Origin of the sequence: Pseudomonas alcaligenes (genome assembly GCF_014490745.1) — a bacterium.
Taxonomy (GTDB): Bacteria; Pseudomonadota; Gammaproteobacteria; order Pseudomonadales; family Pseudomonadaceae; genus Aquipseudomonas; species Aquipseudomonas alcaligenes_C.
Genome location: NZ_LZEU01000001.1, coordinates 564,905 through 621,526 on the forward strand (window position 1 = coordinate 564,905; position 56,622 = coordinate 621,526).

At 67.5% G+C, this 56,622-nt stretch carries 47 protein-coding genes (2 of these 47 only partly in view); 30 read left to right on the forward strand and 17 right to left on the reverse strand.

All coding sequences use genetic code 11. The features are described 5' to 3' along the window. On the reverse strand, positions 1 to 523 hold the 5' end (the start) of the coding sequence (gene aceF, locus A9179_RS02545; RefSeq protein WP_187804296.1) for a dihydrolipoyllysine-residue acetyltransferase. Its footprint begins 1,133 nt before the window's first position; 523 of the gene's 1,656 nt are visible here — the first part of the coding sequence; the start codon lies at positions 521 to 523; its stop codon lies off the left edge, out of view. Positions 524 to 534: 11 nt separating this feature from the next. Next, complete coding sequence (gene aceE, locus A9179_RS02550) at positions 535 to 3,180, reverse strand: pyruvate dehydrogenase (acetyl-transferring), homodimeric type (protein WP_187804297.1); 2,646 nt, start codon at positions 3,178 to 3,180, stop codon at positions 535 to 537. Between the two features lie 242 nt (positions 3,181 to 3,422). Here aceE and glnE point away from each other — a divergent pair, with 242 nt between their 5' ends. From glnE to A9179_RS02620, 14 genes are all read left to right on the forward strand, one after another. Then, on the forward strand, positions 3,423 to 6,329 hold the full coding sequence (glnE, locus tag A9179_RS02555; protein WP_187804298.1) for a bifunctional [glutamate--ammonia ligase]-adenylyl-L-tyrosine phosphorylase/[glutamate--ammonia-ligase] adenylyltransferase: 2,907 nt from the start codon (positions 3,423 to 3,425) through the stop codon (positions 6,327 to 6,329). A gap of 63 nt (positions 6,330 to 6,392) precedes the next feature. Continuing rightward, positions 6,393 to 7,316 (forward strand): branched-chain amino acid transaminase, encoded by a 924-nt coding sequence (locus A9179_RS02560; RefSeq protein WP_187808477.1) that lies wholly within the window; start codon positions 6,393 to 6,395, stop codon positions 7,314 to 7,316. A gap of 58 nt (positions 7,317 to 7,374) precedes the next feature. Next, the gene (waaF, locus tag A9179_RS02565; protein WP_187804299.1) at positions 7,375 to 8,409 is read left to right on the forward strand and encodes a lipopolysaccharide heptosyltransferase II; all 1,035 of its coding nucleotides are present in this window, start codon (positions 7,375 to 7,377) and stop codon (positions 8,407 to 8,409) included. Then, positions 8,409 to 9,413 carry a lipopolysaccharide heptosyltransferase I gene (gene waaC, locus A9179_RS02570; protein WP_187804300.1) on the forward strand — a complete coding sequence of 335 codons (1,005 nt, stop codon included), beginning with the start codon at positions 8,409 to 8,411 and terminating at the stop codon, positions 9,411 to 9,413. Before waaF ends, waaC begins: the two co-directional genes overlap by 1 nt. Then, positions 9,413 to 10,534: a glycosyltransferase family 4 protein gene (locus A9179_RS02575; protein ID WP_187804301.1), complete on the forward strand. Its 1,122-nt coding sequence runs from the start codon at positions 9,413 to 9,415 to the stop codon at positions 10,532 to 10,534. The genes waaC and A9179_RS02575 overlap by 1 nt, the downstream gene beginning before the upstream one ends. Next, positions 10,531 to 11,337, forward strand: coding sequence for a lipopolysaccharide core heptose(I) kinase RfaP (rfaP, locus tag A9179_RS02580; protein WP_187804302.1), 807 nt, complete (start codon positions 10,531 to 10,533; stop codon positions 11,335 to 11,337). The genes A9179_RS02575 and rfaP overlap by 4 nt, the downstream gene beginning before the upstream one ends. Further along, complete coding sequence (locus A9179_RS02585; protein WP_187804303.1) at positions 11,337 to 12,071, forward strand: lipopolysaccharide kinase InaA family protein; 735 nt, start codon at positions 11,337 to 11,339, stop codon at positions 12,069 to 12,071. Before rfaP ends, A9179_RS02585 begins: the two co-directional genes overlap by 1 nt. Further along, positions 12,068 to 12,814, forward strand: coding sequence for a lipopolysaccharide kinase InaA family protein (locus A9179_RS02590; RefSeq protein ID WP_187804304.1), 747 nt, complete (start codon positions 12,068 to 12,070; stop codon positions 12,812 to 12,814). Before A9179_RS02585 ends, A9179_RS02590 begins: the two co-directional genes overlap by 4 nt. Further along, on the forward strand, positions 12,811 to 14,271 hold the full coding sequence (locus A9179_RS02595; protein ID WP_187804305.1) for a lipopolysaccharide kinase InaA family protein: 1,461 nt from the start codon (positions 12,811 to 12,813) through the stop codon (positions 14,269 to 14,271). The genes A9179_RS02590 and A9179_RS02595 overlap by 4 nt, the downstream gene beginning before the upstream one ends. Before the next feature lie 17 nt (positions 14,272 to 14,288). Beyond that, positions 14,289 to 16,043 (forward strand): carbamoyltransferase family protein, encoded by a 1,755-nt coding sequence (locus A9179_RS02600; protein WP_187804306.1) that lies wholly within the window; start codon positions 14,289 to 14,291, stop codon positions 16,041 to 16,043. Further along, positions 16,030 to 17,160, forward strand: a complete 1,131-nt coding sequence (locus tag A9179_RS02605; protein WP_187804307.1) for a glycosyltransferase — start codon at positions 16,030 to 16,032, stop codon at positions 17,158 to 17,160. Before A9179_RS02600 ends, A9179_RS02605 begins: the two co-directional genes overlap by 14 nt. A gap of 8 nt (positions 17,161 to 17,168) precedes the next feature. Continuing rightward, positions 17,169 to 18,434 (forward strand): capsule biosynthesis protein, encoded by a 1,266-nt coding sequence (locus A9179_RS02610; RefSeq protein WP_187804308.1) that lies wholly within the window; start codon positions 17,169 to 17,171, stop codon positions 18,432 to 18,434. 60 nt (positions 18,435 to 18,494) lie between these two features. Next, positions 18,495 to 19,610 (forward strand): capsular polysaccharide export protein, LipB/KpsS family, encoded by a 1,116-nt coding sequence (locus tag A9179_RS02615; RefSeq protein WP_262410511.1) that lies wholly within the window; start codon positions 18,495 to 18,497, stop codon positions 19,608 to 19,610. 4 nt (positions 19,611 to 19,614) lie between these two features. Beyond that, on the forward strand, positions 19,615 to 20,778 hold the full coding sequence (locus A9179_RS02620; protein WP_187804309.1) for an O-antigen ligase family protein: 1,164 nt from the start codon (positions 19,615 to 19,617) through the stop codon (positions 20,776 to 20,778). A 4-nt stretch (positions 20,779 to 20,782) separates the two neighbouring features. Here the strand turns inward: A9179_RS02620 and A9179_RS02625 are convergent, their stop codons facing one another. Beyond that, on the reverse strand, positions 20,783 to 21,349 hold the full coding sequence (locus A9179_RS02625) for a lipopolysaccharide kinase InaA family protein (RefSeq protein ID WP_316851811.1): 567 nt from the start codon (positions 21,347 to 21,349) through the stop codon (positions 20,783 to 20,785). A gap of 71 nt (positions 21,350 to 21,420) precedes the next feature. On the opposite strand from A9179_RS02625, the gene msbA reads away from it, so the two are divergent. From msbA to hldE, 4 genes are all read left to right on the forward strand, one after another. Then, a complete protein-coding gene (gene msbA / locus A9179_RS02630) occupies positions 21,421 to 23,247 on the forward strand; it encodes a lipid A export permease/ATP-binding protein MsbA (protein WP_187804311.1) in 1,827 nt (608 codons plus the stop codon). Next, a complete protein-coding gene (locus A9179_RS02635) occupies positions 23,247 to 24,143 on the forward strand; it encodes a GNAT family N-acetyltransferase (RefSeq protein ID WP_187804312.1) in 897 nt (298 codons plus the stop codon). Before msbA ends, A9179_RS02635 begins: the two co-directional genes overlap by 1 nt. Positions 24,144 to 24,147: 4 nt before the next feature. Then, positions 24,148 to 25,548 (forward strand): PIG-L deacetylase family protein, encoded by a 1,401-nt coding sequence (locus A9179_RS02640; protein ID WP_187804313.1) that lies wholly within the window; start codon positions 24,148 to 24,150, stop codon positions 25,546 to 25,548. Positions 25,549 to 25,766: 218 nt separating this feature from the next. Further along, a complete protein-coding gene (gene hldE, locus A9179_RS02645) occupies positions 25,767 to 27,188 on the forward strand; it encodes a bifunctional D-glycero-beta-D-manno-heptose-7-phosphate kinase/D-glycero-beta-D-manno-heptose 1-phosphate adenylyltransferase HldE (protein ID WP_187804314.1) in 1,422 nt (473 codons plus the stop codon). Between the two features lie 38 nt (positions 27,189 to 27,226). Here hldE and A9179_RS02650 read toward each other — a convergent pair whose 3' ends face one another. The 4 genes from A9179_RS02650 to A9179_RS02665 form a co-directional block, all read right to left on the reverse strand. Beyond that, positions 27,227 to 28,126 (reverse strand): metal ABC transporter ATPase, encoded by a 900-nt coding sequence (locus tag A9179_RS02650; RefSeq protein ID WP_187804315.1) that lies wholly within the window; start codon positions 28,124 to 28,126, stop codon positions 27,227 to 27,229. Positions 28,127 to 28,171: 45 nt separating this feature from the next. Beyond that, positions 28,172 to 28,990: an aldo/keto reductase gene (locus tag A9179_RS02655; protein ID WP_187804316.1), complete on the reverse strand. Its 819-nt coding sequence runs from the start codon at positions 28,988 to 28,990 to the stop codon at positions 28,172 to 28,174. After that, positions 28,987 to 30,162 carry an NAD(P)/FAD-dependent oxidoreductase gene (locus tag A9179_RS02660; RefSeq protein WP_187804317.1) on the reverse strand — a complete coding sequence of 392 codons (1,176 nt, stop codon included), beginning with the start codon at positions 30,160 to 30,162 and terminating at the stop codon, positions 28,987 to 28,989. The genes A9179_RS02655 and A9179_RS02660 overlap by 4 nt, the downstream gene beginning before the upstream one ends. Positions 30,163 to 30,225: 63 nt before the next feature. Next, on the reverse strand, positions 30,226 to 30,558 hold the full coding sequence (locus tag A9179_RS02665; protein ID WP_187804318.1) for a DMT family transporter: 333 nt from the start codon (positions 30,556 to 30,558) through the stop codon (positions 30,226 to 30,228). 85 nt (positions 30,559 to 30,643) lie between these two features. On the opposite strand from A9179_RS02665, the gene A9179_RS02670 reads away from it, so the two are divergent. Further along, on the forward strand, positions 30,644 to 31,528 hold the full coding sequence (locus A9179_RS02670) for a LysR family transcriptional regulator (protein ID WP_187804319.1): 885 nt from the start codon (positions 30,644 to 30,646) through the stop codon (positions 31,526 to 31,528). 33 nt (positions 31,529 to 31,561) lie between these two features. Further along, positions 31,562 to 32,836: a lipid IV(A) 3-deoxy-D-manno-octulosonic acid transferase gene (gene waaA / locus A9179_RS02675; RefSeq protein ID WP_187804320.1), complete on the forward strand. Its 1,275-nt coding sequence runs from the start codon at positions 31,562 to 31,564 to the stop codon at positions 32,834 to 32,836. Here the strand turns inward: waaA and A9179_RS02680 are convergent. Both A9179_RS02680 and A9179_RS02685 read right to left on the reverse strand, forming a co-directional pair. Continuing rightward, positions 32,798 to 33,349, reverse strand: coding sequence for a metal-dependent hydrolase (locus A9179_RS02680; protein WP_187804321.1), 552 nt, complete (start codon positions 33,347 to 33,349; stop codon positions 32,798 to 32,800). The genes waaA and A9179_RS02680 overlap by 39 nt on opposite strands. Beyond that, positions 33,346 to 34,893, reverse strand: coding sequence for a histidine kinase (locus tag A9179_RS02685; RefSeq protein ID WP_187804322.1), 1,548 nt, complete (start codon positions 34,891 to 34,893; stop codon positions 33,346 to 33,348). Before A9179_RS02685 ends, A9179_RS02680 begins: the two co-directional genes overlap by 4 nt. Positions 34,894 to 35,121: 228 nt before the next feature. Here A9179_RS02685 and serB point away from each other — a divergent pair, with 228 nt between their 5' ends. After that, complete coding sequence (serB, locus tag A9179_RS02690; RefSeq protein ID WP_223123160.1) at positions 35,122 to 36,336, forward strand: phosphoserine phosphatase SerB; 1,215 nt, start codon at positions 35,122 to 35,124, stop codon at positions 36,334 to 36,336. Between the two features lie 55 nt (positions 36,337 to 36,391). On the opposite strand, the gene A9179_RS02695 is transcribed toward serB, so the two are convergent. From A9179_RS02695 to A9179_RS02720, 6 genes are all read right to left on the reverse strand, one after another. After that, positions 36,392 to 38,461 carry an EAL domain-containing response regulator gene (locus tag A9179_RS02695; protein WP_187804324.1) on the reverse strand — a complete coding sequence of 690 codons (2,070 nt, stop codon included), beginning with the start codon at positions 38,459 to 38,461 and terminating at the stop codon, positions 36,392 to 36,394. A 69-nt stretch (positions 38,462 to 38,530) separates the two neighbouring features. Beyond that, complete coding sequence (locus A9179_RS02700) at positions 38,531 to 40,342, reverse strand: molecular chaperone (protein WP_187804325.1); 1,812 nt, start codon at positions 40,340 to 40,342, stop codon at positions 38,531 to 38,533. A gap of 156 nt (positions 40,343 to 40,498) precedes the next feature. Further along, positions 40,499 to 41,467 carry an HPP family protein gene (locus A9179_RS02705; protein WP_187804326.1) on the reverse strand — a complete coding sequence of 323 codons (969 nt, stop codon included), beginning with the start codon at positions 41,465 to 41,467 and terminating at the stop codon, positions 40,499 to 40,501. After that, on the reverse strand, positions 41,467 to 42,327 hold the full coding sequence (asd, locus tag A9179_RS02710; protein ID WP_187804327.1) for an archaetidylserine decarboxylase: 861 nt from the start codon (positions 42,325 to 42,327) through the stop codon (positions 41,467 to 41,469). Before asd ends, A9179_RS02705 begins: the two co-directional genes overlap by 1 nt. 19 nt (positions 42,328 to 42,346) lie before the next feature. Continuing rightward, complete coding sequence (locus tag A9179_RS02715) at positions 42,347 to 43,162, reverse strand: rhodanese-like domain-containing protein (protein WP_187804328.1); 816 nt, start codon at positions 43,160 to 43,162, stop codon at positions 42,347 to 42,349. Positions 43,163 to 43,250: 88 nt separating this feature from the next. Next, entirely contained in the window at positions 43,251 to 44,780 is a 1,530-nt protein-coding gene (locus A9179_RS02720) for an HDOD domain-containing protein (protein ID WP_187804329.1), read from the reverse strand. A gap of 119 nt (positions 44,781 to 44,899) precedes the next feature. Between A9179_RS02720 and motA the strand changes: the two genes are divergently transcribed. Together motA and motB are read left to right on the forward strand one after the other, a co-directional pair. After that, positions 44,900 to 45,751, forward strand: coding sequence for a flagellar motor stator protein MotA (gene motA / locus A9179_RS02725; protein ID WP_187804330.1), 852 nt, complete (start codon positions 44,900 to 44,902; stop codon positions 45,749 to 45,751). Between the two features lie 5 nt (positions 45,752 to 45,756). After that, positions 45,757 to 46,797 (forward strand): flagellar motor protein MotB, encoded by a 1,041-nt coding sequence (gene motB, locus A9179_RS02730; protein ID WP_187804331.1) that lies wholly within the window; start codon positions 45,757 to 45,759, stop codon positions 46,795 to 46,797. A 137-nt stretch (positions 46,798 to 46,934) separates the two neighbouring features. On the opposite strand, the gene rsgA is transcribed toward motB, so the two are convergent. Further along, positions 46,935 to 47,966: a small ribosomal subunit biogenesis GTPase RsgA gene (gene rsgA / locus A9179_RS02735; RefSeq protein WP_187804332.1), complete on the reverse strand. Its 1,032-nt coding sequence runs from the start codon at positions 47,964 to 47,966 to the stop codon at positions 46,935 to 46,937. Positions 47,967 to 48,070: 104 nt separating this feature from the next. Between rsgA and A9179_RS02740 the strand changes: the two genes are divergently transcribed. Together A9179_RS02740 and orn are read left to right on the forward strand one after the other, a co-directional pair. After that, a complete protein-coding gene (locus tag A9179_RS02740) occupies positions 48,071 to 48,841 on the forward strand; it encodes a class I SAM-dependent methyltransferase (protein ID WP_187804333.1) in 771 nt (256 codons plus the stop codon). A gap of 36 nt (positions 48,842 to 48,877) precedes the next feature. After that, the gene (gene orn, locus A9179_RS02745) at positions 48,878 to 49,423 is read left to right on the forward strand and encodes an oligoribonuclease (protein ID WP_187804334.1); all 546 of its coding nucleotides are present in this window, start codon (positions 48,878 to 48,880) and stop codon (positions 49,421 to 49,423) included. Positions 49,424 to 49,579: 156 nt separating this feature from the next. Here orn and queG read toward each other — a convergent pair whose 3' ends face one another. Continuing rightward, entirely contained in the window at positions 49,580 to 50,653 is a 1,074-nt protein-coding gene (gene queG, locus A9179_RS02750; protein ID WP_187804335.1) for a tRNA epoxyqueuosine(34) reductase QueG, read from the reverse strand. A gap of 63 nt (positions 50,654 to 50,716) precedes the next feature. Here queG and A9179_RS02755 point away from each other — a divergent pair, with 63 nt between their 5' ends. The 5 genes from A9179_RS02755 to miaA form a co-directional block, all read left to right on the forward strand. After that, complete coding sequence (locus A9179_RS02755) at positions 50,717 to 52,216, forward strand: NAD(P)H-hydrate dehydratase (RefSeq protein ID WP_187804336.1); 1,500 nt, start codon at positions 50,717 to 50,719, stop codon at positions 52,214 to 52,216. Continuing rightward, positions 52,204 to 52,683 (forward strand): tRNA (adenosine(37)-N6)-threonylcarbamoyltransferase complex ATPase subunit type 1 TsaE, encoded by a 480-nt coding sequence (tsaE, locus tag A9179_RS02760; protein WP_187804337.1) that lies wholly within the window; start codon positions 52,204 to 52,206, stop codon positions 52,681 to 52,683. The genes A9179_RS02755 and tsaE overlap by 13 nt, the downstream gene beginning before the upstream one ends. 135 nt (positions 52,684 to 52,818) lie before the next feature. Then, positions 52,819 to 54,294, forward strand: a complete 1,476-nt coding sequence (locus tag A9179_RS02765) for an N-acetylmuramoyl-L-alanine amidase (protein ID WP_187804338.1) — start codon at positions 52,819 to 52,821, stop codon at positions 54,292 to 54,294. Next, positions 54,291 to 56,168: a DNA mismatch repair endonuclease MutL gene (gene mutL / locus A9179_RS02770; RefSeq protein WP_187804339.1), complete on the forward strand. Its 1,878-nt coding sequence runs from the start codon at positions 54,291 to 54,293 to the stop codon at positions 56,166 to 56,168. The genes A9179_RS02765 and mutL overlap by 4 nt, the downstream gene beginning before the upstream one ends. A 33-nt stretch (positions 56,169 to 56,201) precedes the next feature. Next, a protein-coding gene (gene miaA, locus A9179_RS02775) for a tRNA (adenosine(37)-N6)-dimethylallyltransferase MiaA (RefSeq protein WP_187804340.1) crosses the window boundary here: on the forward strand, positions 56,202 to 56,622 show its 5' portion. 548 nt of this gene lie beyond the right edge of the window; the window shows 421 of its 969 coding nt (coding positions 1–421); the start codon lies at positions 56,202 to 56,204; its stop codon lies beyond the right edge, outside the window.

Here is a 56,622-nt window from a genome sequence, read left to right on the forward strand (position 1 = left end):
GCTTGACCAGCACTTCCTCCACCACGCCGGCAGCCGGCGAGGGGATTTCCATGCTGGCCTTGTCCGACTCCAGGGTGATCAGCGACTGATCGGCGGAGATCGAGTCACCGGCCTTGACCAGTACTTCGATGACCTTGACCTTGCTGCTGGTGCCGATGTCCGGCACGTGCACGTCCTGCACGCTGGCGGCGGCCGGAGCCGCTGCGGGAGCGGCAGCAGGTGCGGGGGCCGGCTCGGCAGCTTTCGGTGTTTCCACCGCTGCTGCGGCAGCCGGTGCCGGGGCGGCGGCGCCCTCGACCTCCAGCTCCAGCAGCTCGTCGCCGGTCTTCAGGGTGTCGCCCAGCTTGACCTTCAGGCTCTTGATCACCCCGGCCTTGGGCGCGGGGATTTCCATGCTGGCCTTGTCCGACTCCAGGGTCAGCAGGCTCTGCTCGGCTTCGATGCGATCGCCGACCTTGACCAGCAGCTCGATCACTTCACCTTCGCCGCTGCCGATGTCGGGCACGCGAATCAATTCACTCATCGCTCAGCTCCTCAGCAATCCAGCGGGTTGGCTTTGTCGGGGTTGAGCCCGAATTTGACGATGGCCTCGGCCACCACCTTGGCGTCGATCTCGCCGCGCTCGGCCAGGGCTTCCAGGGCGGTCAGCGCCACCCAGTAGCGATCCACCTCGAAGAAGTGGCGCAGTTTCTGCCGCGAGTCGCTGCGGCCGAAGCCGTCGGTGCCCAGCACCTTGTATTCCTTGCTCGGTACCCACTGGCGGATCTGCTCGGCGTACAGCTTCATGTAGTCGGTGCTGGCGATTACCGGGCCCTTGCGCCCGGACAGGCACTGCTCGACGTAGCTCTGCTGCGGCTTCTGCCCCGGATGCAGGCGGTTGCGGCGTTCCACGGCCAGGCCGTCGCGGCGCAGCTCGTTGAAGCTCGGCACGCTCCACACATCGGCGCCGATGTTGAACTCGTCGCGCAGGATCTTCGCCGCCTCGCGCACTTCGCGCAGGATGGTGCCCGAACCGAGCAGCTGCACGTGATGGGCGGCTTCCTTCTTGTCTTCCTCGAGCAGGTACATGCCCTTGATGATGCCTTCCTCGACCCCGGCCGGCATGGCGGGCTGGGCGTAGGCTTCGTTCATCACGGTGATGTAGTAGAAGACGTCCTGCTGCTGCTCGGTCATCTTGTGGATGCCGTCGCGGATGATCACCGCCAGCTCGTAGGCGTAGGTCGGGTCGAAGGTGCGGCAGTTGGGAATGGTCGCGGCGAGGATGTGGCTGTGGCCGTCCTCATGCTGCAGGCCTTCGCCGTTCAGTGTGGTGCGCCCGGCGGTGCCGCCGATCAGGAAGCCGCGGGCACGGCTGTCGCCGGCGGCCCAGGCCAGGTCGCCGATGCGCTGGAAGCCGAACATCGAATAGAAGATGTAGAACGGCAGCATCGGCTGGTTGTGCGTGGAGTACGAGGTGCCGGCGGCGATCCAGCTGGACATGGCGCCGGCCTCGTTGATGCCTTCCTCGAGGATCTGGCCCTTCTTGTCCTCGCGGTAGAACATCACCTGATCCTTGTCGACCGGCTCGTACAGCTGGCCGACCGAGGAGTAGATGCCGAGCTGGCGGAACATGCCTTCCATACCGAAGGTGCGCGCCTCGTCCGGCACGATGGGCACGATGCGCTGGCCCAGCTCCTTGTCCTTGACCAGCTGCGAGAGGATGCGCACGAAGGCCATGGTGGTGGAGATGTCGCGGTCACCGGTGCCGTCGAGGATGGCCTTGAGGGTTTCCAGCGGCGGGGTGGGGATGCTGAAGCTCTGCGCGCGGCGCTGCGGCACGAAGCCGCCGAGCTTGTCGCGGCGTTCCTGCAGGTAGCGCGCTTCGGCGCTGCCCGGCTCGGGTTTGACGAAGGGCAGGTTCTCCAGCTCGTCGTCCTTGACCGGGATGTCGAAGCGGTCGCGGAATTTCTTCAGGCTGTCGACATCGACCTTCTTGGTGTTGTGCGCGGTGTTCTTCGCTTCGCCCGCGCCGGTACCGTAGCCCTTGATGGTCTTGGCCAGCACCACGGTCGGCTGGCCCTGGTGGTTGACCGCCTGGTGGTAGGCTGCATACATCTTGTAGGGGTCGTGGCCGCCGCGGTTGAGGTTCCAGATTTCCTGGTCGGACAGATCCTTGACCATCTCCTTCAGCTCGGGGCTGTTGAAGAAGTGCTCGCGGACGAACGCGCCGTCCTTGGCCTTGTAGTTCTGGTAGTCGCCGTCGATCACCTCGTCCATGCGCCGTTGCAGGATGCCGTCGACGTCCTTGGCCAGCAGCGGATCCCAGAAGCGGCCCCAGACCACCTTGTTGACGTTCCACTCGGCGCCGCGGAACACGCCTTCGAGTTCCTGGATGATCTTGCCGTTGCCGCGCACCGGGCCGTCCAGGCGTTGCAGGTTGCAGTTGATCACGAAGATCAGGTTGTCCAGCTTTTCGCGGCCGGCCAGGGAGATCGCGCCGAGGGATTCCGGCTCGTCGCATTCGCCGTCACCCATGAAGCACCAGACCTTCTGCTTGCCGGCGGGGATGAAGCCGCGGCTTTCCAGGTACTTCATGAAGCGCGCCTGGTAGATCGCCTGGATCGGGCCGAGGCCCATCGACACGGTGGGGAACTGCCAGAAGTCCGGCATCAGCCAGGGGTGCGGGTAGGAGGACAGGCCGTTGCCGTCCACTTCCTGGCGGAAGTTGTTCATCTGCTCTTCGCTGATGCGCCCTTCCATGAAGGCGCGGGCGTAGACGCCGGGGGAGGCGTGGCCCTGGAAGAAGATCAGGTCGCCGCCGTGTTCCTCGGTCGGCGCCTGGAAGAAGTAGTTGAAGCCGATGTCGTACAGGGTTGCCGAGGAGGCGAAGCTGGAGATGTGGCCGCCCAGATCCGGGTCTTTCAGGTTGGTGCGCATCACCATGGCCAGCGCGTTCCAGCGCACCAGCGAGCGGATGCGCCGCTCCATGAACAGGTCGCCGGGCATGCGTGCCTCATGGCCGACCGGAATGGTGTTGCGGTAGGGCGTGGTGATCGCATAGGGCAGCTGGGTGCCGCTGCGGGTGGCCAGTTCACCCATGCGGGTCAATAGATAGTGGGCGCGCTTTTCGCCCTCCTGGTCGAGAACGGATTCCAGGGCGTCCAGCCACTCCTGGGTTTCGACGGGATCGAGGTCTTGCATGGCTTGCTCCAGGGCGGAAAGGCTTCCAGAATCGAAAGCCTGGGCTCGTGCACGCTTTTTGGGCGGGCAGCATGAAGTCGTTATTGGCCGGGGTTCGACCGGCTGTCTGTAGTTTTACTACAAAAAGACGACTGGCGCAGCGCCTGGGACACAATCTTTAGTAGTAAAACTACATTGCCTGAACGCTGGAACGCGTCTCCTGCCAGTGGCATGCGGCGCCTTTCCGCCCCCAAGGATAGACCATGAGCCTGCCGCCACTGGCCGCCCTGCCGACCGTTTTGCTTCCCCTTGCCGACCGCAGCGATGCCCTGCCGTTGCCCGCCGACTGGCCGGCCGCCCGCCGCGAAACCCTGCGCCGGGTGTGCGCCGCCAGTGACTTCGTCTTCGAGCAGGCGCAGCGCGATGCCGAGCTGCTGCCGAGCCTGGCCGGCAGCGGCGAACTGGAGCGCAGCTTCGCGGCCGGCGAGCTGCGCGACAGCCTGCTGGCGCTGCTGGCCGAGTGCCCGGACGAGGACGAGCTGGGTCGGCGCCTGCGCCGCTTCCGCAACCGCCAGCAGGTGCGCATCATCTGGCGCGACATCAGCCGCCAGGCCGACCTGGCGGAAACCTGTCGCGATCTTTCCGACCTGGCCGATGCCTGCATCGACCTGGCCTACCACTGGCTCTACCCGCGCCACTGCGAGCAGTTCGGCACGCCCATCGGCCGCCGCAGCGGCACGGCGCAGCACATGGTGATTCTCGGCATGGGCAAGCTCGGTGCCCACGAGCTGAACCTGTCGTCCGACATCGACCTGATCTTCGGCTACCCCGAAGGGGGCGAGACCGAGGGGGTCAAGCGTTCGCTGGACAACCAGGAGTTCTTCATCCGCCTCGGCCAGCGGCTGATCAAGGCGCTGGACCCGATCACTGCCGAAGGCTTCGTGTTCCGCGTCGACATGCGCCTGCGCCCCTATGGCTCGGCCGGTGCCCTGGTGCTCAGCTTCAATGCCCTGGAGCAGTACTACCAGGATCAGGGCCGCGACTGGGAACGCTACGCCATGATCAAGGCGCGCGTGGTCGGCGGCGACCAGGCCGCCGGCAAGCAGCTGCTGGAGATGCTGCGGCCGTTCGTCTACCGGCGTTACCTGGACTTTTCCGCCATCGAGGCGCTGCGCGCGATGAAGCTGCTGATCCAGCAGGAAGTGCGGCGCAAGGGCATGGCCGGCAACATCAAGCTGGGCTCCGGCGGCATCCGCGAGGTGGAGTTCATCGCCCAGGCCTTCCAGCTGATCCACGGCGGTCGCGACCTCAGCCTGCAGCAGCGGCCGCTGCTCAAGGTGCTGGCCACCCTCGAAGGTCAGGGCTACCTGCCGCCGCCGGTCATCGCCGAGATGAAGGAGGGCTACGAATTCCTGCGCTATGTCGAGCACGCCCTGCAGGCCATCGGTGACCGGCAGACGCAGATGCTTCCGGACAGCGAGCAGGATCGCGCGCGGGTCGCGCTGATCATGGGCTTCGACAACTGGGAGGCGTTCCACGAGCAGCTGATGGCTTGGCGCGGGCGCATCGAATGGCACTTCCGCCAGGTGATCGCCGACCCGGACGAGGAAGAGGGCGCCGAGGTCGAGCTGTGCGTCGGCAGCGAATGGCTGCCGCTGTGGGAAGAGGCGCTGGACGAGGAAATGGCCGGGCGCCAGCTGGCCGAGGCCGGCTTTGCCGAGCCGGCGGCCGCGCTCAAGCGGCTGATCGACCTGCGCGGTGGCTCGCAGGTGCGCACCATGCAGCGCCTCGGCCGCGAGCGCCTGGATGCCTTTATCCCGCGCCTGCTGACGCAGACCGTGGAACAGGCCAACCCGGACTTGGTGCTGGAGCGCGTGCTGCCGCTGGTGGAAGCGGTGGCGCGGCGCTCTGCCTACCTGGTGCTGCTCACCGAGAACCCGCTGGCGCTCAAGCGCCTGCTCACCCTGTGCGCGGCCAGCCCGTGGATCGCCGAGCAGATCAGCCGCTTCCCGCTGCTGCTTGACGAGCTGCTCAACGAAGGCCGCTTGTTCAGCCCGCCGCAGGCGCCGGAACTGGCCGCCGAGTTGCGCGAGCGACTCACCAGGATTCCCGAGGACGACCTGGAACAGCAGATGGAGGCCCTGCGTCACTTCAAGCTGGCCCATGGCCTGCGCGTGGCTGCTTCGGAGATCGCCGGCACTCTGCCGCTGATGAAGGTCTCCGATTACCTGACCTGGCTGGCCGAGGCGATTCTCGACCAGGTGCTGGCCCTGGCCTGGCGCCAGACCGTGGCCAAGCATGGCACGCCGCGCCGTGCCGACGGCGGCCTGTGCGCTCCGGACTTCATCATCGTCGGCTACGGCAAGGTCGGCGGCCTGGAGCTGGGCCATGGTTCCGATCTCGACCTGGTGTTTATCCACGACGGCGACTCCCAGGCCGAGACCGATGGCGCCAAGCCGATCGACGGCACCCAGTTCTTCGCCCGCCTGGGCCAGCGCATCATCCACCTGCTGACCACCCAGACCACTTCCGGGCAGCTCTACGAGGTGGATATGCGCCTGCGCCCGTCCGGTGCCGCCGGCCTGCTGGTCAGCTCTCTCGGCGCCTTTGAGCGTTACCAGGAGAGCGAGGCCTGGACCTGGGAACACCAGGCCCTGGTGCGCGCCCGCGTGCTGGTCGGCTGCCCGCGGGTCGGTGCTGCCTTCGAGCAGGTGCGCGCCGCCGTGCTCGGTCGTGAGCGTGATCTGGACAAGCTGCGCGCCGAGGTCAGCGAGATGCGCGCGAAGATGCGCGACAACCTTGGCAGCCCGGCCACCGCTGCCGGCACGGCGGCCAATGCCTTCGATCCGGCGACTTCCTTCGATCTGAAGCAGGACGCCGGAGGTATCGTCGATATTGAATTTATGGTGCAATACGCGGCCCTGGCGTGGTCGCGGCAGCACCCCGAACTGCACCGCTACACCGACAATATCCGCATCCTCGACGGTCTGCGCGATGTCGGGCTGATGCCCGCCGCCGACGTCGAGTTGCTGCAGGAGGCCTACAAGGCCTACCGCGCCGCTGCCCATCGGCAGGCGCTGCAGAAACAGCCGGGCAAGGTCGGTGGCGAACAGTTTGCCGCCGAGCGCCGCAGCGTGATGCGCCTGTGGCGCGAGCTGGGCTTGAACTGAGCAGTGCGCGGCAGTCGCCGCAACGAATTGATGACCGAGACGAACAGTGAGGAGCAGGCAACGATGTCGATGGCCGACCGTGATGGCGTGATCTGGTATGACGGCAAGCTGGTGGAATGGCGCAGCGCCACTACCCATGTGCTGACCCACACCCTGCACTACGGCATGGGCGTGTTCGAGGGCGTGCGTGCCTACAACACCCCACAGGGCACCGCCATCTTCCGCCTGCAGGCCCACACCGACCGCCTGTTCGACTCGGCCCACATCATGGGCATGAAGATCCCGTTCACCAAGGACGAGATCAACGAAGCCACCCGCGCCGCCGTGCGCGAGAACAACCTGGAAACCGCCTACATCCGTCCGATGGTGTTCTACGGATCGGAAGCCATGGGCCTGCGCGCCACCGGCCTGAAGACCCAGGTGATCGTCGGGGCCTGGCACTGGGGCGCCTACATGGGCGAAGAGGCGCTGCAGAAGGGCATCAAGGTGCGCACCAGCTCCTTCACCCGTCACCACGTCAACATCTCGATGACCCGCGCCAAGGCCAACGGCAACTACATCAACTCGATGCTGGCCCTGCAGGAAGCCATCTCCGGCGGTGCCGACGAGGCCATGCTGCTGGATCCGGAAGGCTACGTGGCCGAGGGTTCCGGCGAGAACATCTTCCTGGTCAAGAACGGCGTGGTGTACACCCCGGAAGTGACCTCCTGCCTGAACGGCATCACCCGCGACACCATCCTGACCCTGGCCGCCGAGCTGGGCATTCAGGTGGTCGAGAAGCGCATCACCCGCGACGAGGTGTACATCGCCGACGAGGCCTTCTTCACTGGCACCGCCGCCGAAGTCACGCCGATCCGCGAAGTGGACGGCCGTCAGATCGGCATCGGCAGCCGCGGCCCGGTTACCGAGAAGCTGCAGAAGGCCTACTTCGACCTAGTCACCGGCCAGACCGATGCCCACCCCGAGTGGCGCACCCTGGTCAAATAAGCTCCATTAGGTCATGACAGGGAGGCGCTGCGCCTCCCTGTGCATTTCTGGAACACGCATGAAGATACTGATCGTTGGGCCCAGCTGGGTCGGTGACATGGTGATGGCGCAGACCCTGTTCGTCTGCCTCAAGCAGCGTCACCCGGACTGCGAGATCGACGTGCTGGCGCCCGAGTGGAGCCGGCCGATTCTCGAGCGCATGCCCGAGGTGCGCGCGGCGCTGAGCTTCCCGCTCGGCCATGGCGTGCTGGATGTCGCCAGCCGCCGGCGCATCGGCAAGTCGCTGGCCGGCCAGTACGATCAGGCCATCCTGCTGCCCAATTCGCTGAAATCCGCCCTGGTGCCGTTCTTCGCCGATATCCCGCTGCGTACCGGCTGGAAGGGCGAGATGCGCTACGGCCTGCTCAATGACATCCGCACGCTGGACAAAGAGCGCTACCCGCTGATGATCGAGCGCTTTATGGCGCTGGCGTACGACAAGGGCGCGGAGTTGCCCAAGCCCTACCCGCAGCCGCGCCTGCAGATCGACGAAGCCAGCCGCGCCGCCGCCCTGGCCAAGTTCAATCTCAGCCTGGATCGCCCGGTGCTGGCGCTGTGCCCAGGCGCCGAGTTCGGCGAGGCCAAGCGCTGGCCGGCCGAGCACTATGCCAAGGTCGCCGAGCTGAAGATCCGCGCCGGCTGGCAGGTGTGGCTGTTCGGCTCGAAGAACGACCATGCGGGTGGCGAGGAGATTCGCAATCGCCTGATTCCCGGCCTGCGCGAGGAAGTGGTCAACCTGGCCGGGCAGACCAGCCTGGCCGAGGCCATCGACCTGATGTCCGCCGCCGGCGCCGTGGTCTCCAACGACTCCGGCCTGATGCACGTGGCCGCCGCGCTGAACCGCCCGCTGGTGGGCGTCTACGGCTCGACGTCGCCGCAGTTCACCCCGCCGCTGGCCGACCAGGTGGAGATCGTCCGCCTGGGCCTGGACTGCAGCCCCTGCTTCGAGCGCACCTGTCGCTTCGGCCACTACAACTGCCTGCGCGAGCTCAAGCCGCGCCCGGTGATCGAGGCGCTGGATCGCCTGGTCGCCGATCCGATCGAGGTCGAATAGTGCGGGTTCTGCTGATCAAGACTTCTTCGCTGGGCGACGTGATCCACACCCTGCCGGCCCTTACCGATGCGGCGCGGGCCATCCCTGGCATCCAGTTCGACTGGGTGGTGGAGGAGGGCTTCGCCGAGATTCCGGCCTGGCACCCGGCCGTGGCTCAGGTGATTCCGGTGGCGATTCGTCGCTGGCGCAAGCACCTGCTGCAGACCTGGAAGAGCGGCGAGTGGAAACGCTTCAAGCAGCGCCTGGGCGAGACCGACTACGACCTGGTGATCGACGCCCAGGGCCTGCTGAAAAGCGCCTGGCTGACCCGTTACTGCCAGGCCCTGGTGGCCGGCCTGGATCGCGACTCGGCGCGCGAGCCGATCGCCTGCCGCTTCTACGATCGTCTGTACTCGGTGCCGAAGAACCAGCATGCGCTGGAGCGCACCCGCCAGCTGTTCGCCCAGGCCCTGGGCTACAGCCTGGCAGACGGCTTCGGTGATTACGGCCTGGATCGCGCAGCCATGGCCGATGCCGCCGCGCAGCCCTATTTGCTGTTCCTGCACGGCACCACCTGGGCCAGCAAGCATTGGCCGGAAGCCGACTGGCGTGCCCTGGCCGAGCGCATGGCCGGGCAGGGCTGGGCGATCCGTCTGCCCTGGGGCAACGAGGCGGAGAAGGCCCGTGCCGAGCGCATAGTCGCCGGTCTCGACAACGCCGCCGTGCTGCCCAAGCTGAACCTGGCCGGGGTGGCCAAGGTGATCGCCGGTGCCACCGCCTGCGTGGCCGTGGACACCGGCCTCGGCCATCTGGCCGCGGCGCTCGACGTGCCGACCCTATCCCTGTACGGCCCGACCCTGCCGGGCAAGGTCGGCGCCTATGGCCGTGGCCAGGTGCACCTGTGCGCCAGCGGCCCGCAGGCCGGCAAGGGCGACCGTAATAAACCCTGTTTCGATGGCCTCGATGCACGGCAGGTGGGCGATGCGCTGAACGCCATGCTGCTGGCGCAGCAGGAGGCGGTGTGATGCAGCTGGCCTTCGTCCTGTACAAGTACTTCCCGTTTGGCGGCCTGCAGCGCGACTTCATGCGCATCGCCCTGGAATGCCAGGCGCGCGGCCATGCCATCCGCGTCTACACGCCGATCTGGGAGGGCGATGTGCCTGCCGGTTTCGACGTGCGGGTGGCGCCGATCAAGGCGCTGTTCAACCACCACCGCAACGAGAAGTTCAGCGCCTGGCTGGCCGCCGATCTCGCCCGCGACCCGGTGGAGCGGCTGGTCGGCTTCAACAAGATGCCCGGCCTCGACGTCTACTACGCTGCCGACGGCTGCTACGAAGACAAGGCGCAGACCCTGCGCGCGCCGATCTACAAGCGCTGGGGGCGCTACAAGCATTTCGCCGACTACGAGCGGGCGGTGTTCGCTCCCGAGTCGCACACCGAGATCCTGATGATCTCCGAAGTGCAGCAGCCGCTGTTTATCAAGCACTACGCCACGCCGGCCGAGCGCTTCCATCTGCTGCCGCCGGGCATCGCCCAGGATCGCCGCGCGCCGGCCAATGCCGCCGAGATCCGCGCCGAGTTCCGCCGCGAGTTCCAGCTGGCCGACAGCGACCTGCTGCTGGTGCAGATCGGCTCCGGCTTCAAGACCAAGGGCCTGGATCGCAGCCTCAAGGCGCTGGCCGCCCTGCCGCGCGAATTGAAGAAACGCACCCAGCTGATCGCCATCGGCCAGGACGATCCGCGCTCGTTCCAGCTGCAGGCCAAGGCTCTGGGCGTGTCCGAGCAGGTGCAGATTCTCAAAGGGCGCAGCGACATTCCGCGCTTTTTGCTCGGCGCCGACCTGTTGATCCACCCGGCCTACAACGAGAACACCGGCACCGTGTTGCTCGAGGCTTTGGTGGCCGGCCTGTCGGTGCTGGTCAGTGCCGTGTGCGGCTACGCCCACTACATCGCCGAGGCCGATGCCGGGCGTGTACTGCCCGAGCCGTTCGCGCAGGACGACCTCAATCGTATGCTGACCGAGATGCTCAGCGACGACGCGGCGCGCGCGAAGTGGGGCGCTAACGGCCTGGCCTTCGCCGATACGGCCGACCTGTACTCCATGCCGCAGCGCGCGGCCGATGTGATTCTGGCGGAGCGCGCATGAAGCTGATTCTCGCCGAGCCGTTCCAGAGTCTGTGGGCCGGGCAGGATGCCTTCGCCGCCGTTGAGGCGCTGCAGGGCCAGGTCTACCGCGAGCTGGAGGGGCGGCGCACGCTGCGTACCGAAGTCGCCGGGCGCGGCTACTTCGTCAAGATCCACCGCGGCATCGGCTGGGGCGAGATCGTCAAGAACCTGCTCACCGCCAAGCTGCCGGTACTCGGCGCGGCCCAGGAGTGGCAGGCGATCCAGCGCCTGACTGCGGCCGGCGTGCCGACCATGACCGCCGTGGCCTATGGCGAGCGCGGTAGCAACCCGGCGGCGCAGCATTCGTTCATCGTCACCGAGGAACTGGCGCCGACCACCGACCTCGAGCAGCTCAGCCTGAACTGGCTGCAGCAGCCGCCCGAGCCGCGCCTCAAGCGCGCGCTGATCGCCGAAGTGGCGCAGATGACCGGCACCATGCACCGCGCCGGGGTCAACCACCGCGACTGCTACATCTGCCACTTCCTGCTGCACACCGACCAGCCGGTGACGGCAGACAACCTGCGCCTGTCGCTGATCGACCTGCACCGCGCCCAGGTGCGCAGTGCCACGCCGCTGCGCTGGCGCAACAAGGATCTGGCCGCGCTGTATTTCTCGGCGCTGGATATCGGCCTGACCCGCCGCGACATCCTGCGCTTTCTCAAGGGCTACTTCCGCCAGCCGCTGCGCGCCATCCTGCGCGATGAAGCGCGCCTGCTGGCCTGGCTGGAGCGCAAGGCGGACAAGCTCTACGCGCGCAAGCAACGTTACGGAGATGCACTCTGATGGCCGGTTGGCACCTCGATCCGGCCTATGCCCAGCTGGCAGACGACTTCGGTGATCTGCAGCGGGTATTCGACCTGCAGGGCCAGCGCCTGACCAAGGATCCGCTGTCGGAAGTGATCCTGATCGAGCGCGACGGTGTGCGCTACTACGTCAAACGCTACTGGGGCGCGGGCAAGGGCCTGCGCCGCTACCTCGGCCGGCCACGGGTCAAGGCCGAATGGCAGAACCTCAAGCATTTCACCAAGTGGGGCATTCCTACCGCGCCGATCGTCGCCTACGGCCTGGAACGCAAGGCCGGCGCTTTCGTGCGCGGCGCGCTGATCACTCGCGAACTGGAGCGTACCCAGGATCTGGCCCTGCTGGCCAAGGAACAGGACGCGCGCCTGCGCGACTCTGGCTGGGTGGCGCGAATCAGCCGCCAGCTGGCCGAAGCCACGCGGCTCATGCACCGGCACGCCTTCACTCACAACGACCTGAAGTGGCGCAACCTGCTGGTCAACGACCGCGCCGAGCTGTTCTTCATCGACTGCCCGACCGGTACCTTCTGGTGGGGCCCCTGGCTGCACTACCGCATGGTCAAGGACTTGGCCTGCCTGGACAAAGTGGCCAAGTACCAGCTGACACGCAGTCAGCGCCTGCGCTTCTACCTGCAGTACCGCGGCCGTACTCGCCTGAGCGGCGGCGACAAGCGCCGCATCCGTCAGGTGCTGAAGTTCTTCGAGGGACGGGAATGAACGACTTTATCGCCAGCGCCGACCGCGCCATCCTCGAACGCCACGGGCTGGCCAGCTACGACGCGCTGTGGGCGCTGCAGCTGGAAGCGGTGGACGAGCCGAACACCGAGCGCGGTGGCTGGAGCAGCGTCTATCGCCTGGATCTCGGCGATGCCGCCTACTACCTCAAGCGCCAGAGCAACCACCTGACCCGCAGCCTGGCCCATCCCTGCGGCGAGCCGACCTTCGCCCGCGAGTTCCGCAATATCCAGCGCTATCGCAGCCTGGAGATTCCGGCCCTGCAGGCGGCCTTCTTCGCCGAGCGGCGGCTGCCCGGCGAGCGCCGGGCGATCCTGCTGACCCGCGCGCTGGACGGCTGGCGCGATCTCGACCACTGGCTGCAGGGCTGGAGCGAGCTGTCCGAGGGGCAGCGACGCGCGCTGCTGGATGCCTGCGGCCTGCTGGCCCGGCGCCTGCACCAGTCCGGACAGATGCACGGCTGTTTCTATCCCAAGCACATCTTCCTGCGCGAGACGGGGAGCGGCGTCGAGGCGCAGCTGATCGACCTGGAGAAGACCCGCCCGCTGCTGTTCGGCGCGCGCGACCGGATCAAGGATCTGGAGCCGCTGCTGCGCCGCGCCAGCCAGTGGAGCGAGGACGACGTGCGCCGCCTGCTGTCCGCCTACCTGGATGGCCGCGGCGACCTCGATAGCTGGTGGCAGCGCCTCGGCGCCCGCCGGCGCAACAAGGAAGCGCGGCGGTGAAGCTCGCCGCCCTGGCCGCCAGCGGACGTACGCCGAGCCTGCCGCTGCAGGTCGAGCTGGCCGATGCCGCCGGCCCGGCGACGCTGCAGGTCGAGCGCCTGCTGCGGGTGCTGCCGGGGCAGCGCTATGTCGGCGTGGCGCAGTGGCGCGGGCGTACGGTGCTGGCCAAGTTGCTGGTCGGCGAGCGCGCCGCGCGGCACTTTCGCCGTGAGCGCGAGGGTGCCCACCTGCTTGCCGAGCAGGGCCTGACTACGCCGCTGCTGCTGGCCGAAGGGCTGGTGGAGGGCGAGGGCGGCTGGCTGCTGTTCGATTACCTCGACGGCGCCGACAGCTTGTGGGATGCCTGGCGCGCGGTGGAGTGCGAGGCGCTGCTCAGCGACGCGCAACAGGCGGTGCTCGGCGAAGCCCTGGCGGCCATCGCGCAGATGCACGCCAGGGGCCTATGGCAGGCCGACCTGCACCTGGACAACCTGCTGCGGCAGGCCGGCCAGCTGTTCGTTATCGACGGTGGTGGCGTGCAGGCGGAAACCCCCGGCCAGCCACTGTCGCGGGGCAAGGTGCTGGAAAACCTCGGGGTGTTCTTTGCCCAGCTGCCGGCGGAGCTTGCGCCCTTCACCGAAGAGCTGCTGGTGCACTACCTGCTGGCCAACGGCGAGCACGCCCTGCCGCTGGAGGCGCTGCTCAGGGAAGTGGCCAAGGTGCGCCGCTGGCGCCTGCGCGACTACCTGAAGAAGATTGCCCGCGACTGCAGCCTGTTCGCCGCGCGGATCAATGCCTTCGGCCTGCGCGTGGTGCGTCGCAGCGAGGAGGCCGGGTTGCAGCCGCTGCTGAACAACCTCGACCTGCTCACCGAGGCCGGCCACGTCTACAAGACCGGCGGTGCGGCGACCGTGGCGCGGGTCGAGCTGGGCGGGCGGGCGCTGGTGGTCAAGCGCTACAACGTGAAGAACCTGCTGCACTGGCTGAAGCGCTTCTGGCGCCCGAGCCGGGCCTGGCACAGCTGGGTCGAGGGCAATCGCCTGCAGCTGCTGGGCATCGCCACCCCGCAGCCGCTGGCCGTGCTGGAGCGGCGCTGGTGCTGGCTGCGCGGGCGCGCCTACCTGATTACCGAATACTGCGGCGGGCAGGATATAATCGCCCGTTTCCAGGCGTTCCATGACGGATCGCCCCCGGAAAGCGACCTGCTGGCACTGGATCGCCTGTTCGCCGCCCTGCTGCGCGAACGCATCAGCCACGGCGATTTCAAGGGGCACAACCTGTTCTGGGACGAGCGCCTGGCGTGCTGGTCGCTGATCGACCTCGACGCCATGCAGCAGCATCGCAGCGCGCGCAGCTTCGCCAGGGCCTATGCCCGCGACCGCGCCCGCTTCCTGCGCAACTGGCCCGCCGACTCGGCGTTGTACCAGCTGCTCGACCAACGTTTACCGCTGACGCCCGCCGTCGGCTCAGCAGACTAGAAAAAGAGGCAAAACCAGTGGCACTGACCATTCTCGGCCTGTCCGGCGCCCTCAGCCATGACCCGTCCGCCGCCCTGTACATCGACGGCAAGCTGATTGCAGCGGTGGAAGAAGAGCGCTTCGTGCGCGACAAGCATGCGAAGAACCGCATGCCCTACGAGTCGGCCAAGTTCTGCCTGGAACAGGCCGGGATCAAGCCGTCCGACGTCGACGTGGTGGCCATTCCGTTCGCCCCGATCAGCCTGTTCGGCAAGGCCCGCTGGCACTATGCCAAGCGCTACTGGTACGCCCCGGATCGCTCGCTCGACGCGATCCTGATGGGCAACCGCCGCTACAAGCGCTACCACAAGAAGATTCAGTGGTGCCTGGAGCAGCTGGGCTTCGACCTGAAGAAGGTCAAGATCGAGCCGGTCGAGCACCACCTGGCCCACGCCTCCAGCGCCTACCACTGCTCGGGCTTCAAGGAAAAGACCGCGATCCTCGGCATCGATGGCAAGGGTGAGTACGCCACCACCTTCTTCGGCTACGGCGAGAACGGCAAGATCCACAAGATCAAGGAATTCTACGATCCGGATTCGCTCGGCGGCCTGTACGGCGCGATCACCGAGTTCCTCGGCTTCGAGATGCTCGACGGCGAGTTCAAGGTCATGGGCATGGCGCCCTACGGCGACGCGGCCAAGTACGATTTCTCGCGCCTGGCCAAGTTCGAGAACGGTGAGCTGATCATCAACACCGACTATGCCAACGTCATCGGTTTCCGTCGCTACAAGGAAAACGGCAAGGGCTACTACTTCTCGCCCAAGCTGATCGAGTGGCTGGGGCCGAAGCGCCAGGGCGACATCGCCGACGACCCGTACATCCACTACGCCGCCAGCATGCAGGCGCTGTTCGAGAAGCTGGCGCTGGAGATGATGGAGTACTACCTCGGCGACATCCTCAAGGAAACCGGCAAGATTGCCTTCGCCGGCGGTTGTGCGTTGAACGTCAAGCTGAACCAGAAGATCATCGCCCGCGACGACGTGAAGGAGCTGTTCGTGCAGCCCGCTTCCGGCGACGCCGGCACCTCGGTCGGCGCCGCCGCCTACGTCTCGCACCAGCGCGGCGTGCCGGTGGAGAAGATGGAGCACGTCTACCTCGGCCCTTCGTACTCCAACGAAGACGTGATCGCCGCCTGCGCCCGCCACCCGAGCAAGCCGGTGTTCAAACGCATCGACAACACCGCGCAGCGCATCGCCAAGATCATGGTCGACGCCAACCCTGTGGCCTGGTTCCAGGGCCGCATGGAGTTCGGCCCGCGCGCCCTCGGCGGCCGCTCGATCATCGGCTGCCCGAGCGTGCCGGGCGTGGCCGATCGGATCAACGAGCAGATCAAGTTCCGCGAGCGCTGGAGACCCTTCTGCCCGTCGATGCTCGACACCGTGGCGCCGCAGATGCTCAAGGTCGACCATCCGAGCCCGTTCATGACCTTTACCTTCGAGGTCAACGAGGAGTGGAAGACTCGCGTCGGCGAAGTGGTGCACGAAGACGGCACCTCGCGCGCCCAGGTGCTGGAGCGCCGCTTCAACCCGCGCTGGTACGACCTGATGCTGGAGCTGGAAAAACTCACCGGCAACGGCGTGTCGCTGAACACCTCGCTCAACCGCCGCGGCGAGCCGATGATCTGCTCGCCGACCGACGCGCTGAACATGTTCTACGGCTCCGACCTGCAGTACCTGATCATGGAAGACATCCTCGTAGTCAAGGACGGCAAGGACTGGTATGACAACATCTGAGGTCTCGGGGGCTGGGCAGTCGTGGGTTCTGCAGTTCTGCCACGGCTATGACGGCCCCTTCCTCGATTGCGCGCGGCAGTACGCCGCGCTGTTTGCCGGTACGCCCTACAAGGTTTGCACCGTCTACCTGACCGGTGCACCGAGTGCGGAGGTGGAGCAGGGCTCGGCTTCCGATCAGGTGATCTTCCTCGACTATTCCAGTCGCGACGTGCGCGGGCTCAAGCTCAAGGCCATCGCCGACTTGCGCCGTATCGCCGCTTCGCGCGACTTCCAGCTGTGCATTGCCCATCGCTTCAAGCCGGTGTACATCGCCCTGCTCGGCAGCGACCTGCCGGTGATCGGCGTGCACCATGCCTTCGGTGACTATCGGCGCCTGTCGCGCCGGCTGTTCGCCAACTTCTTCAGCAAGCGCCTGGCGTTGCTCGGGGTTTCCGATGCGGTGCGCGACGACATGCGTGCCTGCTTGCCGAGCTGGCCGGGCGAGCGCATCGAAACCCTGTACAACCGCATCGATATCGCCGCCGTGCAGGCCGAGCAGGTCTCCCGCGAGGCGGCCCGCGTGCATCTCGGTTTGCCGCAGCAAGCCTGGGTAGTGGGCAACGTCGGGCGCCTGCATCCGGACAAGGATCAGGCCACCCTGATCCGCGGCTTCGCCCAGGCCCTGCCGCAGCTGCCGGCCGACAGCCTGCTGGCGATCATGGGCAGCGGCAAGCTGGAAGCTTCGCTGAAGGCGCTGGCCGCCGAGCTGGGGGTGAGCGAGTCAGTACGTTTCCTCGGCCAGGTGGCTGGCGGCCGCCGTTACTTCAAGGCCTTCGACCTGTTCGCCCTCAGCTCCGACCACGAGCCCTTCGGCATGGTGCTGCTGGAGGCCATGGCCGCCGGGGTGCCGGTGCTCGGCACCGACTGCGGCGGCGGGCGCGAGGTGGTGCAGGGCGTCGGTGAGCTGTTCCCGCTCGGTGCGGTGAGCGAACTGGCCGAGGCCTTGAAACGCCAGGCACAGATCGGCGATCTGCAGGTGCTGCGCCAGCGCATGCAGGAGCGCCTGCAGCAGGTCTTTTCCGACCAGGCGGTGCGTGCGCAGTTCTGGTCGCTGCCCATGCGCGCCGTGCTGCGCTGAGGGTCGCCATGCTGCAGGATGCCGTCGCCAACCCCTGGGCTGCCAAGGCCCGCGCCCTGGATCGCTACCGCTGGCAGCTGCTGCGCGAGCGCCATGGCCTGCTGGGCAGCGCCTTGCGCTTTGCCCGCGAGGCGCTCGCTGACTGGTGGTTCGGTGTGCGCGCCAAGGCTCGCCTGGCTGAGTCCATCGCGGCCGAGCCCTGCGATTTCCTGCTGCTGCAGTCGGCACCCAAGGTCATCAAGTTCCAGCGCAAGAAGCTGCTGATCGAGGGCCTGCGCGGTCGTGGCCACAATCTGGTGGAGACGGCGCTGCAGGAGCCCGGGACGATCCTGCGCCAGCGCCTGCTCAAGCGCCCGCCCCATGGGCTGCCGATCCGCTACTTCGGCATCGCAGCCTATGCCGAATGGCTGGTGGCACAGCATCAGCCGCGCGTGCTGCTCAATGATCGCAATGGCAGCCTGTACGCCCCGTTCCTGCGCCTGGCGCTGAATGCCCGCGGCAGCCTGCTGGCGCATCTGGCTCACGCCACTACGGTGGAGGGCTCGCGCCGGCTGGGCATGAACGACTACGACTATTACCTGCTGTTCGGCCAGAGCTCGCTGGAGGCCCTGCAGGCGCGCGCGCTGCGTTTCGGCAGCTCGACGGCGCTGTTGACCGGCTCGCACATGATCGACACGGCCTTCGATCTGCCGCCCGCGGAGGCGGCGCGGCGCGTGCTGCTGATCCTCGGTGTCGGCCCGGACAAGGAGAAGGAGCCGGGCTACCAGCGTACCTATGCGCTGCTGCGCGACTGGGCGGCGCAGAACCCCGACTACCAGGTGCTGGTCAAGGCCCACCCGCGCAGCCAGGCGCCGTTCTGGCAGGAGGCCGCCGGCGTGCTCGACAACCTGCAGGTGCTGCCAGCGGACTGTGGTCTGGCCGAGGCCCTGGGGCGGGCGTCGCTGGTGGTCAACATCATGTCCAATGCAGTGATCGAGGCCGGCCTGGCCGCGCGCCCGGTGATCTACTGCAACCTGAGCGATGACCGCGACATCTTCGCCCAGGAGGCCTTCTTCGGTGCGCCGCTGACCAGTCCCGCCGCCCTGCAGGCCCATGTGGCGCAGCTGGAAGCCGATTATCCGGCCCAGGTCGAGCGAGCCAGGGCCTTTGCCCATTATCATCTGGCCCATGGTTCCGCCGGCCTGCAGATGAGCCAGCAGGCGCTGGTTGCCCTGCTGCAGGCCACGCCGTTGCCGGCCGAGCTGCAGCAGAGCCAGCTGCCGGCGGCGCCATGATGGGCACTTCCTTTTTTGTAGGGGCGGCCTGGCCGCCTGTCTCTCTCCCGAATTGCAGCCATGACCATGACTAACTTCCTGTTCTTCTCGCTGGCCAAGCACCAGAGCCTCTACTTCCAGCGCCTGCTCGACGAGACCGAACTCGACGGCAAGGTGGTGGTACCGAGCCGCCTGCCCTGGCCACGGCCCTGGCAGCTGTCGCGCATTGCCAAGCGCATCGACTGGGCGGCGCTGATCGAGGAGAAGTGTCAGGAACGGCGGGTCAAACGCAAGTCCGAGGGCACTCTGTATCGCCTGCTGCTGCGGCTCGAACTGGCCTGGATGGCGCTGCGCCTGCACGCCATGCTCGAGCGCGAGCAGCCGGCGGCCGTGGCCATGTGGAACGGCTGCCACCGCTATTGCCAGCTGCTGGTCGCTCTGCTGCCGGCGGGTTGCCGCACCTTCTTCTTCGAGAACGGCCTGCTGCCCAATACCACCACGCTGGATCCGCGCGGGGTCAACTACCGCAACTCGGTGCCGCGCCAGGCCGAGTTCTATCGCAGCTACCAGGCGCCCGCGGGTGCTACCGAAGCCCAGCTCACCCTGGTGCCACGCAAACCGCGCAACACCGGCGTGGCGCCGATCGTGCTGCCCGAGCGCTTCGTCTTCATCCCGTTCCAGGATGATCGCGATACCCAGGTGCGTCTGTTCTCGCCTTGGGTTGGCGACATGCGCCAGCTGTTCGCCCTGGGCGAGCGCCTGGCGGCGGAAACCGGCCTGACCGTGGTGTTCAAGGAACATCCATCCAGCCGCGAGTCCTATCCCGAGCTGCATGCCCGCAGCCACGAGCGCCTGCTGTTTGCCAATGGCAATGCAACCCAGGAGCTGATCCAGGCCAGCCAGTTCGTCATCACCCTCAATTCCACCGTCGGCCTGGAAAGCCTGCTGCTGGGCAAGCCGCTGCTGACCCTGGGCCAGGCGTTCTTCAACATTCCCGGCCTGGTCATGCATGCCGACAATGCCGAGGAATTGCTGGAGCTTGCCCGGGCCTTCCCGCAGTGGCCGCTGGAGCCGCTGATCCGTGACAACTTCCTGCGCTACATGGCGGCCGACTACTGCATCCAGGGCGGCTGGCAGAATGCCGAGCCGACCCAGTTGCAGCGGGTAGCGGCGCGCATGCTGCGGCGCGAGGCCTGAGCTGATGAAGTTTCCTGTACTGCGTGAGAGCCTGCTGGCGCGCTGGGCGGTGTTCGGCCTGCTGATTCTGCTCTGTGCCCCCTGGCTGATGCCGAGCAACAAGCACTACCACCAGCTGATCCATGTGTTCCTCTGGGCGCCGGCCTTGCTGGCGCTGTTTCTGCGCGACTTCCGCCGGCGCCTGCTGCAGCCGGAGATGCTGCTGTTTGTCGCCCTGGCGGCGTGGACGCTGCTGGTGATCGCCGTGCAGGGCGGACATGACCCGCAGAGCAAGGCCAAGCTGCCGTTTTACGTGGCCCTGAGCCTGCTCGGCATACTGCTGGCGGCGCGCGATGCCCGCTGGTCGCTGGAGTCCTCGCTGCGGCTCTGCGTCATGGCTGGCGGTCTGGGGGCGCTGCTGTCCATCCTGGTTTTCTATACCGGGGAAGCACCGGCACCGGGCCAGCGCCTGATCGCCACCGGCCTGTGGGACACGGCGATCATGGGGGCCCATGCGGTGGGTGCCCTGGCCATTCTGGGCTTGTTTCTCGGCGCGGGCGTGGTGCGGCGCTGGCTCCTGTTCCTGCTGGTACTGGCGGTGCTGGCCGAGAGCCTGTTCATCGGCCTCAACCAGACCCGCGGAGTGTGGCTGGCGCTGTTCGCCTCGTTGTTCCTGATGCTACTCGCGCGGCCGTCGCGACGCGGCGGGCTGCTGCTCGGCCTGGTGCTGCTCGGGGTGCTGGGCGGGGCGCTGCTGGAGCCGCAGTTCCTGCTGCAGCGCGGCCTGTCGTACCGGCCGACCCTGTGGCTCGGGGGCCTGCAGCTGATTCGCGAGCACTGGCTGCTGGGCCTGGGCTTCGAGGCCTACGAGATTGCCGTGCCGGCCCTGCAGAAGTCGTTCAAGCACCCGCACAACCTGTTCATCGACACCGGTGTGCGCCTGGGGCTGCCCGGCCTGTTGCTGTTCCTGCTGCTCTGGGGCGCGACCCTGCGCCGTGCCTGGCTCAATCGCGATGTCGCGTTGGGGCGCGCGCTGCTGGCCCTGTGGGGCTTTGCCAGTATCGCTTTGCTGAGCGACGGCATCGGTCTGTGGCTCAAGCCGAATGCCGACTGGCTGATCACCTGGCTGACGATTGCCCTGGGCATGGTGCTGGCGGTGCGCCAGGCCGAGGCCGCCGAGCGGCGTTGAGGCGTTAGCGGGCCGCCTCGTAGGCGGCCATCAGCTCGTCCCAGGGGAAGTTCGCCACCTTGCGCCGCTTCAGGTAGCCCTTGAGGTGGGCGAAGTTGCGCTGCACCAGGTGGCGGCCCAGCGGGCGGCGTTTGAAGCGGATATCGAGGAAGTCGATCAGGCCAAAGCCGCCGTCCGGGGTGCGCAGGATGTTGCCCAGGTGCAGCGAGCGGAAGTAGATGCCGCGCTGGTGCAGCAGGTGGATATAGGCGCCCAGCTGCGGCAGCAGGCGATCGAACTCGTCCCGCGCGTCGCGGAACAGCTTGTCCAGCGGCAGGCCCTCCAGGGGCTGGTAGAGGCAGGCGCTAACGGCTTTCTTGCGGTCGATCCAGAACAGCTCGTCCAGCTGTGGGGTCTGGATGCCGAGACGCTGCAGGCGTTCGGCGCGTTCGGCAAAGCGCCGCGCATCCGGGCTCAGGCGCACCAGCAGCGGGTTGCGCCGGCTGCGGAAGATCTTCAGCAGTTTGCCGTCGGGCAGGCGAACCACCTTGGGGCCGTGGCTGTCTTTTTCCAGCAGTTCGCCCTGGCTCAACCAATCTTGTAATTCGTTCGCTGTTACAATCCGCATCTTTTCTCTCTAGCCAGTCGTACGAGGCTCGCCGAATGGCCAATTCTACCCAGCAATCCAGCCTGAGGGTTTACCTGCGGTTGCTGAAATACGTGGTTCCCTACTGGGGAATGTTCAGCATCAGCATCGTGGGCTTCCTGATCTTCGCCTCGACCCAGCCGCTGTTCGGCTACATGCTGAAGTATTTCGTCGATGGCCTGGAGCATCCGGATGCCAGCTTCTTCGCTGGCGTGCCCCACCTGGGCAATATCGCGCTGCTCACCGACCTCAACCTGGTGCAGGTGGTACCGCTGCTGATCGTGCTGATCGCCATCTGGCAGGGCATTGGCTCCTTCCTCGGCAACTACTACCTGGCGCGGGTATCCCTGGGCCTGGTGCACGACCTGCGCGTCGAGCTGTTCAACAACCTGCTGACCCTGCCCAACCGCTACTTCGACAACAACAACTCCGGGCACCTGATCTCGCGTATCACCTACAACGTGACCATGGTCACCGGTGCGGCCACCGACGCGATCAAGGTGGTGGTGCGCGAAGGCATGACGGTGATCTTCCTGTTCGCCTCGCTGCTGTGGATGAACTGGAAGCTGACCCTGGTGATGGTCGCCATCCTGCCGCTGATCGCCGTGATGGTCGGTAGCGCCAGCAAGAAATTCCGCAAGCAGAGCAAGAAGATCCAGGCGGCCATGGGCGATGTCACCCATGTCGCCTCGGAAACCATCCAGGGCTTTCGCGTGGTGCGCAGCTTCGGCGGCGAAGAGTACGAGCGCGGGCGTTTCCTGGCGGTGACCGACGACAACCGCCGCAAGCAGCTGAGCATGGTCAAGACCGGGGCGATCTACACCCCCACCCTGCAGCTGGTGATCTACTGCGCCATGGCCGTGCTGATGTTCCTCGTGCTGTTCATGCGCGGCGACGCTTCGGCGGGCGACCTGGTGGCCTATATCACCATGGCCGGCCTGCTGCCCAAGCCGATCCGTCAGCTGTCCGAAGTCAGCTCGAATATCCAGAAGGGCCTGGCTGGCGCCGACAGCATCTTCGAGCAGCTCGACAGCGAGCCCGAGATCGATACCGGCAGCGAGGAGCGCAGCCGTGTCAGCGGTCGCCTCGAAGTGCGCGGGCTGACCTTCCAGTACCCGGGCGCCGAGAAACCGGTGCTGAATGACATCTCCTTCATCGCCGAGCCGGGGCAGATGGTGGCGCTGGTCGGCCGCTCCGGCAGCGGCAAGTCGACCCTGGCCAGCCTGATCCCGCGCTTCTACCACCATGAGCAGGGACAGATCCTTCTCGACGACCTGGATGTCGAGCAGTACCGCCTGCGCAACCTGCGCCAGCACATCGCCCTGGTCACCCAGCACGTCACCTTGTTCAACGACAGCGTGAGCAACAACATCGCTTACGGCGACCTGGCCGGTGCGCCGCTGGCCGAAGTACGCCAGGCGGCCGAGGCGGCCTATGCCGCCGAGTTCATCGAGAAGATGCCGCAGGGCTACGACACCTTGGTCGGCGAGAACGGCGTGCTGCTCTCCGGCGGCCAGCGCCAGCGCCTGGCGATTGCCCGCGCGCTGCTGAAGAACGCACCGCTGCTGATTCTCGACGAGGCCACCTCGGCGCTGGACACCGAATCCGAGCGGCATATCCAGGGTGCCCTGGACGAAGTGATGAAGGGCCGTACCACCCTGGTCATCGCCCACCGCCTGAGTACCATCGAGAAGGCCGACCTGATCCTGGTGATGGATCAGGGGCAGATCGTCGAGCGTGGCAGCCATGCCGAGCTGCTGGCGCAGAACGGCTACTACGCGCGTCTGCACGCCAAGCAGTTCGAAGAGGGCGGCGCCGACGTCGCGCAGGAGCAGGACGCCTGATGCTGAGTCACCTGCGCGCCTGGCGCGAGCGCGGCTGGAGCCCCATCGATGCAACTGCCTACGCCGAGGCCTGGCAGCGTTTCGGCGGCAGCGTGGCCACCCATCCGCAGGTGGTCGAGCGCCTGGCCGGGCTGGCCGGCATTCCGGTGCGCTACCTCGGCTGGCAGGTCGACGGCGAGCTGCTGGCGGCCATCCCCACCTGGGGCCGGCACCTGGCGCTGGCCAAGGATGTGCTCAAGCAGCAGGGCCAGCGCGGCCTGTTCGACCTGGGCAATGCCGAGATCATCCTGCCCGTCGCCGCCGGTGCGCAGGTGCCGTTGCGCCACCGCGCACGCTACGTGTCACTGCTGAATGCCGAGCAGCTCTGCACCCTGCGCGAACAGCCGGAGGGCCTGGCGCTGGCGCGCGAGCCCGAGGAATACAGCAAGAAGTTCCGTTACAACCAGCGCCGCGAACAGCGCCTGCTGGAAGAGGCGGGCGGCTTGATCCGGCCGATGCTGGAACTGGATGCCAGCGAGCAGGCGCGTATCTATGCCGACCTGTTCCAGCGTCGCTGGGGCTTCGAGGCCACCGGCAAGGCGCGCCTGGCCGACGTGTTCACCTTGCTGCGCGAGTTCATGACCGGCTCGGTGGTGTACCTGCAGGACGCGCCGGTGGCCATCCAGGTGCTCTACCGGGTCGAGGCACCGGCCTGGGTCAGCCTGGAGTACATCAACGGCGGGGTCGATCCGCAGAACCGCGAGTTCAGCCCCGGCAGCGTGCTCAGCTTCGTCAACACGCAAAATGCCTGGGCCGAGGCCCGTGCCATCGGCAAGCCGCTACGCTATTCCTTCGGTCGCGCCGATCGCGAGTACAAGGATCGCTGGTGCAACCGCGTCGCCGTCTACCAGGTGTAACGCCATGAGTGCACGCAAACAGCAACTGCTCAAACGCCATCGCCGGCACAAACGCATCGCCCTGCTGGTGACCCTGCTGGTGCTGGTGCTGCTCGGCGTGTTCGTCGCCTGGTGGTGGGTGCCGCTGCTGTTGGTGCTGGGCTGGATCGGCCACGAGGCCTGGTTCGCCGACCACCTGTTCTACGCGCCGGACGACGACTACCACTACGAGTTCCCGACCGGCACGCCCTGCCTGCTGGCGCGCATCAGCGACGGCCAGCTGCATCTGGACGGCGAGCCGGGCGCGGCGCAAACCCTGATTCTGGAGCTGGAAGTGCGGGCCACCTGGCTCGGCCGCTTTCTCGATCCGCGCATCTGGCTGGGTGACGACCGCCAGGACATGGAGCGCCGCGTCGACGGCCTGCGCTACTTCAACCTGTCCGGACAGGCCGATGCCCTGCGCAGCGGCACCCTGCGCCTGCGCGGGCAGTTCTGCCGGCTGGGCGGCGAGGGCCGCCTGTTCGCCCTGAGCAACCCCGATTACACCGAGCGTCGCGTGATGGTCATCGCCCCGCACGCCGACGACGCCGAACTGGCCGCCTTCGGCCTATACAGCCGCGCCGCCGAGGCCAGCATCGTCACCCTGACCCAGGGCGAGATCGAGGCCGAGGATTACCAGCGCCTGGGCCTGGCGCTGCCCGAGGCGGCGCGCCTGAAGGGCCGCCTGCGCGCCTGGGACAGCCTGGCCGTGCCGTTGTGGGGGGGGGTGCCGCAGAGCCGCTGCGTACAGCTCGGCTACTACTGCCTGCAACTACCCGCGATGGCCGAGCAGCCCGCACAGGCCTTTGGCTCGCGCGAGTCCGCCGAGGCCGACGTGCGCAGCGTGCGCCGCCATAACCCGCTGACGCTGCCGGGCGATGCCGATGGCGTGCCGAGCTGGAACAATCTGGTGGCCGACCTGGCTGCGCTGCTCGAGCATTTCCGCCCCGAGGTGCTGGTCACCCCGCATCCCGAGCTGGATCCGCACAGTGACCATGTCGCCGCCACCCGCGCCCTGCTGGCGGCAATCCAGATCAGCGCCTGGCAGCCGCAGACCCTGCTGCTCTATGCCAACCACCTGCACGACAACGACCGCTGGCCGATGGGCCCGGCCGGCCATGGCATCGCCCTGCCGCCGGCCATGACCGCGCTGCCGGCCGATGGCCTGTGGAGTCCGCTGCTGCCCGCCGCAGTGCAGCTGGACAAGGCCATGGCCCTGGCCATGCAGCACGACCTGCAGGGCCCGCTGCCACCCAAGAAGCGCCTGCGCCGCCTGATCCAGCGCCTGCTGGCCGGGCGCCGCTGGCCGGCCACCGGCGAGGACGAGTTCTTCCGCAAGGCGGTACGCCGTCACGAGCTGTTCTGGGTGCGCCCATTAGGCGAGTGAGAACCTGCTTACGATCTCCTGGCTGTCGGCCATACGGCGTTGAAAGTGGCCCGGGGCACGGCGCCTCAAAATGCTCATTTACACTGCGTAAACTGCGCTTTTTCGGCCTCTTTCGCCTTGTCTGGCTCTAATCCAGAAGATCGTAAACAGGTTCAGAACCCGGCCAGCGTTGCCCTACATGTTATGATCCGCCCCGATTTTGTTGCCCTGGAGCACCCATGAAGCTGTCCATGCCGCGTTACGATCAAGCCCCCGTTCTGGTGGTGGGCGATGTCATGCTCGACCGTTACTGGCATGGCGGCACCTCGCGGATTTCTCCCGAGGCGCCGGTGCCGGTGGTCAAGGTCGAGCAGATCGAAGATCGTCCGGGCGGTGCCGCCAACGTCGCGCTGAACATCGCCGCCCTGGGTGCGCCGGCCGTGCTGGTGGGCGTCACCGGTGAAGACGAGGCCGCCGACAGCCTCACCGACAGCCTTGGCGCTGCCGGCGTGCGGGCCAGCTTCCAGCGCATCGCGACGCAGCCGACCATCGTCAAGCTGCGGGTCATGAGCCGCCACCAGCAGCTGCTGCGCATGGACTTCGAAGAGCCCTTCAATACCGACGCCGCGGCCCTGGCCGTGGACGTCGAGCGCCTGCTGGACGGGGTCAAGGTGCTGGTGCTGTCGGACTACGGCAAGGGCGCGCTGAAGAATCACCAGGCGCTGGTGCAGCTGGCGCGGGCCAAGGGCATTCCGGTGCTGGCCGACCCCAAGGGCAAGGATTTCTCCATCTACCGCGGCGCCAGCCTGATCACCCCCAACCTCAACGAATTCGAGACCATCGTCGGCCACTGCGCCGACGAGGCCGAGCTGGTGGCCAAGGGTGCCAAGCTGATGGCCGAGCTGGAGCTGGGCGCGCTGCTGGTGACCCGCGGCGAGCACGGCATGACCCTGCTGCGTCCGGAGCACGCGCCGCTGCATCTGCCGGCCCGCGCCCGTGAAGTGTTCGACGTGACCGGTGCCGGCGACACGGTGATCTCCACCCTGGCCGCCTCCATCGCCGCCGGCGAGGAGCTGCCGCAGGCCGTGGCCCTGGCCAACCTGGCCGCCGGCATCGTGGTCGGCAAGCTGGGTACCGCCGCCATCAGCGCTCCCGAACTGCGCCGTGCGGTGCAGCGCGAGCAGGGCTCCGAGCGCGGTGTGCTGGGCCTGGAACAGCTGCAGGTGGCCATCGAGGACGCCCGCGCCCACGGCGAGAAGATCGTCTTCACCAACGGCTGCTTCGATATCCTGCATGCCGGCCACGTGACCTACCTGGAGCAGGCCCGCGCCCAGGGCGACCGCCTGGTGCTGGCGGTCAACGACGACGGTTCGGTGTCGCGCCTCAAGGGCCCGGGGCGGCCGATCAACTCGGTGGATCGGCGCATGGCCGTGCTGGCCGGCCTCGGTGCGGTGGACTGGGTGGTGAGTTTCAGCGAGGACACCCCGGAGAACCTGCTGCGCGCGCTCAAGCCGGATGTGCTGGTCAAGGGCGGCGACTATGGCATCGACCAGGTGGTCGGCGCCGAGATCGTCCGCGCCTACGGTGGCGAAGTGCGGGTGCTGGGTCTGGTGGAAAACAGCTCGACCACCGCCATCGTCGAGAAGATCCGCAACAAGTAAGTCCCTCCGGCCGGGCGTTGGCACGCCCGGCCATCCCCTCAGCCGGTCTTGCGCCTGCCTGCCTGGGTCGGCTGCTGCCGGGCCAGCCAGTCCTTCCAGCGGATGCGTTCGGCGCGCACCAGCCAGCCGTCCTGCTCGGCAAAGCTTTCCGATAGCCACAGGCCGCGGGTGCTGGCCGGTACTAGGGTGCCCTGGCGCAGGCTGAACAGCTCACCGCTGGGGCGTCCCTGGCGCAGCGCCAGCAGGTAGATGTCCGGCCGGCGGCGCTCCAGGCGGGCGAGCAGCTGGCCGTCCTCCAGGCATTCGTCGACATGAAACAGGCTGGGCTGGCGGCAATCCCTGGGCAGTTCCAGGCGCAGGTCGTAGACCAGCTGCAGCGAGGCGGTGGGCAGGTGCACGTAGGCGTGCGGCCGCTCGATCAGGGTCAGGTTGCCGCACTGCACCGGGCGCGCGGCGCCGGACAGCGGGCTGAGGCGGAAGTGGCTGCTCTCGCGGTAGCGCAGCGGCTGGTAGGGCGTTGGCAGCCAGGTGTCGCCGAAGCGCCCGCCCAGCCAGCCGTCGGCTGTCTCGATCAGGCACTCCTCGGCGACTTCCTGCAACGCGGTGAGCAGCGGCAGGTTCAGCTCATGGGCCGGTACGTAGCCGGAAATCAACTTGAGCACCACGTCGCCGCGATCCGGGCGGCGCTGGCGCACCAGCAGCAGGTAGTCGCGGCCCTGCCAGGCCAGGGTCAGGCGCACCGAGACGCCGAGGTTGGCCAGTTCGGCGACGAAGTGCTGGGGCCCGGCGACCTGCAGCGGCTGGCGCCGTTCAAGCATCTGGGCGAAGTTCAGCGGCAGGCCCAGGGCCTGGTAGTGCAGGCCGTCGGCGCTGGCTTCCACGTGCAGCGGCAGGGTCTTGAAGGTGCTGGGGTCTTTGCGCGCGAGCAGTCTCGGCATGCGGGTTCCTGCCTTCGGGCTTTCTGGCCTGGGGCGGCCAGCGATTTATCGGAGCCCTGCAGTGTAGCCCTTGATCACCGCTGCGGCGGTGGCCACGTTGCTCGCCAGATGCTGTGGGTTGATGGTGCCGACTATGGCGCTGGTGACCCCGGGCTGGGCGAACACCAGCTCGAAGCTGGCGCGCAGGGGATCCTGGCCCTCGGCCAGGCATGCGTGGCCGCTGGCCAGCGCCTTCTTCACCAGGATGCCCTTGGTATGGGCGGCGGCGTGCTCGATTACCGGCAGTTCGCTGCGCTCGGCCAGGTTGTAGGTGACCATCGCACAGTCACCGCGCTCCAGGGCCAGCAGGCCGCCGGCGACGGTCTTGCCGGACAGGCCGAAGGCGCGGATCTTGCCCTCGGCCTTGAAGGCGGCGAGGGTTTCGTAGAGGCCGCTGTCGTTGAGGATGGCCAAGTCGTCGCCGTTGGAGTGCACCAGCAGCAGATCGATGCACTCGCTTTCCAGGCGCCGCAGGCTGCGCTCCAGCGACAGGCGGGCGTGGGCCGGCGTGAAGTCGTAGTGTGACTGGCCGCCGATGAACTCTTCGCCGACCTTGCTGACGATCACCCAGTCCTGGCGCTGGCCGCGCAGCAGCGGGCCGAGGCGCTCCTCGCTGACGCCGTAGGCCGGCGCCGTGTCGATCAGGTTGATACCCAGGCCGCGGGCCTGGTCGAGCAGGGCGCGGGCACTGGCGTCGTCGGGAATGGTGAAACCGTTGGGATACTTCACGCCCTGATCGCGGCCCAGTTTGACCGTGCCCAGGCCCAGCGGTGAGACGATCAGGCCGCTGTCGCCCAGCGGCCGGTGCAGGTCGTGCAGGCTCATGGCAGCAGCTCCTCCCACACCGGTTGCGCCTGCGGCGGACGCGGCAGCGCCGGCAGCGGGGCGTGCGAGCCCGGGGCTATGCCGTCGCGCTCCAGGGTGGCGATGACCCGTTCGGCGAAGTCCGGCGCCAGCGCCAGCTTGGTCGGCCAGCCCACCAGCAGGCGGCCCTGTTCGGCCAGGAAGGCGTTGTCCGGGCGTACCAGACCGGATTGTGCCGGCTCGGCGCGGTCGACCCGCAGGGTGGCCCAGCGCGCGTCGGACAGGTCGATCCACGGCAGCAACTGCTGCACCTCCTTCTGCGCGCTGGCGATTTGCGCCGCCTCGCTGCGGGCCACGCCGTCGGCTTCGGCAATATCGCCGCCGAGGTACCAGACCCACTGGCCGTTTGCCGCCGGATGGCTGGTGACGGTGATGCGCGGCTTCGGCCCGCCGCCCAGACAGTGGGCATACAGCGGCTTCAGGCCTTTGCCCTTGACCAGCACCATGTGCAGCGGGCGCAGTTGCTGGCGGGGCTGTTCCAGGCCGAGGGTGGCGAGCAGCTCGGCATTGCCGCGCCCGGCGCTGAGCACGATGCGCCGGGCGCGAATCTCGCGGCCGTCGACGCGCAGGCCGACCAGCTCCTCGCCCTCGTGCAGGGGGGCGAGCTCCTGGCCGGCCAGCAGGCTGTCGCCGGCCAGCTCGGCCAGGCGGGCGATCAGGCTGGGCACGTCGAGCACCAGTTCGGCCAGGCGGTAGACCTTGCCCTTGAATTTGGGATGCTGCAGGGCCGGCGGCAGCTGTTCGCCCTTGACCTGGTCGACCCGGCCGCGCACCGCCTTGCTGGCGAAGAAGCTGGTCAGGTTGCCGGCCAGGCTGCCCGGCGACCACAGGTAGTGGGCCTCGGAGAGCAGGCGCACGCCGGACAGATCCAGCTCGCCGTTGCCGGCTACCGCCTCACGCCAGCGCCGCGGCATGTCGGCGATGGCCTCGGAGGCACCGGTCAGCGCACCGTGCAGGGCGTACTTGGCGCCGCCGTGGATGATCCCCTGGGACTTCAGGCTTTGCCCGCCGCCGAGGCTGCCGTTCTCCACCAGCACGCTGGCGTAGCCCAGTCGGCGCAGGCGGGCATTCAGCCAGAGGCCGGCGACACCGCCGCCAACGATGAGGATATCGGTGCTCAGAGCTTGGGACATGCGCGGCGCTCGCTGGAAAACAGGCGCGCAGTATACCGCGAGCGGCCGCGGCGGCTCGCTCGATCAGTGGCCGACGGTTTTCGAGAACAGCTGGATCACCACCACGCCGGCGACGATCAGGGCCATGCCGAGCATGGCCGGCAGATCCAGGCGCTGCTGGTAGAGGAAGGTCGCGGCAATGCTCACCAGCACGATGCCCAGGCCGGCCCACACGGCGTAGGCCACGCCGACCGGAATGCTCTTCACCACCAGGCTGAGCATCCAGAACGAAATCGCGTAGCCCACCACCACCAGCAGCAGCGGCAGCGGTTTGCTGAAACCCTGGAGCGCCTTCATCGAGGTGGTGGCGATCACTTCGGCGCCGATGGCGATGGCAAGGTAGACATAGCCGGACATGACGAACCTCCTGTTGAGCTGACCAGCATTCTAGTGCCTTGGCTGATGGGATAAAGTGATTACCTATCTGTAATGGAGATTGGTTATGCAGTGGAGCCTGGAGCAGATCCGCCTGTTCGTCAGCGTCGCCGAGGGCCAGTCCTTTTCCGCCGTGGCGCGCCGGCTGCAGCGCGCGCAGTCGGCGGTGAGCAACGCCATCGCCCTGCTCGAGACCGACCTCGGCGTACTGCTGTTCGAGCGCAGCAGCGGGCGCCAGCCGCGCCTGACCGCGGCCGGGGTGTCGCTGCTGGAGGAGGCGCGCGAGGTGCTGCGCCAGTGCGAGCGCCTCGACGGCCGCGCCCTGGGCCTGGTGCGCGGCGAGGAAGTGCGCCTGCGCCTGGCCCAGGACGAGGCCATGCCCTACCAGCCGGTGCTGGACAGCCTCGAGGCCCTGGCCCAGGCCTTTCCCCTGCTGGAAGTGCAGCTGGCCAGCGGCGCCCAGGGCGACGTGGCGCGCAAGCTGCTGGAGCGGCGCGCCGATCTCGGCCTGCTGTTCCACCACGAGCAGATGCCGGCAGCCCTGGAGCGCCAGCGCCTGGGTACCATCGAGATGGTCACCGTGTGCGGCGCCGGGCATGCGTTGGCGAGCGCCGGGGCGGTCGACCGCCGCGAGCTGGCCCGGCATCGCCAGCTGCTGATGGCGCCCCAGGACAGCCAGTACCCCGGTGGCGAGCAGATCAGTCCGGCGGTCTGGCGCACCGACAGCTTCTACGCCATGGCCGAGCTGCTCATGCGCAACCTCGGCTGGGCCTGGCTGCCGCGCCACGTGGTGCAGTACCCGACCTACCACAGCCAGCTGGTCGAGCTGAACTGCGACTGGACGCCGCCGCCTTTGGTGGTGGAGCTGGTGTGCCGTCGCGACGAGGCGCTGGGGCCGGCGGCGCGCTGGCTGGCTGCGGCCTTTGCCGAGCACCTGCAGGCAATCGGCTGATTGGCCGGAGGCGCTCTGCTAAGCTGCGCGCCCATGAACAGAACCCTCTATACCCTGATCCTGCACCTGGCCCTGCCGTTCATCTTCCTGCGCCTGCTGTGGCGCGCCTGGCGTGCGCCGGCCTACGGGCGCCGCATCGGCGAGCGCTTCGCCGTCGGCCTGCCGGCGCTGCGTCCGGGCGGTATCTGGGTGCATGCGGTGTCGCTGGGCGAGAGCATCGCTGCGGCGCCGCTGATCCGCGAACTGCTGGCGCGCTACCCGGAGCTGCCGATCACCGTCACCAGCATGACGCCGACCGGCTCGGAGCGGATCCAGGCCCTGTTCGGCGACCAGATCCAGCATTGTTACCTGCCCTATGACCTGCCCTGGGCCTGTGCGCGTTTCCTGCATCGGGTGCAGCCGCGCCTGGCACTGATCATGGAAACCGAGCTGTGGCCCAACCATATCCACCAGTGCGCCAAGCGCGGGGTGCCGGTGGTGCTGGCCAATGCGCGCTTGTCCGAGCGCTCGGCACGGGGCTATGCCCGGTTCGCCAAACTGACCGCGCCGATGCTGGCCGAGCTGAGCCTGATCGCCGTGCAGACCGAGGCCGAGGCCGAGCGCTTTCGCCAGCTCGGCGCGCGCCCTGGCTGCGTCACGGTGACCGGCTCGATCAAGTTCGACCTCAGCGTGGATGCGCAACTGCAGGCCCGTGCCAGCCAGCTGCGCAGCGAGTGGGGGGCGGCGCAGCGGCCGTTGTGGATTGCCGCCAGCACCCATGTCGGCGAGGACGAGATCGTGCTCGCCTCCCACCGTCAGCTCCTGGCCGAGCGAGCGGACGCGCTACTGATCCTGGTGCCGCGCCATCCGGAGCGCTTCGCCGGGGTGGCCGAGCTGTGCGCGCGCGAGGGCTTTGCCTGTGTGCGTCGCTCCACCGGTGAAGCGGTAGCGGCCGCTACCCAGGTGCTGGTGGGCGATACCCTGGGCGAGCTGCTGTTTCTCTATGCCCTGGCCGACCTGGCCTTCGTCGGCGGCAGCCTGGTGCCCAACGGCGGGCACAACCTGCTGGAGCCGGCGGCACTGGGCAAACCGCTGCTGAGCGGCCCGCACCTGTTCAACTTCCTCGAGATCGCCGCCCTGCTGCGTGGGGCCGGCGACCTGCTGGAAGTGGCGGATGCCGGGCAGTTGCAGGCTGCGCTGCAGATGCTGTTCACCGATGCGGCGCAGGCCCGGCAGCGGGCCGAGGCAGGGCTGGGCGTGCTGCGCGCCAACCAGGGCGCGCTGGCGCGTCTACTGGACGGGCTGGCGCCGCTGCTGACGCGCCAGTAGCGCGCGCCAGGTCAGGCCGCCGGCGGCCAGCACCAGACAGGGCAGCCAGACCCAGCGCGCTTCCGAGGCCAGCACCAGCAGGCCGCGCTGACTGAAGAAACCGTTGACGAAGGGCGACACGGCAATCGGCCGCCAGGGCAGGAAGAAGCGCTGCTCGCTCCACGGCCACAGCCAGGCCACGCCGAGGCCGCCGTTGGTAGCGGCATCCAGCAGGCTGTGCGAGGCAGTCGCCAGGGCGATCCAGATTCCGGCCCGCAGCGGCCCGCAGCCGAGCAGGCGGCAGCTCAAGGCGCCGAGTACGCCGCAAAGTCCGGCGAACAGCAACGAATGACTGAAACCGCGGTGGCCGAAGGCATCGGCGTAGGCGATGCCGAGCTTGAAGGCCAGTACGTCGGCATCCGGCAGGCAGGTGAACAGCAGGCTGACCAGCAGCAGGCGCGGCGGTAGCAGCCGCGGCCCGAGTGCCAGTCCCAGGGCGAGAACCGGCAGCGGGTGGCTGATCAGGGTGGTCACGAGTGCTCGTGCATGCGCGCCAGCTGGCGCTCCAGCAGGGAGGGGTAGGGCTCCAGCAGGCGCTCGACGCAGCTGGCGCCTTCCGGGCTGGCGATCGGGCGGATGCGTGCGCACTGGCGCACCTGGGCGTCGTCGCCGATGGCGCGCTGCACCAGCAGCAGGTTGCGGCTGTGCTGGGACAGGGCCAGGGCGTCCTGGGCCGCCTCGCTGAGCAGCACCTCGGCCTGGCTCGGGGCGATGGGCTCGGCGCTGTGGGTCAGGCCCAGCTGCAGTTGCAGGGTCAGGCCGCTATCGGCCACCTCGATCTGCAGGGCATGGCCGAGGGCGCGCATCAGTTCGCCGCAGCACAGGGCGTGGGTCAGGTAGTCCTCGCCGCTCTGCGCGCTGCTGAACAGCATCAGGCTGCTGCCGTCGTTGAGGGTGTACAGCTTGCCCTGGTACAGGGTGGCGGCCTGCTCCAGGCAGTCGCGGTAGCGCTGCAGCAGATCCAGCAGGCGCGAGCGCGGCAGGTGGCGCAGTTGTTCCTGGGCACCGAGCTGGATGGCCAGCACGGCATTCTGTTCGGCCGGCAGGCTGGGCGGTGCGGGGACGAAGGGCGCTGGGGCCTCGGCATACTGTTCGCGCAGGTCGGCGAAGCCGTCGTCGTCCTCCGCGAAGCTGGCTTCGAGCGGCTGCGGCTGCGGGCTGGCCGAGGGGGCTATGTCGTAGTCGTCGTAGTCGGCATCCAGGTCGGGCACGCTGAAGCTCGGCTCGCGCGGCTCGTCGAGGTACGGGCCATCCTCGTCTGCATCCGCTTCTGCGGCGTAGTCGTACTCGTCGGCCGCCGTCGCGCTGACCACGGGTTGTGGTTTTTCCGGCACCAGGCGGGCCTGCAGCTGACGGGCCAGATCGCCGATCTCGTCCTGGCGCCCGGCGCCCGGCGCCGGATCGTCCGGGTCGCGCAGCCACAGGCGCAGCTCCATCAGCGGTGTGGAAATGTGTCGGCCGAGGCGCAGGCTGAGGGACATGGCCAGGGCCAGCAGGATCAGGCTGAGCAGGCCCATGCTCTGCAGGCTGATGGTCATCGGCTGCTGGAACTGCTGCATGTCCAGGCTCAGGCGCAGCTGCCCGGCTATCACTTCCTGGAAGGTGATGGGCGTCGAGTAGAGGCCGTCGGTCTCGCCCAGCAGGCTCTGGCTGGGGCGCGAGCCGGCCTCGGCGAGGATGCGGTTGTCCACGCTGTAGATGGCCGCATGGGCCACCAGCGGGTTCTTCACCAGGTTGCTGAGCAGTACATTGAGGCTGAGGATGTCGTTGGACACCAGCAGCTCGGTGGCCGAGGCGGCCGTCTGCACGGTCAGGCTCTGGCCCAGGGCATCAGCCTGCTGCTGCATGGCCTGCTTGAACTGCATGCCCATTACCCACGCATAGATCACCAGCGCCAGGGCGACCAGCAACAGGCTATGGCTGGCGATGCGCAGGGCCAGGGGCACGCGCCGCTGGCGCAGGGCGTGGAACAGCAGGAGGAAGAAGTTGTCGGGTTTGACCTGGACGGGCCGGTTCACAGGGCGCGGCTCTTATCGACGGAAATTGCCGCGCAGTATAACCACGGCCCCCAGGCGGGCAAAGCGCCGCCCGTGCCCTGGGGTCTGCTCCCGCTTCGCTCGCGGCCGCGACGGAGCCCGTTTTGGCGCGGGAGCAGGCCCTGGCCCCGCGAAACTGGGTAGAATGTGCGCCTTTCGATGGGCCACCCTGGCCTTTTGCCGACCTCTGCCTGCCTGGGAGTGAACGCCTTGCGCGAAATCGTCCTGATCAACATCACCGGGGAAGACCGTCCGGGTCTGACCGCGGCCATTACCGGCGTCCTTGCCCAGGGCGGGGTGAATATCCTCGACATCGGCCAGGCGGTGATCCACGACACCCTGTCGTTCGGCATCCTGGTCGAGATCCCCGACACCGAGCAGGCCTCCTCGGTACTCAAGGATGTGCTGTTCACCGCCTACAAGCTGGATCAGCAGGTGCGCTTCACCCCGGTCTCCGAAGCCGACTACCAGCAATGGGTCAGTGGCCAGGGCAAGCCGCGCTACATCGTCACCCTGCTGACCCGCAAGGTCACTGCCGAGCAGCTGCAGCGGGTCAGCTCGATCACCGCCAAGTACGGCCTCAACATCGACCATATCGATCGCCTGTCCGGGCGCATGGCGCTGGACATGCCGGCCGACCAGGGCAAGGGCTGCATCGAGTTTTCCGTGCGCGGCGAGCCGGCCGATGCGGTAGCGCTGCGTGCCGAGTTCCTCAGCGTGGCCCAGGAGCTCAACGTCGACATCGCCTTCCAGCGCGACTCGCTGTTCCGCCGCAACCGCCGCCTGGCGGTGTTCGACATGGACTCGACGCTGATCGAGGCGGAAGTCATCGACGAGCTGGCCAAGGCTCATGGCGTCGGCGAGCAGGTGGCCGAGATCACCGAGCGCGCCATGCGCGGCGAGCTGGACTTCCGCGCCAGCTTCAAGGAACGCATGGCCCTGCTGCAGGGCCTGCCGGAGAGTGTGCTGGCCGAGATCGGCGCCTCGCTGCGCCTGACCGAAGGCGCCGAGGTACTGTTCGCCGAGCTCAAACGCCTGGGCTACAAGACTGCCATCCTGTCCGGTGGCTTCAGCTACTTCGCCAAGCAGCTGCAGGCCAAGCTGGGTATCGACTACGTGTATGCCAACGAGCTGCAGATCGTCGATGGCAAGGTCACCGGCGTGGCCGTCGAGCCGATCGTCGACGCCCAGCGCAAGGCCGACCTGCTGAGCGAGCTGGCGGCCCGCGAAGGTTTGCGCCTGGAGCAGACCATCGCCGTCGGCGACGGCGCCAACGACCTGCCTATGCTCGGCCTGGCCGGCCTCGGCGTGGCCTTCCGTGCCAAGCCGCTGGTCAAGCAGTCGGCCAAGCAGGCGATCTCCACCCTGGGCCTGGACGGCATCCTCTACCTGCTCGGTTTCCGCGATCGCGACGGCCGCGACTGAGATTCGCAGGTCAAAAAAGCCCCGCATCTGCGGTGCTTTTTTATTGCGATGCGGATTACTCGTCGCCGGCGGAGAAGTCGTAATCCATCGACTGGCTGGGGCCCTGCAGGTAGTGACCCTGGATGTAGTTGACCCCGGCCTGCCAGAGGGTGGCCAGCACGCTGGCGCTCTCGACGAAGGGCACGATGGTTAGCTTGGCCTGGGCGTGCAGGCTGGCCAGCAGGGTCTTCAGCGCTTCCTGGTTCTCCGCGCTGGACAGATCCTGGGAGAACGAGCCGTCCACCTTCACGAAGTCCACGCTGAGGTGCTTGAGCGTGTTGAACGGGTTGAGGGCGCAGCCGAACTGGCTCAGGGCGACCTTGCAGTGCAGTTCCGCCAGGCCCTGGGTGAGCGCCTTGGCCTGCTTGAGGTAGGCGGTGGCGTCGGTCTCGCCGATCTGGAATACCAGCGAGTCGGAGGGCAGGCGGGCGGCCTTGAGGGCCACGCTGAGCCAGGGCAGCAGGGTCTGATCCTGCAGGCTGTTGCCGGACAGGTGGACGAACAGGCGGGTGCTGTGGCCCTTGCTGCGGTGTTCGGCGAGCAGCTTGATCGAGTTGAGGATCACCCAGCGGTCGATCTTCTCGGCCAGGCCGGCTTCGCGGGCGGCGTTCATCAGGTCGCCGGCCGGTACTTCCTCGCCTTGCGGGCTGAGCAGGCGCAGGAGCACCTCGTAGTGCTCGTCGCTGTCGCCGCGCAGGCTGATGATCGGCTGGAACAGCAGGCGGAAGCTGTTGTTCTCCAGGGCCTGCTGGAGCATGGCGATGATGCTGCCGCGGCTGGCAGCGGCGGCCAGCTCGTCGGCCGGGTTGAACACCTTGATGGCATTGCCGCCGCTGATCTCGTCGGCGCAGCGGTGGGCGCGGTCGATGACTTCCTGGGCCTTGCTGGTCTGCTCGCCAAGGCCGGCGACGCCGATCGACAGGGTGGTCTGCACGGTACGGCCGCTGACGTCGAACAGATGGCCTTCGGTCTTCTTCAGCAGGCCGGCGAGCTGCTCGCGGGACTGTTCGGGCAGCAGCTCGGGCAGCAGCACGGTGAATACGTCGTCGCCGAAGCGGGCGATCTGGGTGCCACTAGGGAAGTGGTTGCGCAGCAGGTTGGCCAGGTCGGTGAGCAGCAGGTCGATGCCGGCCAGGCCGACTTCGCCAATGACCTCGCTGTAACGGTCGACACGGATGTAGGCCAGGCTGGACACCTGGTTGGCGGTGACGGCGCGCTGGGCGGCGGCATCCATCAGCTCGAGGAAGTGGGCGCGGTTGAACAGGCCGGTGACCAGATCCTGGCTGCTGATTTCGCGCAGTTTCTCTTCCAGCTCGGCGTTGTCGGCTTCGGCGCGGATCACCACCTGGATGCACGGTTCACCGTCATAGGTGGCCGGGGAGAAACTCATGCGCGACTGGAAGCGCTGGCCGTTGGCCTTGACCCCACCGCAGGCCAGTTCGGCACTGCCTTCGGCGCTGGAGTAGTTCTTCAGGAAGTCCTTGAAGGCGGCCTGATCTTCGCTGGCGATCAGGTCGATCATCGGCATGCCTTCCAGCTCGTCGCCGTCCTCGTAGTCGAACAGCTTGAGGTAGGCGCGGTTGGCATAGATGTGCATGCCATCGTGGACATAGGTGATGGCGTCCACCGAGCTGTCCAGCAGCAGCTGGCAGCGTTTCTCCGCTTCGCGCAGGGCGACTTCGGAGTTGCGCCGGGCGCGGCGCTCCTCAAGGTTGGCCAGCTCACGGTTGGCCACCAGGATCAGGCGCTCGTCTTCGCCTTGCGGCAGTGCATCCTGGGCGCCGAGCATCAGGGCTTCGGTGATGGAGTCGGAGTCGTTGCCGGCGACCAGCTGGATCACCGGAATGTCCTTGGCCTGGCGGCGGATGGCGGTGATCGCCTCGCTCGGTTCCAGGTGCTCGCTAGTGGGGGCGCTGATCAGCAGATCCCAGCTCTGCTGCAGGGCTTCGGCGAGGTTGTCGCTGGAGCTGATGCGATGGACGCGGGTGGCCCTGCCGGCATTGCGGAACAGGCTGACCAGGCGCTCGGCCTCGTTCTGCGAATCCTCGAGGATCAGCAGGCGTATGGTTTTTTTTTCGATGGCCATGGGCGTGAAATGCTATGGAAGCGCCGAAGAACGGGCGCAAAAAGGCGACAAATGGTCTGTTCCGGCAATCTACAGCGACTTCCAGAGTGAGTCAAAGTCTTCCTCGCTGCCCTTGTTGGCGCTTTTCTCGGCTGTGACGGGCTTCCCGTCGGGCTCGCTGACCTGGCCCAGGTTGCGGTATTCGAACTGGCTGAAACTGCCGGTGCTGGTCTGCCGGCGGCTGAGCACGGCGCGGCGTTCCTCACCGTTCAGGTTGATCAGTACCTTGTTGCTCTCCTGGAAGGGCAGGCGTGGGGTGATCAGGCTGGCCGGGCGCGAGATCACACGGATTTCCGGCAGCAGCAGGGCGCGCAGGAACTGGCTGTTCTGCTCGCTCTTGCGTATCAGCTGCAGGCCGCAGGGCTGCGCATGGGGGGCGATCAGTTCGATGCCCATCTGCGTGCCGCCGCCGCGCACCTGGCGAATCCAGCGCACCACGGCAACGCTCCAGGCCTGCTCGGGGCTGTCCTGGATGCCCAGCAGTTCGCCGGCCTGCAGCTGGCTGGGGACTTCCTTCGGCCAGCTCAGGCAGTAGCCGCCGGGGCTGTGGTTGACGATCGGCACGTCGAAGGTCGGGTAGCTTTCCGGGTTCTCCGGTGCCGCGCTGGCGTTGTTCTTGCTGGCGCCACGGTACTGGATGGTCTCCAGTGGCATGCCGGGCTCCCAGTGGCTTTCGCGCTGGGCGTCGAAGGCGGTCGACCAGATGTCCGGGCCGCCGCCGGTGTTGCCGACCTTGAACTGGGCGCTGCGGACTTCCTCGGGACGCTGCAGCACTTCGGCGAAGGGTTTGCCGCCAGCCAGGTAGAAGTGCACGGCGGACATGCCGATGCACAGGCGCAGGTTGCCGCGCCCCGGATTGCGCTGGAAAGTGCGTTCGGCGATGTCGCCCCAGGCCGAGCTGAGGTGCTGCAGCAGGTCGCTGGTCATGCCCTCGGGTACGGGCAGGCGGCGTGGCTGCGGGCTGTCCTCGGGGAGCAGCAGGTGTTCCTTGATCGCGTCGACCAGGGCGTGCGGATCGAGGCCGAGCAGGTTGTGCAGTTCGCTGTCGCTGAACAGCGATTTGTAGCGCGGCGGGCCATCCAGCTGCGGGGCGATGACGAACAGGCTGTAGGGCTCGTCGGCGGCATGCAGGCTGGCCAGGTTGCTCCAGCCCTCCAGTGCTTCGGCCAGGCGTGCGATGCTGCTCTGGCGCATCTGGTTGCAGCGCGCGCAACCCAGCAGCAGGGCCACGATGTAGGTCTGTTCCGGGCTCAGGCTCTTGCCGTTCTGTGCCAGGCGATCGGTGACCTGGGCATGTTGCAGGTTGTTCTGGCGGGCGATGCGGTACAGCTGGTGCAGTTCCAGCCACAGCCCCTCGGGCACCGGGCAGTACAGCTGGCTGGCGCGCACCAGCGGGCCGCACAGGCTGTGCAGGGCGCGTTGCAGGGAGGCGGTCAGCAGCGTGGCGCGTTCCTTGGTCAGGCGCGGCAGCTCCTGGGCGATGATCAGTTTGTAGCCGATGGCCAGGTGGTTCTGCAGGGCCTGGCAGAGGTTGGCGACCTTGCGCGGGCGTTCGTCGAGGACGATCGACTGGTTGAGGAAATGGCGCTCCAGGTGGCGGCAGACGAATACCACTTCCGGGCGCAGCAGTTCGAGCAGTTGCAGGCGATTGTCGCTGGTGGTGATCAGTTGGTTGAGTTCCACCAGGCCCTGGTAGAGCTGGCGGGCGGTCTCGCCGATGTTGGCCTTGGGCAGGCCGGCGATCCAGCGTTTGAGTTCACGTGGGTTGGCATCGCAGAAGGACAGCCCCTGTTTATCTGGAGTGGGAACGCGCAGGAGCAGGTGTGGGCTCTGTTTATCCATACCGGGGTTTGTATCCGTAACAGGCTGGGCCTAGTCCCCGTTGTGCAGGGACTTTCGGCAACTCTAGCAGTATCCCGGCGGTGCCGCAGCCCTAGGCTGCGCGCTGCGCGGGTATCGGTTCTGACACGATGGGGCGGGGGATGTTCCTGCCGGTATTCAGTTGGACGGTGCGCTGGCGACTGCCGATTCGTCCGGGCTCACCCGCACCCAGCCGTCGCCCTGACGGCGCACGGCACCGGCGGCCCAGCTGGCCATGTCCTGACGGCGGCAGACGCCGGTGTTGCCCTGGCCGGAGCCGGCCACCACCTTGTAGATCACCTGATCGCGCAGGCCGCGGCCTGGCTTGCCGGCGTCGATCACCTGGCGTACGGCCCAGGCATCGCCGGGTAGGGCGTTGCTATAGCAGGCGCCGAGCAGGATATCGGCGGCGACCAGGCGTTTGGCCTGGGCATGCTGCTGGGCCAGCTGCATGACTTCCAGCAGGTCGTCGAAGCGGATGTCCAGGTAGGAATCGACCTGGCGCAGGGCGTGGTAGAAGTCTTCCGGGCTCAGCCCGCCGGGGTTGGCCACCGGCTGTGGTTGGCGCGCCAGCACGGCGGGGTAGCGGCGCCAGGGGAACAGGCAGTTGAACAGCACGGCCACCAGCAGCATCACCGCCACGTTGAGCAGCACCGGGCTGAGCACGAAGGCGAAGCCCAGGTCATGGATGGCCTGGCCGCCGATCACTGCGCTGAGGGCAGTGGCGCCACCGGGCGGATGGATGCAGCGGGCGTATTGCATGACCAGAATGGCCAGCGCCACGGCCAGCGCGGGGGTAAAGGGCGAGTCCGGCAGCAGTTGCTGGCAGATCACTCCGACCAGCGCCGACAGACCATGCCCGCCGATCACCGCCCAGGGCTGCGACAGCGCGCCGTGGGGCACGACGAACAGCAGCACGGCACTGGCGCCCATCGAGGCAACCACCCAGAACGCTGCCTCGGTGGGCAGCAGCCAGTGGGTGACTGCGTAGATCAGGCCGATGCCGACGAAGGCACCGAGGGTCGCCAGGTATTTCTCCAGGTGGCTGGTGGCGTCGGCGCCCCAGCCCAGCAGGCGCCGGCAGTACAGCCAGAAACCGTCCTGCATCAGCTGCGCGGTTGTGCCAGGGCCTGGCCCATGCGCACCGGGCTGCCGGCGACCAGGCCTTCAGCCCACTGCACCTGCTGCGGGCCGAACAGCACGATGGCGGTGGAGCCGAGCTTGAAGCGGCCCAGTTCACCACCCTTGGCCAGCTCGATGGCGGCGCGTGCGGCTTCATCGTAGCGGGTGGTCTTCAGCTCGCGCTTCGGCGGGGTGACCAGGCCGGCCCAGACGGTTTCGATGCTGGCCACGATCATCGCGCCGACCAGCACCACGGCCATCGGCCCGCGCTCGGTGTCGAACAGGCAGACCACCCGCTCGTTGCGGGCGAACAGTTCGGGGACGTTTTCCGCGGTGGTCTGGTTGACCGAGAACAGCCGGCCCGGCACGTAGACCATTTCCTTCAGGGTGCCGCCCAGGGGCATGTGCACGCGGTGGTAGTCCTTGGGCGACAGGTAGATGGTGGCGAAGTCGCCGCCCATGAACGGCGCGGCGCGCTCGGCGTCGCCGCCCAGCAGTTCCAGCACGCTGTAACTGTGACCCTTGGCCTGGAAGATGCGGCCTTGCTCGATCGGGCCGAGCTGGCTGACCGCGCCGTCGGCCGGGCAGAGGATGGCGCCGGGAGTTTCATCCAGCGGGCGTGCGCCGTCTTTCAGAGCGCGGGTGAAGAAGGCGTTGAAGTGCTCGTAGGCCGTCAGGTCTTCGACCTGGGCTTCGCTCATGTTGACCTGGTACTGCTGGGCGAACCAGCCGATCAGGCGGTTCTTGAACCAGGCGGCGCGGCATTCGGCGGCGCAGCCGATCAGGCGCGACAGCAGGTGGTGGGGCAGCAGGTACTGGCTGAGGATAAACAGGCGTTGTTTCATCGGAGTTCCTTGAAGAAGCTTAATTCGCGACCGGGGTGTCGGGGTGGTTGCCCCATTCCGACCAGGAGCCGGCATAGGCTTTGACCCGCGGATAGCCGAGGGCCTTGGCCACCAGGTAGGTGAAACCGGAGCGGCGGTGGGTCTGGCAGTGGGTGATCACTTCCTTGTCCGGGGTGATGCCCAGGCCTGCCAGCACCTGCGCCATGTCGCTGCGGATGCGCAGGCCGCGCTGGCCGTCCATGCCGGCTGTCCACTCGAAATTGACCGCGCCGGGGATATGCCCGCCACGGGCGGCGAGGACTTTCTCGCCGCTGAATTCGGCCGGCGAGCGGGCATCCCAGATCGCCAGGTCGCTGGCGCCCAGGCGGCTCTGCAGGTATTCGCGGCTGGCGGTGGGGGCATCGTGCAGGGTCAGGCTGACCGAGCTGGCAGCCACGGCGGCTGGCTCCAGGCTCAAGGGACGCTGCTCGCTCAGCCAGGCCTGCAGGCCGCCGTTGAGGTAGTGGTAGTGCGCGTGGCCGATCACGTCGAGCAGCCAGATGAAGCGCCCGGCCCAACCGCCGCCTTCGTCGTCGTAGACCACATAGACAGCATCGGGGTTGTGCCCCAGCTCGCCGAACAGGGCTTCAAGCTGGGCCGGTTCCGGCAGCAGGCCGGGCGCCGGTGGCTGGCCCAGCTGGGTGCGCTTGCTGTCGACCCAGCGGGCGCCGGGGATATGGCCCTCGGCATAGCCGGCGGCGCTGCTGAGGTCGACCAGGATCAGTTCGGGCGCCTGCAGGCGGGCGGCCAGCTCGGCAGGCTCGATCACCAGCGGCAGGGCGGAGAAGGCGGACATGTGAGCCTCCGGAAAACGGGAAAGGGGCGGATTGTAGCGGAAAGCGCGGCGCCCCGGTCAGCAGCCGTCACACGGCTGGCGACGGGGTTCAGCTGCCGCGCTTGGCGAAGGTGGCGAGGGCGCGCTCGATGCACTGGGCGGTCTTGCCGAACACCTGCAGTTGCGCATCGCTGATGGCGGCACCCTGCTGGTCGGCCACCAGCAGCATCACCACCCGGCCATTGCTGGCCAGCGAGCGCAGCAGCAGGTGCTCGCTGGGGAACAGCGCCTTCAGGCTACCCGGCAGCAGGGCGGAGAACTGCGCCACGTTGGCCGGGGTCAGGCGCAGTTGCCCGGCCTGGCTCAGCAGGCGGCGCAGTACCTGGCTCTGTGCCGGGTCGAGGCGCAGCTGGCCGGCCTCGACGGGCAGGCCGGCGCTTTGCTGGGCCAGCAGGCGGGTATGGTTGCGGTCGGCCAGCAGCACCAGCAGGCGCGGCATGCCGCCGGCCAGCAGGGCCTGGCGCGCGCAGTCGGTCAGCTGCAGCACGTTGGCGAACGGTGAGGGCTCGGCCAGCAGGCGGGTGCACTGCTGTTTCCACTGCGCCAGGGCGCTGCTGTCGGGCAGGGCGGCGGCCGGCGCGGCCGGGCTGGCCTGCAGGTGACAGGCATCCCAGGGCCACAGCAGGGCCTGTGCGGGGTGCCAGAGTCCGGGCTGGGCATGCTGGCGGGCGCTGATGACAGCCTGCTGGTGGATCAGCTGCTGCACCTCGCCCAGGGCGGTCTGCAGGTACAGGCCGGTCAGGCGCTGCCAGCGCAGGCTGTGCGGGCAGCTCCAGTTCTGGTGGCTGGACAGCGCCAGACCGTTGGCCAGCAGGATGCTGTTGGCCGGCTGGCTGAGCCAGCGGCGCAGGGCCGGGTCGGCATCCAGCATCTGCTGCTGGTGCAGTGGGTGTTCGTTGTCGTGGGCGATATGCAAGGCCTTGACCAGCAGGCGGCGGTCTTCCACCAGCAGGCGGTAGCTCTGCACTATCCACTCGGGCAGGCGCCAGTGCCGGGCCAGCGCCAGGCATAGCTGCAGCAGCGGTACGCCGAGCAGCTCGCGCTCTACCCGCGCGGCTGGCTCGCCGCGGCGCAGCACACGTTCTTCCCAGGCGGCGAACAGTTCCGGCTGGGTGAAGACCAGCGGCCACAGCGGGGCGAGCAGCAGCAGGCTGCCCCAGTGGATCTCCTGCCACAGGCGCGCCAGGCGGCCGGCGAACAGGCCGTTGGCCTGCTGCGAGGCGTGCAGGCTGATCAGCTGCAGCTGGCCGAGGGCGGCGGGCAGCTGGTTGTCGGCGACCGTGGCCATCTGTCCGAGCAGGGCTTCGGTGCGCTTGAGGCCCAAGCGGTTGAGCGCCATCTCCAGGGTTTCCGCTGGCTCGCTGAAGCTGTTGCTCTTGCGGTTGACCTCGCGCAGCAGGAGCAGGGCGAAGGTCGGGCAGTGCTGGATCTGCTCGGCGATGTCGCGCAGCGAGCGGCGGCTGTCGAGCAGGTAGCGACGTACCCGCTCCTGCTGGCCGAGGGTAATCGGCAGGCGAGCGCCGTCGAGCTGCTGGAGCCAGCCATCGAGAGTACGCGGAGCGGATTTCTGAGTGGGCATGCAGGTTGAGCCAAACTGGCTTTTCGCCTTTACTGCCTATAGTCTGGCGCAATACTTCCGATAAATAGAAGGGTTGTTTTGCGCAACCCTTACGACTCACCTTTCAAGCTCATTCTTCCATGGCAAAAATCATCGGCATCATCGTCGTATTCGCCAGCGTGCTCGGCGGTTACGTGTTGTCCCACGGTAAGATCGCCGCGCTGATCCAGCCCTTCGAGGTAATGATCATCGGCGGGGCCGCACTGGGCGCCTTCCTCCAGGCCAACCCGGGCAGTGCCTTCATGCACGTCATGAAGAAGTCGCTGGGCATGTTCAGCTCGCGCTTCACCCACACCTTCTACCTGGAAATCCTCAAGCTGCTCTACGAGATCCTCAACAAGAGCCGCCGCGAAGGCATGATGGCCATCGAGGCGGATGTCGAGGATCCCAACGCCAGCCCGATCTTCAGCAAGTACCCGGGCATCCTCAAGGATGCCGGGATGACTGCCTACATCTGCGACTACCTGCGCATCATGTCCTCCGGCAACATGGCGCCGCACGAGCTGGAAGGCCTGTTCGACATGGAGATCGCCAGCCTCAAGGAAGAACTGGATCATCCGGCCCACGCGGTGGCGCGGATCGCCGATGGCCTGCCGGGCTTCGGTATCGTGGCCGCGGTACTCGGCATCGTGGTGACCATGGCGCTGCTCGGCGAAGTGGCGCAGGCCGAACTGGGCGTGCACGTGGGGGCGGCGCTGGTCGGTACCTTCCTCGGTATTCTTGCCGCCTACGGCTTCTTCGGCCCGCTGGCGGTGAGCCTGGAGCACGACGCCAAGGAAGAGCTGAACGTCTACGAGGCGATCAAGGCCACCCTGGTGTCCTCGGCTTCCGGCATGCCACCGACCCTGGCCGTGGAGTTCGGCCGCAAGGTGCTGTTTCCGGCCCATCGACCCAGCTTCAGCGAGCTGGAGCAGGCGATGCGCGGTAGCTGATAACCATGGAAAACAACCAGCCGATCATCGTCAAGCGGGTCAAGAAGACCGCTGCCGGGCACCATGGCGGGGCCTGGAAGATCGCCTTCGCCGACTTCGCCACGGCGATGATGGCGTTCTTCCTGGTGCTGTGGCTGATGTCCTCGGCCACGCCGGAGCAGAAGAAGGCGATTTCCGGCTATTTCCAGGATCCGATCGGCTACACCGAGAGTGCCAGCCCCTACGTCATTGACCTCGGCGGCACGCCGACGCCGGCGCCGGATCGCACCCTCAATCCGGAACTGAAAGACGCGCCGGATGCCATGGAGTCGGCGGTCGATGCCGAAGACACTCCCGAGCAGCTCGAGGCCAAGCAGGCTGAGCAGATGGCCGAGCAGGTCGAGAAGGAACGCCTGGAGATGCTCCTGCAGGAGCTGCAGACCAAGGTCGACGAGAACCCGCAGCTGCAGAAGTTCAAGGATCAGATCCTCTTCGAGATCACCCAGGACGGCCTGCGCATCCAGATCATGGATGCCGAGAACCGGCCGATGTTCGACCTCGGCAGTGCGCGCCTGCAGCCGTACTTCGAGGACATCCTGCTGATCCTCGCCGAGACCATCAAGGAAGTGCCGAACAAGATCAGCGTCAGCGGTCACACCGATGCCAAACCGTTCGCTGGCCAGGCCGAGTTCGGCAACTGGGAACTGTCGGCCAACCGCGCCAACGCCGCGCGCCGCGCCCTGACCGCCGGCGGCTACCCGGACGAGCGGGTGGCGCGGGTGGTGGGTTATGCCTCGTCGGCGCTGTTCGACCGCAACGATCCGCTTAACCCGGTGAACCGCCGCATCGACATCATCGTCCTGACCAAGAAGGCCCAGCGTGCCATCGAGGGCGAGCAGGATGGCGATGGTGCGGGCAGCGCGGCACCGGCTCCGGCACCGCTCGATGCGCTGCCGGTACCGGCCCCGGCGCCTGACCCGAGTGCCCCGGTGCAGCCGCGCGAACTGCGCGAGAAGCTGAATATCTTCGAGGACGGTGCGCTCAAGTTCGACGAGCCCAAGGAATAACCCGCCCCGCAATGCACAAGGCCGCGATCATCGCGGCCTTGTGGTTTCTGCGTGGCTAAGAACCGGTTTGGGATCTTTTGAGCTAGAGCCAGTTGCAGCACCGCATGGCCGACGATCAAGAGAGCCAAGGCAGGTTCTTAGTATTCGCTGGTCGGCAGGCTGGCCAGGATATGCCGGTAGCTGGCCATCCGCTGCGGCTGGATGCGGCCGTCTTCCAGGGCTTTGAGCAGGGCACAGCCAGGCTCGCGGTCGTGCTTGCAGTCGCGGAAGCGGCAGGTGCCGAGCAGGTCGCGGAACTCGATGAAGCCGGCTTCCACATCGTCACGGCTGACATGGCCGAGGCCGAATTCGCGGATGCCGGGCGAGTCGATCAGCTCACCGCCGCCGGGGAAGTGGAACAGCCGCGCGGTGGTGGTGGTGTGGGTGCCCTTGCCGGTGACTTCCGACAGCGGGCCGACGCGGGTGTCGACGCCCGGCAGCAGGCTGTTGACCAGCGACGACTTGCCGACCCCGGACTGGCCGACGAATACGCTGACATGGCCATCCAGGCGTGCCTTCAACTGATCCATGCCATCGCCTTCGTGGGCCGACACTTCCAGCAGCGGGTAGCCCAGCTGGCGGTAGGTGGTGAGCAGGCCGTTGAGGTGCTCGGCGTTTTCCTCGTCGATCAGGTCGGCCTTGTTCAGCAGCAGCTGCGGCTGGATACCGGCGTGCTCGGCGGCGATCAGGTAGCGGTCGATCAGGTTGGCGTGGGCGTGCGGCAGCGGGGCGAAGACGATGACGATCAGGTCGACGTTGCCGGCCACCGGCTTGAGCTGGCCGCGCATGTCCGGGCGGCACAGCTCGGAAGTGCGCGGTAGCTGGGCGACGATAACTCCGTTGCCCTGGTTGCCGGGGCGCCAGACCACGCGGTCGCCGGTGACCAGGGTGGGCAGGTTGGCGCGCAGGTGGCAGCGCTGCACCTGGCCGGCCAGTTCGCCTTCCAGCGCCTCGACCTCGACCTGTACGCCGAAGTGGGCGATTACCAGGCCGGTCTGTTCCGGGCCGAGGTCGCCACCCTCCAGTTCTTCGAGCATGCGCGACTCGCGCTTGGCAGCGCGGGCAGCACGCTCTTCCTGAACCTTGTCGATGCGCCAGTTCTGGCGGCGGGTGAGTTGGCGTTTGGCCATGACCTTTCCGGGGGGAGAAAACGGCGGCGAGTTTAGCACGTGGCTGGCTGTGGCCGGGCGGGAACTGGTACAACGGGCGCCATTGTTCCCGACGACGAGCCGTCATGTTCGAACTGCTGCGCTCCCGCTACCCGGCCTTGTTGGCGCTGCTGGCCCAGATCTTGGCGCTGGCCGGCCTGGCCCTGCTGGTGCTGGCCCTGGTTCGCCAGGGCGACGTGCGCCTGTCGCCCTGGGCGGCGGTGCTGCTGCAGGCTGTGCTGGCGGCCGCGCTCGGCCACTGGCTGGGGCTGCGCCGCTGGTGGCTACCGCTCAACCTGGCCTTTGCCCCCGCTCTGCTGGCGTTGCAGTCGGGGCAGTGGCCAGCCTGGTGGTTTCTCGTCGCCTTTGTGCTGCTACTGCTGGTCAACTGGAACAGCTTCCGCGAGCGGGTGCCGCTGTACCTCAGCGGGGCGCGTACCCGTCAGCGCCTGAGCCAGCGACTGGCCGGGTTGCCGGCGGACTTTCGCTTCGTCGACCTCGGCTGCGGCCTGGGTGGCACCCTGCTGCAGCTGGCTCGTGACTACCCGCAGGCGCGTTTGGCCGGGGTGGAGACCGCCCCGCTGGTGTTCCTCTGCGCCTGGCTGCGTTGCCTGCCTTATCGCAACTGCCGGGTGCATTACCGCAGCCTGTGGCAGGAAGATCTGTCCGCCTATGACGCCGTGTACTGCTTTCTCTCGCCGGCGCCGATGCCCGAACTGTGGCAGAAGGCGCGCCGCGAGATGGGCGCGGGCAGCCTGCTGGTCAGCAACAGCTTCGAAATTCCCGGGGTGCCGCCCAGCGAGGTGATCGAGCTGGATGACTGGCGCGATTCGCGTTTGCTGCTCTGGCATCTCTGAGCGGCTAAACTGGCGCCTATCTAGAAGGAGCCGACCATGCCGCAGAACCCCAACAACCTGATCTGGATCGACCTGGAAATGACCGGGCTGGAGCCGGAGCGGGACGTCATCATCGAGATGGCCACCATAGTCACCGACAGCGACCTCAACATCCTCGCCGAGGGCCCGGTGATCGCCGTGCACCAGAGTGACGAGCTACTGGCGAGCATGGACGAGTGGAACACCCGCACCCACGGCGAAAGCGGCCTGACCCAGCGCGTGCGCGAAAGCAAGATCGGCCCGGCCGAGGCCGAGGCGCAGACCATCGCCTTCCTCGAACAATGGGTACCGAAGGGCAAGTCGCCGATCTGCGGCAACAGCATCGGCCAGGATCGGCGCTTCCTCTACAAGTACATGCAGAACCTGGAAGCCTACTTCCACTACCGCTACCTGGACGTGTCGACCCTGAAGATCCTCGCCGGCATGTGGGCGCCGCAGGTCAAGGATTCGTTCCAGAAGCAGGGCACCCACCAGGCGCTGGACGATATCCGCGAGTCGATTGCCGAGCTCAAGCACTATCGTCAGCACTTCCTCAAAGTCTGAGAACCTGCCCAAAGTCTGCTGCGCGTCGGGCCTGCTGCGTTAAAGCCAGGCTCGGAATGCTCATTTACAGTCGTAAACTGCGCTTCCTCCCCTGCCTTTGCCTTGCATGCCTCTAGCTCGCGAGACTTTGAACCGGTTCTGAAACGAAAGGCCCGCCTAGTGCGGGTCTTTTTCATGGTGGCGCGCCAGTGCCCACGCGACATGCTCGCGCACCAGCGCGGACGGATGTTCGCGGCGCGCCTTGAGTGCCTCCAGCACCGGAATGCTCGACGGCGCATTGCCCAGGCCCACGGCCAGGTTGCGCAGCCAGTTCTCGTAGCCCGTGCGGCGCAGCGGCGAGCCCTCGGTACGGCTGAGAAACTCCTCTTCGCTCCACAGGAACAGTTCGGCCAGGCTGCTGTTGTCCAGACCATGGCGCGGCTGGAAGTCGCCCTGGCTGGTGGGGCGGGCGAAGCGGTTCCACGGGCAGACGATCTGGCAGTCATCGCAGCCGAACACGCGGTTACCGATCAGGCTGCGCAGCTCGACGGGAATCGCGCCTTTCAGCTCGATGGTCAGGTAGGAAATGCAGCGCCGCGCATCCAGCACATAGGGGCCGACGAAGGCCTTGGTCGGGCAGATGTCCAGGCAGGCGCTGCAGCGCCCGCAATGCTCGCTGGCGTGTGGCGCATCCACCGGTAGCGGCAGGTCGACGAACAGCTCGCCGAGGAAGAACCAGCTGCCGGCCTTGCGGTTGAGCACCAGGGTGTTCTTGCCGATCCAGCCCAGTCCGGCCTTCTCGGCAATGGCCTTTTCCAACACCGGCGCACTGTCGACGAAGGCGCGGTAGCCGAACGGGCCGATGGCCGCCTGGATGCGCTCGGCCAGTTGCTGCAGGCGCTTGCGGATCAGCTTGTGGTAGTCGCGGCCCAGTGCGTAGCGCGACACGTAGGCGTGTTCGGGCTGGGCCAGGCGCTCGCTCATCTGGGTGTCGCCGGGCAGGTAGTCCATGCGCAGCGAGACCACGCGCAGGGTGCCCGGCACCAGTTCATCCGGGTGCGAGCGCTTGCTGCCGTGGGCGGCCATGTAGTCCATTTCGCCCTGGTAGCCGGCGTCCAGCCAGCGCTGCAGGTGCTGCTCGTGCTCGCCCAGTTGCACGTCGCTGATGCCGACCTGCTGAAAGCCCAGCTCGCGGCCCCAGTCCTTGATGGACTGCGCCAGGAGGGCGAGATCGGGGAGGGTGGTGGACATGCTGGGCGGCAACCGGAGGGAGATGGGTATAATTCTGCCAGACCTCGCCTGAATCACCGAACCATGTCGCTTGCCGAAGAGAGTTTACCCCTGCCGTTGTATACCGCCGCCCAGGTGCGCGAGCTGGATGCGCGCCTGATCGCCGCCGGCACCCCCGGTTTCGAGCTGATGCAGCGCGCCGCCCATGCTGCCTGGCGCGCCCTGCGCCGGCGCTGGCCGCAGGCTGGCGAAGTCACCGTGCTGGCCGGTGCCGGCAACAACGCCGGCGACGGCTACCTGGTCGCCGAACTGGCGCGCATGGCCGGTTGGGCCGTGCGGGTGCTGGCGGTAGGCGCGGTGGGCAAGCTGGCCGGCGATGCGGCGACGGCCCATCAGGCCGCGCTGGCGGCTGGTGTGGCGGTCGAGGCCTGGAGTGGCGGCGCAGAATTGCGTGGCGTGCTGGTCGACGGCCTGCTCGGCACCGGTTTCCAAGGCGAGCTGCGCGCGCCCTATGCCGAGGCCATCGCGCGCATCAACGGCAGCGGCCTGCCGGTGCTGGCGCTGGATCTGCCTTCCGGGCTGCATGCCGACAATGGCCTGGTTGCCGAGCAGGCGGTGCGTGCCGACCTGACCGTCAGCTTTATCGGCCTCAAGCTTGGCCTGTTCACCGGCGATGCGCCGGACTGGGTCGGTGAGCTGGTGTTCGATGACCTGCAGGCCGATCCGCAGCTGCTGGCGGCGCAGGCCTGTGCCGCGCTGCGCCTGGCGGGCGGCGCGTTGCCGCAGCTGGCGCCGCGCTCGCGCACGGCGCACAAGGGCCTGTTCGGTCATGTGCTGGTGGTCGGTGGCGATCGCGGCTTCGGCGGCGCGGCCCTGCTGGCGGCGGAAAGCGCCCTGCGCGCTGGCGCTGGCCTGGTCTCGCTGGCCACTCGCGGAGAGCATGTGGCGGCCAGCCTGGCGCGGCGTCCGGAAGTGATGTGCGTGGCCACCGATTCCACCTATCAATTGCCGCCACTGTGCGCCCAGGCCGATGTGCTGGTGGTCGGCCCTGGCCTCGGCCAGCAGGCCTGGGGGCGCAGCCTGCTCAGTGCGGTGGCGGCCAGTGCCCGCCCGCAGGTGTGGGATGCCGATGCACTGAATCTGCTGGCGGCCGGCGCGCTGCAATTGCCGGCGGACTGTGTGCTGACTCCGCATCCCGGCGAGGCGGCGCGCCTGCTGGGCATATCCACGGCCGAAGTGCAGGGCGATCGCCCGGCGGCAGCCCTGGCCCTGGCGCAGAAGTACCAGGCGGTGGTGGTGCTCAAGGGCGCCGGCAGCCTGATCGCCGCGCCGGATGGGCGCCTGCTGCTGTGTGATCGTGGTCATCCGGCCATAGCTGGTGCCGGCCTGGGCGATGTGCTGGCCGGTCTGATCGGTGCCCTGCGCGGTCAGGGGCTCGATGCCTTCGCTGCCGCCGCGCTGGCGGTCTGGCTGCACGCCAGCGCCGGTCAGCAGCTCGCAGTAAACGGGCGCGGGCTGGCTGCCAGTGATCTGATTCCGACCATTCGTCAGTTGCTTGAGGAGCATGCGCCATGTCTGCAGTGACCTTATATGCCGAAGGCGAGGAGGCCATGCTGGCCCTCGGTGCACGCCTGGCCGCGGCCACCGGCGGGCACGGGCTGATCTTCCTGCATGGCGATCTGGGGGCCGGCAAGACCACCCTGTCACGCGGCATCGTCCGCGGCCTGGGCCACACCGGTGCGGTGAAGAGCCCGACCTTCACCCTGGTCGAACCTTACGAGCTGGGCGACAAGCGCGCCTACCACTTCGACCTGTATCGCCTGGCCGATCCCGAGGAGCTGGAGTTTCTCGGCATCCGCGACTACTTCGAAGACGACGCCCTGTGCCTGATCGAGTGGCCGCAGCGCGGTGCCGGCGTTTTGCCAAAGGCTGACCTGACCATTACCATAAGCCCACAAGGCGCCGGCCGTGCGCTGCTGTTGCAGCCACACAGTGCTCGTGCCGAGGCTTGGTGTGTTGCCCTAGAACCTGTTCAAGGTCTCGCGAGCTAGAGACAGGCAAGGCAAAGTTGGGCGAAGAAGCGCAGTTTACGACCTGTAAATGAGCATTCTGAGCCCGACTTCAACGCAGCATGGCCGACGCGCAGCAGACGTTGAACCGGTTCTAATAAGAGTTTGTAGATAACAATGGGGAAAGGTATGCGCCTGCGTGCGCTGTTTGGCGGTATCGGGATTGTGCTGGCCGCCCTGGCCGCCGATGTGCTGGCCGCCACGGAAGTGCGCAGCGTGCGTTTGTGGCGCGCGCCGGACAACACCCGCCTGGTGTTCGACCTGTCCGGCCCGGTGCAGCACAGCGTGTTCACCCTGACCGCCCCCAACCGTATCGTCATCGACGTCAACGGCGCGCAGATGTCGGCGCCTCTGGACAAGCTGTCGCTGAGCAATACGCCGATCACCGGCATTCGCTCGGCGCAGCGCACCCCGACCGACCTGCGCCTGGTCATCGACCTGTCCGCCGTGGTCACGCCGAAGAGCTTCACCCTGGCGCCCAACCAGCAGTACGGCAACCGCCTGGTGGTCGACCTGTTCGACCAGGGCGCGGCCGACGCCGACGATACCCCGCCGAGCACGCCGCCAGTGGCAACCCTGCCGAGCACCGCACCGAGCCAGCCGGCTGTGCCGCCGACGGCGACCCCGACGCAGACGCCGAGTCAGGCGCCGAACAAGCTGCCGCCGGTGCCGGGCGGCAAGCGCGACATCGTGGTGGCCATCGATGCCGGCCACGGCGGCGAAGACCCGGGCGCCCTGGGGCCGAATCGCAGCGTGCTGGAAAAGAACGTGACCCTGGCCATCGCCAAGGAGCTGCAGCGCCAGATCAACAACGAGAAGGGCTTCCGCGCCGAACTGGTGCGTACCGGCGACTACTTCATCCCGTTGCGCAAGCGCACCGAGATCGCCCGCAAGAAGGGCGCCGACCTGTTCGTCTCCATCCATGCCGACGCCGCTCCCAGCCGCAGTGCCTTCGGCGCCTCGGTATTCGCCCTTTCCGAGCGCGGCGCCACCTCGGAAACCGCGCGCTGGCTGGCCGATAGTGAGAACCAGTCCGACCTGATCGGCGGTGCCGGCAACGTCAGCCTGGACGACAAGGATCGCATGCTTGCCGGGGTGCTTCTCGACCTGTCGATGACCGCCTCGCTGTCCTCCAGCCTGAATGTCGGGCAGAAGGTGCTCAGCCATGTTGGTAGCGTCACGCCGCTGCACAAGCGCCGGGTCGAACAGGCCGGCTTCATGGTGCTGAAGTCGCCGGATATTCCGTCGATCCTGGTGGAAACCGGGTTCATCTCCAACCCCAACGAAGCCAACAAGCTGTCCAGCAGCGGCCACCAGCAGACCCTGGCGCGCTCGATCACTGCCGGCGTGCGCCAGTTCTTCCAGCAGAATCCGCCGCCGGGCACCTATATCGCCTGGCTGCGCGACTCCGGGCAGATCGCCCCGGGCCCGCGTGATCATGTGGTCAGCTCGGGCGAGAGCCTGGCGCTGATCGCCCAGCGCTACCAGGTCAGCCTGGCTTCGCTGCGCAGCGCCAACTCGCTGAAGAGCGACACCATCAAGGTCGGCCAGACCCTGAGCATTCCGACCACGGCGCTGGCGGCCCAGCCATGAGCGGCGGGGCGCGCATCCAGCTGCTGAGTCCGCGGCTGGCCAACCAGATTGCTGCCGGCGAAGTGGTCGAGCGGCCAGCCTCGGTGATCAAGGAGCTGCTGGAAAACAGCCTGGATGCCGGCGCCAAGCGCATCGACGTGGAAGTCGAGCAGGGTGGCATCAAGCTGCTGCGGGTGCGCGACGACGGCGGCGGCATTCCGGCCGATGACCTGCCGCTGGCCCTGGCCCGGCATGCCACCAGCAAGATCCGCGAACTGGAAGATCTGGAAGCGGTATCCAGCCTAGGTTTCCGCGGCGAGGCGCTGGCTTCCATCAGCTCGGTGGCGCGCCTGACCATGACCTCGCGTACCGCCGACGCCGAGCAGGCCTGGCAGGTGGAAACCGAAGGCCGCGACATGCAGGCGCGAGTGCAGCCGGCGGCGCATCCGGTCGGCACCTCGGTGGAGGTGCGCGACCTGTTCTTCAATACCCCGGCGCGGCGCAAGTTCCTGCGCGCCGAGAAGACCGAATTCGATCACCTGCAGGATGTGATCAAGAAACTGGCTCTGGCCCGTTTCGACGTGGCCTTCCACCTGCGTCACAACGCCAAGACCGTATTCGCCCTGCACGAGGCGCCGGACGAAATCGGCCGCGCCCGTCGTGTGGCCAGCGTCTGTGGTTCGGCCTTCCTCGAGCAGGCGCTGCCCATCGAGGTGGAGCGCAACGGCCTGCGCCTGTGGGGCTGGGTTGGCCTGCCGACCTTCTCGCGCAGCCAGGCCGACCTGCAGTATTTCTACGTCAACGGGCGCATGGTGCGCGACAAGCTGGTCGCCCATGCGGTGCGCCAGGCATACCGCGACGTGCTGTTCAACGGCCGGCATCCGACCTTTGTGCTGTTCCTCGAGATCGATCCGAGCGTGGTCGACGTCAACGTGCACCCGACCAAGCACGAAGTGCGCTTCCGCGAGAGCCGCATGGTGCATGACTTCCTCTACGGCACCCTGCACCGGGCACTGGGCGAGGTGCGGCCGGAAGACCAGCTGGCTGCCCCGGCAGCGGTCAGCCAGATGGTGCGCCCCACGGGCCAGGCGGCCGGCGAGTTCGGCCCGCAGGGCGAGATGGGCCTGGCTGCCAGCGTGCTGGAACAGCCGGCGGCGCCATCGTCGGTGTGGCGCTCGCCCGGTGCCGGTTATCAGGCACCGCGGCCCGAGTCCTTCGTGCCTGCCGCCGAGGCCCAGGGGGCCTATCGCGAGTATTTCGCGCCGCTGCCCGAGGCTGTGCCGGCCGGCCTGCCGCAGACCCAGGGCGATATCCCGCCGCTGGGCTACGCCCTGGCTCAGCTCAAGGGCGTGTACATCCTCGCCGAGAATGCCCAGGGCATGGTGCTGGTGGATATGCACGCTGCTCATGAGCGGATCACCTACGAGCGGCTGAAGACCGCCATGGCCTGCGAGGGGCTGCGCGGCCAGCCGCTGCTGGTGCCGGAGTCGATTGCCCTGAGCCAGCGCGAGGCCGACTGCGCCGAGGAGCATGGCGACTGGTTCCAGCGCCTGGGCTTCGAGTTGCAGCGCCTGGGCGAGGAGAGCCTGGCGATCCGCCAGATCCCGGCCCTGCTCAAGCAGGCCGAAGCCACCCAGCTGGTGCGCGATGTGCTCGCCGATCTGCTGGAATACGGCACCAGTGACCGCATCCAGGCCCATCTCAACGAGCTGCTGGCGACCATGGCCTGCCACGGCGCAGTGCGCGCCAACCGGCGCCTGACCATCCCCGAGATGAACGGCCTGCTGCGCGACATGGAGCAGACCGAGCGCAGTGGCCAGTGCAACCATGGTCGGCCGACCTGGACGCAGCTGGGTATGGATGATCTCGACAAGCTGTTCCTGCGCGGTCGCTGAGTCGACACCTATTGCGCCTGGAGCGCCTCTTCGATGTCTCAACTGCCTCCCGCCATCTTCCTGATGGGCCCGACCGCAGCCGGCAAGACCGACCTGGCCCTGGCGCTGGCCGATGCCTTGCCTTGCGAGCTGATCAGCGTGGATTCGGCGCTGATCTACCGCGGTATGGATATCGGCACGGCCAAGCCGGATCGCGCCACCCTTGAGCGTTATCCGCACCGCCTGATCGATATCCGCGACCCGGCCGAGAGCTACTCGGCGGCCGAGTTCCGCGCTGACGCCCTGGCGGCCATGGCGGAGATCACAGCGCGCGGGCGCATTCCGCTGCTGGTCGGCGGCACCATGTTGTATTTCAAGGCGTTGCTGGAAGGCCTGGCCGATATGCCCAGTGCTGACCCCGTGGTGCGCGCCGAGCTGGAGGCGCGGGCGGCCGTCGAGGGTTGGGAGGCGCTGC

Excerpts from the sequence above, each read along its gene's own strand:
- aceE (WP_187804297.1), bottom strand. The coding sequence starts at position 3,180 with ATGCAAGACCTCGATCCCGTCGAAACCCAGGAGTGGCTGGACGCCCTG.
- glnE (WP_187804298.1), top strand. The coding sequence starts at position 3,423 with ATGAGCCTGCCGCCACTGGCCGCCCTGCCGACCGTTTTGCTTCCCCTT.
- A9179_RS02560 (WP_187808477.1), top strand. The coding sequence starts at position 6,393 with ATGTCGATGGCCGACCGTGATGGCGTGATCTGGTATGACGGCAAGCTG.
- waaF (WP_187804299.1), top strand. The coding sequence starts at position 7,375 with ATGAAGATACTGATCGTTGGGCCCAGCTGGGTCGGTGACATGGTGATG.
- A9179_RS02575 (WP_187804301.1), top strand. The coding sequence starts at position 9,413 with ATGCAGCTGGCCTTCGTCCTGTACAAGTACTTCCCGTTTGGCGGCCTG.
- rfaP (WP_187804302.1), top strand. The coding sequence starts at position 10,531 with ATGAAGCTGATTCTCGCCGAGCCGTTCCAGAGTCTGTGGGCCGGGCAG.
- A9179_RS02585 (WP_187804303.1), top strand. The coding sequence starts at position 11,337 with ATGGCCGGTTGGCACCTCGATCCGGCCTATGCCCAGCTGGCAGACGAC.
- A9179_RS02590 (WP_187804304.1), top strand. The coding sequence starts at position 12,068 with ATGAACGACTTTATCGCCAGCGCCGACCGCGCCATCCTCGAACGCCAC.
- A9179_RS02605 (WP_187804307.1), top strand. The coding sequence starts at position 16,030 with ATGACAACATCTGAGGTCTCGGGGGCTGGGCAGTCGTGGGTTCTGCAG.
- A9179_RS02610 (WP_187804308.1), top strand. The coding sequence starts at position 17,169 with ATGCTGCAGGATGCCGTCGCCAACCCCTGGGCTGCCAAGGCCCGCGCC.
- A9179_RS02615 (WP_262410511.1), top strand. The coding sequence starts at position 18,495 with ATGACCATGACTAACTTCCTGTTCTTCTCGCTGGCCAAGCACCAGAGC.
- A9179_RS02620 (WP_187804309.1), top strand. The coding sequence starts at position 19,615 with ATGAAGTTTCCTGTACTGCGTGAGAGCCTGCTGGCGCGCTGGGCGGTG.
- msbA (WP_187804311.1), top strand. The coding sequence starts at position 21,421 with ATGGCCAATTCTACCCAGCAATCCAGCCTGAGGGTTTACCTGCGGTTG.
- A9179_RS02635 (WP_187804312.1), top strand. The coding sequence starts at position 23,247 with ATGCTGAGTCACCTGCGCGCCTGGCGCGAGCGCGGCTGGAGCCCCATC.
- A9179_RS02640 (WP_187804313.1), top strand. The coding sequence starts at position 24,148 with ATGAGTGCACGCAAACAGCAACTGCTCAAACGCCATCGCCGGCACAAA.
- hldE (WP_187804314.1), top strand. The coding sequence starts at position 25,767 with ATGAAGCTGTCCATGCCGCGTTACGATCAAGCCCCCGTTCTGGTGGTG.
- A9179_RS02650 (WP_187804315.1), bottom strand. The coding sequence starts at position 28,126 with ATGCCGAGACTGCTCGCGCGCAAAGACCCCAGCACCTTCAAGACCCTG.
- A9179_RS02655 (WP_187804316.1), bottom strand. The coding sequence starts at position 28,990 with ATGAGCCTGCACGACCTGCACCGGCCGCTGGGCGACAGCGGCCTGATC.
- A9179_RS02660 (WP_187804317.1), bottom strand. The coding sequence starts at position 30,162 with ATGTCCCAAGCTCTGAGCACCGATATCCTCATCGTTGGCGGCGGTGTC.
- A9179_RS02665 (WP_187804318.1), bottom strand. The coding sequence starts at position 30,558 with ATGTCCGGCTATGTCTACCTTGCCATCGCCATCGGCGCCGAAGTGATC.
- A9179_RS02670 (WP_187804319.1), top strand. The coding sequence starts at position 30,644 with ATGCAGTGGAGCCTGGAGCAGATCCGCCTGTTCGTCAGCGTCGCCGAG.
- waaA (WP_187804320.1), top strand. The coding sequence starts at position 31,562 with ATGAACAGAACCCTCTATACCCTGATCCTGCACCTGGCCCTGCCGTTC.
- A9179_RS02695 (WP_187804324.1), bottom strand. The coding sequence starts at position 38,461 with ATGGCCATCGAAAAAAAAACCATACGCCTGCTGATCCTCGAGGATTCG.
- A9179_RS02700 (WP_187804325.1), bottom strand. The coding sequence starts at position 40,342 with ATGGATAAACAGAGCCCACACCTGCTCCTGCGCGTTCCCACTCCAGAT.
- A9179_RS02705 (WP_187804326.1), bottom strand. The coding sequence starts at position 41,467 with ATGCAGGACGGTTTCTGGCTGTACTGCCGGCGCCTGCTGGGCTGGGGC.
- asd (WP_187804327.1), bottom strand. The coding sequence starts at position 42,327 with ATGAAACAACGCCTGTTTATCCTCAGCCAGTACCTGCTGCCCCACCAC.
- A9179_RS02715 (WP_187804328.1), bottom strand. The coding sequence starts at position 43,162 with ATGTCCGCCTTCTCCGCCCTGCCGCTGGTGATCGAGCCTGCCGAGCTG.
- A9179_RS02720 (WP_187804329.1), bottom strand. The coding sequence starts at position 44,780 with ATGCCCACTCAGAAATCCGCTCCGCGTACTCTCGATGGCTGGCTCCAG.
- motA (WP_187804330.1), top strand. The coding sequence starts at position 44,900 with ATGGCAAAAATCATCGGCATCATCGTCGTATTCGCCAGCGTGCTCGGC.
- motB (WP_187804331.1), top strand. The coding sequence starts at position 45,757 with ATGGAAAACAACCAGCCGATCATCGTCAAGCGGGTCAAGAAGACCGCT.
- rsgA (WP_187804332.1), bottom strand. The coding sequence starts at position 47,966 with ATGGCCAAACGCCAACTCACCCGCCGCCAGAACTGGCGCATCGACAAG.
- A9179_RS02740 (WP_187804333.1), top strand. The coding sequence starts at position 48,071 with ATGTTCGAACTGCTGCGCTCCCGCTACCCGGCCTTGTTGGCGCTGCTG.
- orn (WP_187804334.1), top strand. The coding sequence starts at position 48,878 with ATGCCGCAGAACCCCAACAACCTGATCTGGATCGACCTGGAAATGACC.
- queG (WP_187804335.1), bottom strand. The coding sequence starts at position 50,653 with ATGTCCACCACCCTCCCCGATCTCGCCCTCCTGGCGCAGTCCATCAAG.
- A9179_RS02755 (WP_187804336.1), top strand. The coding sequence starts at position 50,717 with ATGTCGCTTGCCGAAGAGAGTTTACCCCTGCCGTTGTATACCGCCGCC.
- tsaE (WP_187804337.1), top strand. The coding sequence starts at position 52,204 with ATGTCTGCAGTGACCTTATATGCCGAAGGCGAGGAGGCCATGCTGGCC.
- A9179_RS02765 (WP_187804338.1), top strand. The coding sequence starts at position 52,819 with ATGGGGAAAGGTATGCGCCTGCGTGCGCTGTTTGGCGGTATCGGGATT.
- mutL (WP_187804339.1), top strand. The coding sequence starts at position 54,291 with ATGAGCGGCGGGGCGCGCATCCAGCTGCTGAGTCCGCGGCTGGCCAAC.